General features: G+C 52.2%; 56 protein-coding genes, 2 tRNA genes, 1 pseudogene and 1 other annotated feature (1 of these 60 running past the window's edge). Of the genes and pseudogenes, 8 read left to right on the top strand and 51 right to left on the bottom strand.

The annotated features are described in order from the left end of the window. The 4 genes from ACE5KN_RS21855 to ACE5KN_RS21840 all read right to left on the bottom strand — a co-directional run. Window positions 1–287, bottom strand: partial view of a DeoR/GlpR family DNA-binding transcription regulator gene (locus ACE5KN_RS21855; protein WP_375524072.1) — the beginning only. The gene continues 472 nt to the left of window position 1, outside the view; 287 of the gene's 759 nt are visible here — the first part of the coding sequence; the start codon lies at window positions 285–287; the stop codon falls past the left edge of the window. Window positions 288–308: 21 nt separating this feature from the next. Further along, window positions 309–1,781, bottom strand: a complete 1,473-nt coding sequence (locus ACE5KN_RS21850; RefSeq protein ID WP_375524071.1) for a rhamnulokinase — start codon at window positions 1,779–1,781, stop codon at window positions 309–311. Continuing rightward, window positions 1,778–2,998 carry an L-rhamnose isomerase gene (rhaI, locus tag ACE5KN_RS21845; RefSeq protein WP_375524070.1) on the bottom strand — a complete coding sequence of 407 codons (1,221 nt, stop codon included), beginning with the start codon at window positions 2,996–2,998 and terminating at the stop codon, window positions 1,778–1,780. Before rhaI ends, ACE5KN_RS21850 begins: the two co-directional genes overlap by 4 nt. Window positions 2,999–3,111: 113 nt before the next feature. After that, window positions 3,112–5,181 (bottom strand): bifunctional aldolase/short-chain dehydrogenase, encoded by a 2,070-nt coding sequence (locus ACE5KN_RS21840; protein ID WP_375524069.1) that lies wholly within the window; start codon window positions 5,179–5,181, stop codon window positions 3,112–3,114. 324 nt (window positions 5,182–5,505) lie between these two features. On the opposite strand from ACE5KN_RS21840, the gene ACE5KN_RS21835 reads away from it, so the two are divergent. Together ACE5KN_RS21835 and ACE5KN_RS21830 are read left to right on the top strand one after the other, a co-directional pair. Next, a complete protein-coding gene (locus ACE5KN_RS21835; RefSeq protein WP_375524068.1) occupies window positions 5,506–5,697 on the top strand; it encodes a hypothetical protein in 192 nt (63 codons plus the stop codon). A 12-nt stretch (window positions 5,698–5,709) separates the two neighbouring features. Further along, on the top strand, window positions 5,710–6,036 hold the full coding sequence (locus ACE5KN_RS21830) for a GNAT family N-acetyltransferase (RefSeq protein ID WP_375524218.1): 327 nt from the start codon (window positions 5,710–5,712) through the stop codon (window positions 6,034–6,036). On the opposite strand, the gene ACE5KN_RS21825 is transcribed toward ACE5KN_RS21830, so the two are convergent. From ACE5KN_RS21825 to ACE5KN_RS21815, 3 genes are read right to left on the bottom strand one after another with little or no spacing between them, the layout of a single operon-like run. Continuing rightward, window positions 6,026–6,970 (bottom strand): ABC transporter substrate-binding protein, encoded by a 945-nt coding sequence (locus ACE5KN_RS21825; protein WP_375524067.1) that lies wholly within the window; start codon window positions 6,968–6,970, stop codon window positions 6,026–6,028. The genes ACE5KN_RS21830 and ACE5KN_RS21825 overlap by 11 nt on opposite strands. 20 nt (window positions 6,971–6,990) lie before the next feature. Further along, the gene (locus tag ACE5KN_RS21820) at window positions 6,991–8,010 is read right to left on the bottom strand and encodes a FecCD family ABC transporter permease (protein ID WP_375524066.1); all 1,020 of its coding nucleotides are present in this window, start codon (window positions 8,008–8,010) and stop codon (window positions 6,991–6,993) included. After that, window positions 8,011–9,015 carry a FecCD family ABC transporter permease gene (locus ACE5KN_RS21815; protein WP_375524065.1) on the bottom strand — a complete coding sequence of 335 codons (1,005 nt, stop codon included), beginning with the start codon at window positions 9,013–9,015 and terminating at the stop codon, window positions 8,011–8,013. A 211-nt stretch (window positions 9,016–9,226) separates the two neighbouring features. Here ACE5KN_RS21815 and ACE5KN_RS21810 point away from each other — a divergent pair, with 211 nt between their 5' ends. Both ACE5KN_RS21810 and ACE5KN_RS21805 read left to right on the top strand, forming a co-directional pair. Continuing rightward, window positions 9,227–9,415 carry a hypothetical protein gene (locus tag ACE5KN_RS21810; protein WP_375524064.1) on the top strand — a complete coding sequence of 63 codons (189 nt, stop codon included), beginning with the start codon at window positions 9,227–9,229 and terminating at the stop codon, window positions 9,413–9,415. Window positions 9,416–9,991: 576 nt separating this feature from the next. Next, the gene (locus ACE5KN_RS21805) at window positions 9,992–10,294 is read left to right on the top strand and encodes a hypothetical protein (protein WP_375524063.1); all 303 of its coding nucleotides are present in this window, start codon (window positions 9,992–9,994) and stop codon (window positions 10,292–10,294) included. 72 nt (window positions 10,295–10,366) lie between these two features. Here the strand turns inward: ACE5KN_RS21805 and ACE5KN_RS21800 are convergent, their stop codons facing one another. The 4 genes from ACE5KN_RS21800 to ACE5KN_RS21785 form a co-directional block, all read right to left on the bottom strand. Then, complete coding sequence (locus ACE5KN_RS21800) at window positions 10,367–12,253, bottom strand: Ig-like domain-containing protein (RefSeq protein WP_375524062.1); 1,887 nt, start codon at window positions 12,251–12,253, stop codon at window positions 10,367–10,369. Between the two features lie 139 nt (window positions 12,254–12,392). After that, window positions 12,393–12,803 (bottom strand): hypothetical protein, encoded by a 411-nt coding sequence (locus tag ACE5KN_RS21795; protein ID WP_375524061.1) that lies wholly within the window; start codon window positions 12,801–12,803, stop codon window positions 12,393–12,395. Between the two features lie 17 nt (window positions 12,804–12,820). Then, the gene (locus ACE5KN_RS21790) at window positions 12,821–13,489 is read right to left on the bottom strand and encodes a uracil-DNA glycosylase (RefSeq protein WP_375524060.1); all 669 of its coding nucleotides are present in this window, start codon (window positions 13,487–13,489) and stop codon (window positions 12,821–12,823) included. 104 nt (window positions 13,490–13,593) lie between these two features. After that, window positions 13,594–13,679 (bottom strand) — tRNA-Leu (locus tag ACE5KN_RS21785). A gap of 358 nt (window positions 13,680–14,037) precedes the next feature. Between ACE5KN_RS21785 and ACE5KN_RS21780 the strand changes: the two genes are divergently transcribed. Then, window positions 14,038–14,196: an asparagine synthase gene (locus ACE5KN_RS21780; protein ID WP_375524059.1), complete on the top strand. Its 159-nt coding sequence runs from the start codon at window positions 14,038–14,040 to the stop codon at window positions 14,194–14,196. Between the two features lie 129 nt (window positions 14,197–14,325). After that, on the top strand, window positions 14,326–14,535 hold the full coding sequence (locus ACE5KN_RS21775) for a hypothetical protein (RefSeq protein ID WP_375524058.1): 210 nt from the start codon (window positions 14,326–14,328) through the stop codon (window positions 14,533–14,535). 216 nt (window positions 14,536–14,751) lie between these two features. On the opposite strand, the gene ACE5KN_RS21770 is transcribed toward ACE5KN_RS21775, so the two are convergent. Then, a complete protein-coding gene (locus ACE5KN_RS21770) occupies window positions 14,752–14,904 on the bottom strand; it encodes a hypothetical protein (RefSeq protein WP_375524057.1) in 153 nt (50 codons plus the stop codon). A 248-nt stretch (window positions 14,905–15,152) separates the two neighbouring features. On the opposite strand from ACE5KN_RS21770, the gene ACE5KN_RS21765 reads away from it, so the two are divergent. Then, a tRNA-Ile gene (locus tag ACE5KN_RS21765) sits at window positions 15,153–15,226 on the top strand. Window positions 15,227–15,420: 194 nt separating this feature from the next. Here the strand turns inward: ACE5KN_RS21765 and ACE5KN_RS21760 are convergent. From ACE5KN_RS21760 to lspA, 10 genes are all read right to left on the bottom strand, one after another. Next, on the bottom strand, window positions 15,421–15,585 hold the full coding sequence (locus tag ACE5KN_RS21760; protein ID WP_375353833.1) for a hypothetical protein: 165 nt from the start codon (window positions 15,583–15,585) through the stop codon (window positions 15,421–15,423). Window positions 15,586–15,710: 125 nt separating this feature from the next. Continuing rightward, on the bottom strand, window positions 15,711–16,355 hold the full coding sequence (gene pyrE / locus ACE5KN_RS21755) for an orotate phosphoribosyltransferase (protein ID WP_375524056.1): 645 nt from the start codon (window positions 16,353–16,355) through the stop codon (window positions 15,711–15,713). Beyond that, entirely contained in the window at window positions 16,352–17,068 is a 717-nt protein-coding gene (gene pyrF / locus ACE5KN_RS21750) for an orotidine-5'-phosphate decarboxylase (protein ID WP_375524217.1), read from the bottom strand. The genes pyrE and pyrF overlap by 4 nt, the downstream gene beginning before the upstream one ends. Window positions 17,069–17,179: 111 nt before the next feature. Next, the gene (gene carB / locus ACE5KN_RS21745; protein ID WP_375524055.1) at window positions 17,180–20,398 is read right to left on the bottom strand and encodes a carbamoyl-phosphate synthase large subunit; all 3,219 of its coding nucleotides are present in this window, start codon (window positions 20,396–20,398) and stop codon (window positions 17,180–17,182) included. 1 nt (window position 20,399) lies between these two features. Beyond that, a complete protein-coding gene (gene carA, locus ACE5KN_RS21740; RefSeq protein ID WP_375524054.1) occupies window positions 20,400–21,536 on the bottom strand; it encodes a glutamine-hydrolyzing carbamoyl-phosphate synthase small subunit in 1,137 nt (378 codons plus the stop codon). Window positions 21,537–21,587: 51 nt separating this feature from the next. Continuing rightward, the gene (gene pyrC / locus ACE5KN_RS21735) at window positions 21,588–22,907 is read right to left on the bottom strand and encodes a dihydroorotase (RefSeq protein ID WP_375524053.1); all 1,320 of its coding nucleotides are present in this window, start codon (window positions 22,905–22,907) and stop codon (window positions 21,588–21,590) included. A 48-nt stretch (window positions 22,908–22,955) separates the two neighbouring features. Then, window positions 22,956–23,873: an aspartate carbamoyltransferase catalytic subunit gene (locus tag ACE5KN_RS21730; RefSeq protein WP_375524052.1), complete on the bottom strand. Its 918-nt coding sequence runs from the start codon at window positions 23,871–23,873 to the stop codon at window positions 22,956–22,958. Then, window positions 23,870–24,436 (bottom strand): bifunctional pyr operon transcriptional regulator/uracil phosphoribosyltransferase PyrR, encoded by a 567-nt coding sequence (pyrR, locus tag ACE5KN_RS21725; protein ID WP_375524051.1) that lies wholly within the window; start codon window positions 24,434–24,436, stop codon window positions 23,870–23,872. Before pyrR ends, ACE5KN_RS21730 begins: the two co-directional genes overlap by 4 nt. A gap of 467 nt (window positions 24,437–24,903) precedes the next feature. Continuing rightward, complete coding sequence (locus ACE5KN_RS21720) at window positions 24,904–25,869, bottom strand: RluA family pseudouridine synthase (RefSeq protein ID WP_375524050.1); 966 nt, start codon at window positions 25,867–25,869, stop codon at window positions 24,904–24,906. Further along, the gene (lspA, locus tag ACE5KN_RS21715; protein WP_375524049.1) at window positions 25,862–26,356 is read right to left on the bottom strand and encodes a signal peptidase II; all 495 of its coding nucleotides are present in this window, start codon (window positions 26,354–26,356) and stop codon (window positions 25,862–25,864) included. The genes ACE5KN_RS21720 and lspA overlap by 8 nt, the downstream gene beginning before the upstream one ends. Before the next feature lie 195 nt (window positions 26,357–26,551). On the opposite strand from lspA, the gene ACE5KN_RS21710 reads away from it, so the two are divergent. Further along, window positions 26,552–27,283 carry a TraR/DksA C4-type zinc finger protein gene (locus ACE5KN_RS21710; protein WP_375524048.1) on the top strand — a complete coding sequence of 244 codons (732 nt, stop codon included), beginning with the start codon at window positions 26,552–26,554 and terminating at the stop codon, window positions 27,281–27,283. Window positions 27,284–27,472: 189 nt separating this feature from the next. Here the strand turns inward: ACE5KN_RS21710 and ACE5KN_RS21705 are convergent, their stop codons facing one another. The 29 genes and pseudogenes from ACE5KN_RS21705 to ACE5KN_RS21565 form a co-directional block, all read right to left on the bottom strand. After that, a complete protein-coding gene (locus ACE5KN_RS21705; protein ID WP_375524216.1) occupies window positions 27,473–27,769 on the bottom strand; it encodes a DUF5665 domain-containing protein in 297 nt (98 codons plus the stop codon). A 234-nt stretch (window positions 27,770–28,003) separates the two neighbouring features. Next, window positions 28,004–31,093 (bottom strand): isoleucine--tRNA ligase, encoded by a 3,090-nt coding sequence (ileS, locus tag ACE5KN_RS21700; protein ID WP_375524047.1) that lies wholly within the window; start codon window positions 31,091–31,093, stop codon window positions 28,004–28,006. A gap of 75 nt (window positions 31,094–31,168) precedes the next feature. Beyond that, window positions 31,169–31,442 (bottom strand) — a binding site (T-box leader). Window positions 31,443–31,507: 65 nt separating this feature from the next. After that, window positions 31,508–32,017, bottom strand: coding sequence for a DivIVA domain-containing protein (locus ACE5KN_RS21695; protein ID WP_355322630.1), 510 nt, complete (start codon window positions 32,015–32,017; stop codon window positions 31,508–31,510). Between the two features lie 121 nt (window positions 32,018–32,138). Next, window positions 32,139–32,921 (bottom strand): YlmH family RNA-binding protein, encoded by a 783-nt coding sequence (locus ACE5KN_RS21690; RefSeq protein ID WP_375524046.1) that lies wholly within the window; start codon window positions 32,919–32,921, stop codon window positions 32,139–32,141. 9 nt (window positions 32,922–32,930) lie between these two features. Further along, entirely contained in the window at window positions 32,931–33,194 is a 264-nt protein-coding gene (locus ACE5KN_RS21685) for a YggT family protein (RefSeq protein ID WP_375524045.1), read from the bottom strand. Window positions 33,195–33,199: 5 nt separating this feature from the next. After that, window positions 33,200–33,661, bottom strand: coding sequence for a cell division protein SepF (locus tag ACE5KN_RS21680; protein ID WP_375524044.1), 462 nt, complete (start codon window positions 33,659–33,661; stop codon window positions 33,200–33,202). Further along, complete coding sequence (locus ACE5KN_RS21675; RefSeq protein ID WP_375524043.1) at window positions 33,652–34,353, bottom strand: YggS family pyridoxal phosphate-dependent enzyme; 702 nt, start codon at window positions 34,351–34,353, stop codon at window positions 33,652–33,654. The genes ACE5KN_RS21680 and ACE5KN_RS21675 overlap by 10 nt, the downstream gene beginning before the upstream one ends. A gap of 8 nt (window positions 34,354–34,361) precedes the next feature. Continuing rightward, a complete protein-coding gene (gene pgeF, locus ACE5KN_RS21670) occupies window positions 34,362–35,216 on the bottom strand; it encodes a peptidoglycan editing factor PgeF (protein WP_375524215.1) in 855 nt (284 codons plus the stop codon). Window positions 35,217–35,275: 59 nt separating this feature from the next. Continuing rightward, window positions 35,276–35,623 (bottom strand): YlmC/YmxH family sporulation protein, encoded by a 348-nt coding sequence (locus ACE5KN_RS21665; RefSeq protein ID WP_375524042.1) that lies wholly within the window; start codon window positions 35,621–35,623, stop codon window positions 35,276–35,278. Between the two features lie 127 nt (window positions 35,624–35,750). After that, window positions 35,751–36,533, bottom strand: coding sequence for an RNA polymerase sporulation sigma factor SigG (sigG, locus tag ACE5KN_RS21660; RefSeq protein ID WP_355322642.1), 783 nt, complete (start codon window positions 36,531–36,533; stop codon window positions 35,751–35,753). Between the two features lie 102 nt (window positions 36,534–36,635). Then, on the bottom strand, window positions 36,636–37,358 hold the full coding sequence (sigE, locus tag ACE5KN_RS21655) for an RNA polymerase sporulation sigma factor SigE (protein WP_355322644.1): 723 nt from the start codon (window positions 37,356–37,358) through the stop codon (window positions 36,636–36,638). Window positions 37,359–37,398: 40 nt separating this feature from the next. Then, on the bottom strand, window positions 37,399–38,334 hold the full coding sequence (gene spoIIGA, locus ACE5KN_RS21650) for a sigma-E processing peptidase SpoIIGA (RefSeq protein WP_375524041.1): 936 nt from the start codon (window positions 38,332–38,334) through the stop codon (window positions 37,399–37,401). Window positions 38,335–38,772: 438 nt separating this feature from the next. Further along, a complete protein-coding gene (locus ACE5KN_RS21645; RefSeq protein ID WP_375524040.1) occupies window positions 38,773–39,093 on the bottom strand; it encodes a PTS sugar transporter subunit IIB in 321 nt (106 codons plus the stop codon). Window positions 39,094–39,128: 35 nt separating this feature from the next. Further along, complete coding sequence (locus ACE5KN_RS21640) at window positions 39,129–40,565, bottom strand: glycoside hydrolase family 1 protein (RefSeq protein ID WP_375524039.1); 1,437 nt, start codon at window positions 40,563–40,565, stop codon at window positions 39,129–39,131. 35 nt (window positions 40,566–40,600) lie between these two features. Continuing rightward, the gene (locus ACE5KN_RS21635; protein ID WP_375524038.1) at window positions 40,601–41,896 is read right to left on the bottom strand and encodes a PTS sugar transporter subunit IIC; all 1,296 of its coding nucleotides are present in this window, start codon (window positions 41,894–41,896) and stop codon (window positions 40,601–40,603) included. 15 nt (window positions 41,897–41,911) lie between these two features. Next, window positions 41,912–42,238: a PTS lactose/cellobiose transporter subunit IIA gene (locus tag ACE5KN_RS21630; protein WP_355322801.1), complete on the bottom strand. Its 327-nt coding sequence runs from the start codon at window positions 42,236–42,238 to the stop codon at window positions 41,912–41,914. 308 nt (window positions 42,239–42,546) lie between these two features. Next, window positions 42,547–44,472, bottom strand: a complete 1,926-nt coding sequence (locus ACE5KN_RS21625) for a BglG family transcription antiterminator (RefSeq protein WP_375524037.1) — start codon at window positions 44,470–44,472, stop codon at window positions 42,547–42,549. A 101-nt stretch (window positions 44,473–44,573) separates the two neighbouring features. Then, the gene (ftsZ, locus tag ACE5KN_RS21620) at window positions 44,574–45,686 is read right to left on the bottom strand and encodes a cell division protein FtsZ (protein WP_375524036.1); all 1,113 of its coding nucleotides are present in this window, start codon (window positions 45,684–45,686) and stop codon (window positions 44,574–44,576) included. A 68-nt stretch (window positions 45,687–45,754) separates the two neighbouring features. After that, window positions 45,755–47,020, bottom strand: a complete 1,266-nt coding sequence (ftsA, locus tag ACE5KN_RS21615) for a cell division protein FtsA (RefSeq protein WP_375524035.1) — start codon at window positions 47,018–47,020, stop codon at window positions 45,755–45,757. Between the two features lie 198 nt (window positions 47,021–47,218). Then, window positions 47,219–47,983, bottom strand: coding sequence for a cell division protein FtsQ/DivIB (locus ACE5KN_RS21610; RefSeq protein ID WP_375524034.1), 765 nt, complete (start codon window positions 47,981–47,983; stop codon window positions 47,219–47,221). 59 nt (window positions 47,984–48,042) lie between these two features. Continuing rightward, window positions 48,043–49,326, bottom strand: a complete 1,284-nt coding sequence (gene murA, locus ACE5KN_RS21605; RefSeq protein WP_511215704.1) for a UDP-N-acetylglucosamine 1-carboxyvinyltransferase — start codon at window positions 49,324–49,326, stop codon at window positions 48,043–48,045. A 16-nt stretch (window positions 49,327–49,342) separates the two neighbouring features. Next, complete coding sequence (locus ACE5KN_RS21600; protein WP_375524214.1) at window positions 49,343–49,423, bottom strand: hypothetical protein; 81 nt, start codon at window positions 49,421–49,423, stop codon at window positions 49,343–49,345. Between the two features lie 35 nt (window positions 49,424–49,458). Further along, a pseudogene (locus tag ACE5KN_RS21595) lies at window positions 49,459–49,752 on the bottom strand (FAD-binding protein); the annotation flags it as partial. 249 nt (window positions 49,753–50,001) lie between these two features. After that, a complete protein-coding gene (gene murG, locus ACE5KN_RS21590) occupies window positions 50,002–51,111 on the bottom strand; it encodes an undecaprenyldiphospho-muramoylpentapeptide beta-N-acetylglucosaminyltransferase (RefSeq protein ID WP_375524032.1) in 1,110 nt (369 codons plus the stop codon). A 5-nt stretch (window positions 51,112–51,116) separates the two neighbouring features. Then, window positions 51,117–52,217 carry a stage V sporulation protein E gene (gene spoVE, locus ACE5KN_RS21585; protein ID WP_375524031.1) on the bottom strand — a complete coding sequence of 367 codons (1,101 nt, stop codon included), beginning with the start codon at window positions 52,215–52,217 and terminating at the stop codon, window positions 51,117–51,119. Between the two features lie 45 nt (window positions 52,218–52,262). Then, window positions 52,263–53,687, bottom strand: a complete 1,425-nt coding sequence (murD, locus tag ACE5KN_RS21580) for a UDP-N-acetylmuramoyl-L-alanine--D-glutamate ligase (RefSeq protein WP_375524030.1) — start codon at window positions 53,685–53,687, stop codon at window positions 52,263–52,265. Window positions 53,688–53,690: 3 nt separating this feature from the next. Further along, window positions 53,691–54,656: a phospho-N-acetylmuramoyl-pentapeptide-transferase gene (gene mraY, locus ACE5KN_RS21575; protein WP_355322668.1), complete on the bottom strand. Its 966-nt coding sequence runs from the start codon at window positions 54,654–54,656 to the stop codon at window positions 53,691–53,693. A 19-nt stretch (window positions 54,657–54,675) separates the two neighbouring features. Continuing rightward, window positions 54,676–56,079, bottom strand: a complete 1,404-nt coding sequence (locus ACE5KN_RS21570) for a UDP-N-acetylmuramoyl-tripeptide--D-alanyl-D-alanine ligase (protein WP_375524213.1) — start codon at window positions 56,077–56,079, stop codon at window positions 54,676–54,678. Beyond that, the gene (locus ACE5KN_RS21565; RefSeq protein WP_375524029.1) at window positions 56,079–57,566 is read right to left on the bottom strand and encodes a UDP-N-acetylmuramoyl-L-alanyl-D-glutamate--2,6-diaminopimelate ligase; all 1,488 of its coding nucleotides are present in this window, start codon (window positions 57,564–57,566) and stop codon (window positions 56,079–56,081) included. The genes ACE5KN_RS21570 and ACE5KN_RS21565 overlap by 1 nt, the downstream gene beginning before the upstream one ends. Window positions 57,567–57,671: the final 105 nt, after the last annotated feature.

The raw sequence follows: 57,671 nt of genomic DNA, 5'->3' as shown, positions 1-57,671 counted from the left end.
ATGCGGTCACTCGGTTGAATCAGCTTTACCGCTGCCTCTGCAATACGCCGCTTCTCCTCCGCATGCATAATCTCGCGCTCTGAAAAAGGAAGCTCCGGCTGCTCATCCTTCACACTGACCGCGCCCCCATGCGAACGCCGCAGCTTGCCTGCCTCCTCCAGCCGGTCAAGATCCCTGCGGATTGTCTCCTCCGTCACCTCGCACAGCGCACTCAGCTCAGAAACCCGTATACTTCCTCTTTCGTTAACCAGCTGCACTATTTTTTCATATCGTTCTGCGACCAGCATGTTACACTTCACTCCAAACCGTTAATCTGCAAGCCCTGCGATCTGCCGAAAACGGCCGTATGCCTCTTCCCACGCTTCTCTGTTGGCTGGTTCATACACCTTGACCGGGAAAGATTCACGGATCACCTTCCGTGCCTCCCAAATATCCGAGAATACTCCCTGTGCGATCCATTGCACCGCCAAATTGCCGATGGCACTTCCTTCCGCCGGCCCGGCCCATACCGGTTTGCCGATGGAATCCGCCGTCCATTGACAGAGCAGCGCATTCTGAATGCCGCCGCCCACCATATGAAGACCGTTAAAGCGCTGATTGGACAGCTTCTCCGTCAGCTCCAACACATAGCGGTATTTCAATGCAAGACTTTCAAAAATACAGCGTGCGAGCTCGCCCGGTCCGTCCGGCAGACCTTGCCCTGTTGTCCGGCAGTATTGCCGGATGCGTGACCTCATATCGCCTGCATGCAAAAACAATTCATCATCAGGATCAATGAAGGCGGCAAAAGCAGGGGCTTTTTCTGCTAATTGGACTATTTCGGTAAAGGAGTATGCAAGTCCTTCCCGCTCCCATTCTCTTTTTAGTTCCTGAATGATCCAGAGGCCCATAATGTTTTTCAGTAAACGGAACCTGCGTCCTACACCGCCTTCATTGGTAAAATTAAACCGCAGCGTCTCTTCGTTGATTACAGGACGGTCCACCTCTGTTCCCATCAGGGACCAGGTGCCGCAGCTCAGATAAGCAAATGAGCGTTCAAGCGCAGGTACGGCGGCAACGGCGGAGGCTGTATCATGCTCGGCAGCCGTCCAAACAGGAATGGCCTCAATCCCGAGGTCTGTCATGACAGAGGAGCGGATTCTCCCCGCTTCTGTCCCGGGGTCCGCCACTCGCCCGAACCAGGAGTCGGATATTCCGATACGATTGATAAGCTCCCAATCCCAGTCTCCCGCCAGCGGATTATACAGCTGCGTGCTGGTGGCATTCGAGAACTCATTCAGCATTTCTCCGGTCAGGAAATAGCGCAGCAGATCAGGGATCATGAGAAAACGATCCGCCTCTCTCAATAAAGGCGATCCCGCCTGTTTCATGGCCGCCAGCTGATATATCGTATTAAAGGACAGAAACTGGATACCCGTTCTTTCGAAAATATATTGCTTCGGGACTGACTGGAACATGCTCTCCATGACCCCATGTGTGTGCCAGTCCCGGTAATGATAAGGATTGCCCAGCAGCTCCCCGTCTCTGCCGATCAGCCCGAAATCCACCGCCCAGGAGTCGATGGCAAGGCTTTGCGGCTGCACCCCCATATGCTTCGTCTTCAGGAGCCCCTGTTTGATTTCATGATATAGCCGTAAAATGTCCCACTGCAGCCGTTCTCCGACTTTGACCGGGTCATTGGCAAAACGGTGAACCTCCTCCACCTCGATCCGCGATCCGGTCAGACGGCCGAGCAGCGCCCTGCCGCTGCTCGCCCCCAGGTCGTAGGCCAGAATGTTCACCAGCTTGCACCGCCTTTGCCTCTGGCCAGAATGTCGTTCGGATAACTGCTCGAGAGATAAGCCTTCATCGGATCAACCGGCAGTCCCTGTTCCTCACGCACCGCCTGCAGCAGCGGTGTTACGTCAAATTCAAATGCTTTGCGCACGGCATCCTCCGCGCCCAGCACATCCCCCCGGCCAGCCGCATCGGCCACCTCGTCATGGTTGATCAGCAGCGCCTTGGCATACTGGGTCTGCACATTCAGCACGGAGCGAATCATGGCCGGTATTTTCTGCTCGATATTATGCGATTGGTCGATCATATAGGCAATGCCGTCCACTGTGTTACGTATAGCCGCATCCTCATCATTCGCCGCATTCAGGATCTGATAGAAGATCAGAAACAGCTCATAAGGATTCACTGAGCCAACGATCAGATCATCGTCCGCATACTTATAGCTGTTGAAATGGAAGCCCCCCAGCCGCTGCTCGTCAATCAGATAAGCGACGATGTGCTCAATATTGGCTCCGGGCAGATGGTGCCCGGTGTCCACCAGCACCGCAGCCTGCGGACCCAGCTTGACAGCATAATTGTAAGCCATGCCCCAGTCCGCAATGTCTGTATGATAAAATGCAGGCTCAAACGCCTTATATTCGATCAGCATACGCATTTCGGGTGTAAGCGCTTTATACATTTCGCCGAGCGCTTCCAGCATCCAGCGTTTGCGGCGGCGGATGTCCCCCTGTCCCGGATAATTCGTGCCGTCCGCAAACCACAGGCTCAAATCCTTCGAGCCCGTCTCCTTGGCGATATCCACACATTCCAGCAAATGACCGATCGCTTTGCGGCGAATCGCCTCGTCGCTATTGGTCACGCTTCCCAGCATATAATCATCGTCCTGGAACAGATTCGGGTTCACCGCCCCGATACGCAGGCCAAGGCTTTCCGCGTGACTGCGCAGCTTGCCGTAGTCCTCCACCTTATCCCATGGAATATGGATGGCTACCGAGGGGCATAACCCGGTGACCTTGTGCACCTCTGCGGCATCCTCCAGCTTCTCGAACGGACTTCTCGGCACCCCTGTTTTTTGAAAAACCTTAAAGCGTGTACCGGAATCCCCGTACCCCCAGGAAGGGGTCTCAATCTTAAGCTCCTTCAACCGGGCCTTCACATCTTCAAGACGGATACCTCGTGCCTGCTGCTGCTCTACAAATAAGGCGTAAGCTTTGTCACTCATACCGAATCCTCCTGAATTTTCGTAATATTAAATCAGCTGTCCGGCGGTTTCAGCAACCGAAGCGCGTCAACCGCCGGTGCAAGGATGTATTTGCGCCTTTCACCCGTGACTGCTCAGCGGGTAAACGCCGCCGGCACGCCGCCGTCGATAGTCAGCATACAGCCGGTTGTCTTCTCCGCCCTGGATGAGGCAAAGAAAGCAATGCCCTCCGCGATATCGCGCGGATAAATATTGACCAGGAGCGTCGTCCGCTTCCGGTAGTACTCTTCAAGCTGGTCAGGCTCAATGCCGTAGGCTGCTGCCCGTTCATTGCGCCAATTGGAATTCCAGATTGCGGAGCCCTGCAGGATGGCATCCGGAAGAATCGTATTGACCCGGATTCCATACTCCCCGCCTTCCGCCGCGATACAGCGGGCCAGGTGCGCCTCCAGCGCTTTGACGGAGCTGTAAGCCGTTGCGTTTTTGCCTGCATAGACGGAGTTTTTGGAGCCTACGAACACCATGCTTCCACCCAGCGCCTGCTCCTTCATCAGCTTGAACGCTTCTCGTGCCACCAGGAAATAACCTGTGCCCAACACGTTGATATTGAGATTCCATTCTTTTAATGAGGTCTCATCAAACGGGCTTGAGGTTGCCAGCCCCGCATTGTTGACGATAATATCCACCCCGCCATACGCAAGCGAGGCTGCTGCGTACGCTGCCTTTACCTGCTCCTCATCCGTGACGTCCATCTTAACAGCGAGTGCTCTCATTTCCCCGTACTTGGTGTTAATGTCAGCCGCCACCTTCTCGGCTCCCTCCAGATTGAGGTCGGCCAGCACGACATGCGCACCTTCCTCGACAAGCCGGCGTGCGGTCTCACTGCCAATACCTCCGGCGCCGCCGGTAATAAAAGCGACTTTACGGGAAAATTCCGCTTCCGCAGGAGCCAGGGACAGCTTATACAGCTCAAGCGGCCAGTATTCCACATTGTAGGATTCATTTTCGCTTAAGGAAACGAAGCTTCCCAGGACAGTTGCACCGCGCATGACCGCGATGGCTCTGTGATACAAAGCGCCGCTGACTTTGGAGTTGACCCGGCTTTTGCCCGTGTTGATCATGCCAAGCCCCGGTATGAGAATGACGCGCGGAGCGGCTTCGAACATGACGTCACCTTCATTTTTGTTGCGTTCAAAATAAGCTTTATACTGTTCTTTATATGCCGCAATGCCTTCAACCAGCAGCTTTTTTAGTCCTTCTATATCTGCGGCGTCCGGCGTCCAGTGGATATACAGAGGCACCACCTTGGTATGTACAAGATGATCCGGACAGGCCGCACCGACCAGGGAAAGCTCTGCCGCATCACGACTGCAGACAAACTGCAGCACATCCTCTTCATCGTCAAAGGTAAGAATCATTTTCTTCTCGTCACCGACTGCTCCGCGAACGGACGGCAAAATCTGCCCGGCAATGCGTCTGCGGTCCTCGGCTGACAATACCGCATGCTGTCTGCCGCCAAACAGCTTTTCTTCATCAACACGCCCTTCGATATAGCTCTCGGCTTCGTTAATGATCTGAATTGTCTTGGCATAACACGCTTCCGAGGTGTCTCCCCAGGTTACGAGCCCGTGCTTCTCCATTAATACCAGCTCAGCCTTCGGGTTATCCAGCACACCCTGGGCGATCATTTTGGACAGTGTAAAACCTGGTCTTACATACGGCACCCATACAAACCGGTCTCCGAATATTTCCGTGGCAACCTCGCGGCCATTATCCGCGCAGCAAATGCTTATAATCGCGTCCGGATGCGTATGATCCACATGCTTGAACGGAAGAAAGGCATGCAGCAGCGTCTCGATCGAAGCGCGCGGATGCTTGGCGTCCACCATGCAGTTAGCAAGGTAAGCAACCATCTCTTCGTCAGACATTTCATCCCGCTCAAACAAGGGACGGATATCCTCCATGCGCAGACCTGTAAAATTGTTTGCTTTCATGGTGGCCAAATCGGAGCCGCTTCCCTTGACATACATCACTTCAACTTCTCGGCCGCGGAAATCGCGGATAACTGTTTTGCTGGATGTATTGCCCCCGCCCCAGTTGCATACCCGGCGGTCCGTGCCGATCAGGTTGGAACGGTATACCAGCTGCTCCAGCCCCTCCGGAATTTCGTATGCTTTAGATGAGTCCCATAAGCTCTGTACCATGATTATACCTCCGAATATCTGTTTTGTAATCGTTATCAAGCATTTGATATGACTATAACATCTTTGTTTACTTTTGAAAATAGAAAATAACAAAATAATTCAAAAATAAATAAAGAGAGTTCTCAATAAAAATAACTCCTATCGATTATCGCAATTGTGAAAATATTCTTTATGTGGTGTTTTATTTTTGGAATATGATGTAGAGAAGTTAGTCCATTTGAAAAAAATCCCTCTTGGATCAAGGGTGTGATTATGGAATGATGTTATATTGAGCTTGGTTTGAATCCAGAAAATACCGGATGAATTAAGTTAAAGGAGACCAATGTGATTATCGAAGTGCTGAAGTATTTACCCGATTGGAATGTGCCAAGAGAGCAGCGCTTAGACTGGCTTTTAAAATACGAAATCCCGGAAAATAAACAGTTTTTCAAAGCCGTCACAGAGAATGGGGATATTAAAGAGCTCCGTCTGCGTTTAGGTATTCTTTTGAAAGAAAGCGGTGAGTTTATTGGATAGTGTTGTTCCGGAATAAAAGATGAACTGCCCCCTCCTAACAGAGAAATCATGTTCGCCTTGTCCAACCAGCATATAAATAAAGGTTTTACAACACAGGCAGCTCAAGGTCTGACTAATTATTTGTTTGAAAAAACCAACATTGATGTGCTTAATGCAGTAGCGAAAAAGAGAAACACAGGTTCAAACAGAGTTATTCAAAAATCCGGCTTTCATTTTGTTTTCTTGCGATTAAAGAATGCTTCAGTTCTGATTGAAAATAAAAAGCAAAGCTGCAGAAATGCCGTGACCGGCAGTACAGCAGCTTTGCTGGCAGTAACATTTTTCCGTTTTATTTCGTGAACAGCTTTTCGGCGTCATCCAGCGCCATGCGATGGCCGAGCGAGGAATAATCAAGCCATTTTTGTCCGTCCAGAATGTAGACGTGGTTATTTTTGACCGCCTTGAGCGTTTTCCACACCGGGTTTTTCTCAAGCTCTTCAAATTTTGTTTTCGCTTCTTCACCCTTGCTGATGATGACAAAAATGGCGTCCGCATCATAATCAGGCAGCACTTCCTGCGAAATCACCTGGTAAGGCTCGTCCGTGATTTGTTTTACTTGATCGGGAGGAGTCAATTTAAGATCGTCGTACATAATAGGGCCTACCGGACGCTTCATGCCCATTACGCGCAGCTCCTTCGCTGTCATCCGGATCGCCATCACCTTGGCGTCTGCCCCAAGCTCGCTGTGGATCAGCTGGCTTACCTCTTGCGCTTTCTTGTCATACTCCTCGATAAAAGCTTTCGCTTCCGCTTCCTTCCCTACAATCTTCGCAATCCGGTTCAGGTGATCTCGCCATGTGCCTGAGTCCATATCAATGCTGATGGTAGGAGCGATTTTTTCATAGTCGGCCAGATCTTTGCCGCCAAATTCTTTATCCACATAGATGACGTCAGGCTTGAGCGCCAGCACGGACTCCATATCAGGATCTGAAGCGACTCCCAGCTTGGCGGTGCCCTGCAGCATGTCCGCCACATGCGGCAAGAAATCCTTCACATCTCCGCCAACGACAGAACCGGCTGGCTTAATGCCGAGCGCAAGCAAATTATTCGTAATATGGATGGAAAGAGAAGCAATAACGGCGTCTGCAGAATGAGTTTCCGTCTCCGTTCCGGCAGCGGCGTTTGAGCCTGCAGCATCGCCATTGCTGGGGCTTTGCGACTGCGCTGATTGGCCGCAGGCGGACAGCATCAGGATTAAAGTCAGACCGAGAAAGGTCAGCAGCATTTTTTTCATGTCTTTGAGTTCCTCCGGTATTATGATTTGGTCATAAGAAGTAAATATAAGAAATAAGGCCCGCCGATGGCAGCTACGACGACTCCGGCCGGAACGGCGTTTGGTGTGAAGATGGAACGTCCCACCGTATCGGCGGTAACCAGAATAACAAGCCCTGTCAAGGCGGAAGCAGGCAGGAAATGGGCATGCCGCGGTCCGGCGAGCCGTCTGGCGATGTGAGGGGCGATCAGCCCGATAAAGCCAATGCTTCCCGTCATCGCCACGCTGGCACACGAAACGGCAACCGCCATCATCAGCAGCACGATACGGCTCCGATTGACACGGCTGCCTATTCCTGATGCCAATTCATCCCCCAGTGTGAACAGATCAAGCGTTCGCGACCGTGCGTAACAGAGCGGGACCAGAATTGCGATCCAAGGGAGCAGCGCCAATACATGAACCCAGTCTCTCCCCCATACGCTGCCCGCCAGCCAGCGTGCAGTGAATGAATAGGTATCCTCGTCCAGTCTTAAGGACAGGAACAAGGTAACAGCGCTAATCCCTGCCTCGATGGCTATTCCTACGAGGAGCAGCCGTATCGGGACCAGGCCCTTGAACCGGTCGTAGGCCAGCAGCATGATCACCACGGCCGTCAGCATGCCGGCTGCAAAGGTGAACAGCGGAATCAGCAATGTGACGGGGCCTTCCATCGTCCTGAAGAAGGAAACAAATACAATCAGGCCAAATGCGGCTCCCGCATTTAGCCCCAGAATGCCCGGGTCTGCCAGCGAGTTGCGCGAGATCCCCTGCAGCACTGCTCCAGCCGTGCCCAGACCGATCCCGGCCAGCATTGTAACGAGAATGCGCGGCAGCCTGTACTCGAACAGAACCAGCTGATCTGTCTCTGTCCCTCCGCCAAACAACACGTGAAAGACTTCCATTGGAGCAATCCGGATCGTGCCCGTGTTCAAGCTGATGATGATGACAATCAAAGCAGCCAGCAGAAGGATGAGGCACACGGCTACCGCCCTGAAGGTTCTTCTTTTTTCCACCTGCCTCATCTACAGCTCCCTCCTTTCCTGCCGGGCCAGATACAGGAAGAAAGGAACGCCGACAACGGCGACCATGGCGCCAATGGCAAATTCTCTCGGCGGATTGACCATACGTGACGCAAAATCGGCCCAGATGAGCAGGATCGCCCCCCATATTCCCGACATCGGCACCAGTAATCTGTAATCTACACCGACAAACCGGCGCACCATATGAGGCACGACAAGTCCAATGAAGCTGATCGAGCCTACAACAGATACAGAAGCCCCTGCCAGAACAATAACTGCCGCCAAGGCCATAAACCTCACCCTGCCGGTTTTAACGCCCAAATTGGCAGCTGTCTCCTCGCCCAGTGACAGAAAGTTGACCTGCCTGCTGATCGTACAGGAAAACAGCAGAGTTAGAGCAACTAGCGGAACAAGGATGCGAAGATGCTCCCATCTGACACCGGCGACTCCTCCTGCATACCAAAAAGCCAAATCCTGGCTCAGATCAAAATAGATCGCAATACCTGTGCTCAAGGAATGAAGCATTGCGGCAACGACAGAGCCGGCAATTGTCAGCCTCAAAGAAGTAAGCCCGCCCTTCGTTGATAAAGCGAGCAGCATAATAAACAGCGTGCTGAGCGCTGCGCCCGCAAAGGATATGCCCATCAGCGCGGAGTAAGATATACCCGGAGCCAGCGCAAAGCTGATCGCAACGGCACAAGCCGCGCCAGCGTTGATGCCCAGTACCCCCGTGTCTGCCAACGGATTCCGTGTCACTCCCTGCATCAGCGCACCGGCAGTCGCAAAGGCCGCACCCGTGATTGCAGCTCCGAGGACGCGCGGAAGCCGCAGATCATGAATAACGGTATGAAGTGTTATCGAGGGATCATAAAAAAACACAGCCGACCACACCGCAGCCAAATCCGCTTCCTTGGCCCCGAATGATACGGCGGCCAGTATGGTGATCGCCAATACTGCGCAGGAGAATAAAAACCATAAGAGGGTTATGTAAAATTTGCTCCGGATCATTGGTTATGCAAGCCAGCCCTCCTACGTTAATATTGATAATCATTATCATTTGACGATTATAAATATTACACTATATTAAACAACTTAACAATCATTTTTTTGCAATTTAATGAAGAGAAAGCAATTTTAAATTTTAATATTTTAGGCATATACCTATAAACTATTAGGAGCAAGCCGACGAAAAATAGAATATAAGGAGGTTTCAAATTGTATGAATGATGAAATAAAAAAAGCTTTGGAGAAACCGCAGGCTGTAATCGTCAAACTGCTTGATGGAAGCATCCTGCTGGGGTGGCCCAAACTTTTGCCGGACGCTTCAGCTTTCAATCTGTATGATGATAAAAACGTGCATACCGTATCCGTAAGAGATGTCGAGAAAGTCACAAGAGTGATTGTCTAGAGGTATTCCGGGAATTCCGTTAATGCTGAAGCCACCAAATCAGCCCGATAAGGGCACACCAGAGCACCAGGCTAATGCATAACCCCCAGAACAAGCCTTTAAACAGCTTCATGTACACCAGGCAACCTTTCCTAAGCTTTCCGTTATTATAACATGCATCTTTCCCCAAAATACCATTAGCGCATAACAATAAATAAAACAGCACATATCGTTACGGAATGCTCGGCTAATTGTAAGCTTGATGCTTTTGGAACACAGAGCGGGCGGTATCGTTTCTCGCTCCCGCAGTCTATTTTCATCATCATACCGCCCTTCTGAAGCTGTCGTTGCATGCTGCGGGCATCCTGTTCAGGAATGCCCTTATCCAACCTTCCGCGCTTGCAGCACCAATATTTTTTCACCTTTTCTATTCCCATCCCTTTTTACAGCGAAACAAGCAGAGATGCAAGGCTTAAGATCCGGCATACCTTCCAGTTGGAAATGAAAAACATCACAAAAATCAATTTTATTGATGAAAAATTCCCGAAAACGATGTATAATTATTTACATAATAATTCGGCTGGAAGGTGAAGACATATGACAACCATTACAAGAGTGCAGGAATTAAAATCTTTGCTTCCATGTGAACATCAAGGCATTTCTCATTATGTCGAGCATGCCCTGGAATCCATTGATCAATTTGTTGAGCAGCACCGTCTGTTCGTAGCTTCTCAGGCACTGTACGGAGAAAAAATCAACGGCCAGGAAGAAGCTCTGTTCCGCGAGACGATCAATGATATTAAAAAACAGCTGGTGTTGACACTGGAAAGAACAGTCGAAGATTTTATGCATAAAGGCGACAAGCACTGGACCAACCATTTCAAGGATGGCGTAGAGTAATATACAAGAAAAAGCCCTGGCATATACGCCACGGGCTTTATTTTTTACCTTAATACAGTATGCTTATTTTTTCTACTTGGTTGCACTGACTTTAACAGCAGCGGTTACATACTTCCCGCTGTAGGAAGCTTTTACCGTGGAACTTCCCTTGGCAATCGCTCGAACATTACCGCCGTTTACCGTAGCGACGCCCGTTTTGCTTGAAGTCCAAGCGGCCGCATCGGTTACATTTTTGCTGCTCCCATTATCATACTTTGCCGTCACCGTCAGCCTCTGGCTTGCTCCGGGAGCAAGATTCACTTTCTTGCTGCTGATGATCAGCTTCTCCAGCTTGGTGGACACAGTTACCTGAATCTGCACGCTCTTATCCTGGTATGTCCCCGTCAGGGTGGCGGTACCAAAGCCGACAGCCTTGATCGTAGAGCCTTTTATAGTCGCTACCCCTGCGTTGGACGTCGTCCACTTCATGCTTTGGGTCAGATTGGCTGATGAACCGTCTGTAAATACGCCGGTCACTTTAATTCCCTTGCTCTTCTTCAGATTCAGCTCCACATTGGCCGAACTGGACGAGAGGCTCTGAATGACAGGCTCTACTTTTACGGAAGCCTTCACGTATTTCCCCATATACATTGCCTTGACCGTTGCAGTCCCCTTGCTAACCGCTTTGATCTTGCCGTCCTTAACGGTTACTTTCGCGTTGGAAGCGACCCATGATACTTCATTGCTGATATCCTTGGAGGACCCGTTGGCAAGCTGGGCCTTGACGGTCGGCAGAGAAGCTTCCTGCCCTGCAGTCAGCGTATATTTGGCTTGTGAAACCGTAAGCTTGGTTACTTTATACTGCACGGTCACCGGGATTTGCAGCTGCTTTCCGCCTGCGGAAGCGGTCAGATTTGTTGTTCCCGGAGCAGCAGCGACCAGCTTGCCGTTCTCCAGCTTGGCCACAGATGTGTTGCCGACTGACCAGGTAACGTCAGAAGTCACACTCCGTTTGGAGCCGTCCGCAAAATAAGCGGAGATGCTTGGAAGGGACGCTTTGCTGCCCATAGTGATCGGCAAGCTGGTTTTGCTGGCCACAAGACGGTCGATGGTTGGCAGCACGGTTACCTTAACACTTTTGCTGTATCCATTGTAGGATACTTTAATCGTTGACTTGCCGGCTGCCTTTGGGGTGATAACCCCTTCATTTACCGACAGTACAAGCGGGTCGGAGCTGCTCCATTCCGCCTTATTCGTTACATCCGTTTTCGCTCCGGTAAGGGAGACGTCCGTCGCTTTCAGTTTTTGCGAGGATCCGCCCAGGAACATGGACAGGCTCCCCGTTTCACTTAATAAAAGCGCCTGGGATGATGAACGCACATACACTGTAATCCGGGTGCTGAGCCCCTCTGCACGGGCTGATATGTATGCCACACCTTTAGCAACAGGCTTAACCAGACCGTTTTCCACCGTTGCCACCGATGTTTCGGATGAGCTCCAGCTTACTCCTGAAGGAGTTTCCGTCTTGCCTGATGCAAGCACGCCCGTTACCTTCAATTGTTCCCCTTGACCGCCAGTCAGCAGATTAATTTTACCGGAAGGCTCCAATGTCAGCTTTGTATAGCGGGCTTTGACCTTAATGTTGAGCGCCAGGGTTTCACTGTTCCAATACACGGTGATTCTGGCCGTTCCTTCGGAAAGCGGTGTAACCAGTCCATTCACCACCTTGGCAACCCCGCTGTTGCTGGACGTCCATTCAGCCTCTGCGGTAACATCCGTCTTGTTAGCCGAATTGTCGACGGCCGCTATTTTCAGCTGAACCGCCTCTCCCCCTGCAATCCATTCATCCGGCACCTGACTGCTCCACTCCAATGCCGCCGTATCCGTTCCCGCCGCGCGGACAACCCCCGCCGGATAGACGGTCAGAAACAGCAGCAGTGCAGCGAGTAAATAGGCACATCGCCTGCCTGCAGCTTCCATGCACTTCTCTCCTTTTCATCTTTCACTGATTTAGGATAAAAATCCCAATACTTATTATCGGAAGGAAGCATGCTTTTTTGAAGACTTTTATTAAAATTAGGGTTAAATTACCATTAAAATTTCATAATTGAGCATATTTTCAACAACCGCGTAAAGAGCGGACTACGAATGTATAGTCTTTCTTGCTTAATTTTCGTCCGTCAGTCATTATGACAAAATCCCGGTCATGGCTCCGGACGCTCGAATTATAAGCAATGAGCCGTTCTCCCTGCCAGACAGTGACGGCGGATTGAAAATATACGGCATTGTCAAACTGCAGCATGTCTGTCATGATGTAGCCTACGGAATGCAGCTTCGCACGGGAACGGTTCCTGCTGTCTGTATGTAAGGGCTGTATGATGCTGATCCTCTCGAAAGGAATCGACTGCATTCCGGGGCCAAGGATCAGACTTTTGTCCGTATAATTCATTCGTTCCACGGTTCCCCGCACCTGCATCATTCCATCATTCTCATAATGCACAATGACCTGACGTCCAATCCATTGTCGCATGCCGTCACCTCCGGATGTCAGCGATTCGGTATGGCCCAATCAATCGGCTGCATACCGTGTTCTGTCAAAAACGCATTCGTGCGTGAAAAAGGTCTGCTTCCAAAAAAGCCTCTGTGTGCGGCAAAAGGGCTGGGATGGCTCGATTCGATCACCAGATGCTTACTCTTGTCAATAAATGCGCCTTTCTTCTGCGCATGGCTTCCCCACAGGATAAAAACAGCAGGCTGAGACCGTTGGTTAAGCGCCTCGATGACCGCATCCGTAAACCGCTCCCACCCGATCCCCTGATGGGATTGCGGCTGGCCGCGCCGTACTGTCAGCACGTTGTTCAGCATCAGCACCCCTTCTTCCGCCCAATGCACCAAATAACCATGATTGGGAACCGACACTCCGAGATCACTGTGCAGCTCTTTATAAATATTTTGCAAAGACGGAGGCACTCTTACCCCCGGTCTGACGGAAAAACTTAATCCGTGGGCTTGTCCGGGCCCGTGATACGGGTCCTGCCCGAGAATGACGGCTTTCGTTCCGCTGTACGATGTCAGCTTGAGCGCCGAGAACAGATCCTCCTTGGGCGGATAGACCTCGTACTGTTTATATTCCCTCGCGAGCTTGTATCTTAAATCATTAAAATAAGGCTTCTCCACTTCCTCTTTGAGCGTTTCATCCCAGTCGTTTCCAAACACCCGTTTCCCCTCCCTGTTGAAAAAAATTCCCAATTTCTCCAAAGATGAAAATAGGCCGACTCCTTAATCCGGAGCCAGCCTATTTCTGTTAATTACTGTGTTAATGCCGAGGACCGGGCTCGAACCGGTACGGTAGTCACCTACCGCAGGATTTTAAGTCCTGTGCGTCTGCCAATTCCGCCACCCCGGCTTATCAACCGCTTTTTTCAGCGTTTCACGATCAGCAACATCCGAGGAACAATGCATTCGTTAGATGGATATTTACCTCGTGTGATCATAGACCTGTTCGTGAGGGTCACTAGGATATATTACGCTTTTTTTAGTGATTTGTAAAGAGTTATTTTGAAAAATTTTAATCAAGAGTAATATGGTGCGACAAATAACCCTAGAGAATGGGGAAAGAAGCAATTTCGTTTCGCATACGTCAACCTGGGCAGCTTATGAGCTGTCCTGTTTTTTTCAAAATTTATCTGTTTATCTGGATGGAGCCCTTAAAGTATGCGTACACTAAAAACGTCTTTCAAACTATACCGCAAGGGGTGTTACGAATGCGTGAAGGGTTGGTACCTGCCGTGCTTGGAACTGTCGTTACAGCTTCAGGAGCAGCTTTGCTGGGAAGCAGATACAAACTGGCCGCCAGCGGCATCCTGGGATTCGGACTCGCTCATCTGGTGCTTGGCACCATCGATTTGTTCGAACATCGGTAATCGTTTGAAAACACCCGGAGGATGAACCCATCCTCCGGTATTATTTCATTTTTTCAACTGTTGGTTCAAGAAGAAGAGGCAGGTTTACTCTTACATAATAAAACTTTTTTAAGATGAGGTGAATTTAAAATGACTGCAAACGAACCAAAAGGAGCATCCCAATCCAAATATGATCTGGAGAAGACAGAGCCTGGCTTTGATCGTCTGCCGGACATGGATCCGCACAGGCCCGCGGCCACCGATATGATTGATGAAGCGGTAGGCAAAGGAATGGACAAGCTCAGAGACGATTTTACCGGCAAAAACAACACCAAAGATGTTGAGGCTCAGCAGCGCTGATTCGTAAGTTATGTTACAGACGTACCTTCAGAGAAAACAGTGCTCGTTAACGCGTGTGGAGGTAGTTTTTCTTTCGATGAGATTTTTCTTGTGATTGAGAATTTTTTTCTTCACTTAACGAAGAAACTTATACTCCAAAAAAGCCGCTCAGCATTACAGCTTAGCGGCTTTCACCCTGATGGATACTCCGTATTATGTATAAAACAGCCTGACAGACTATTTGAATATCACCATAATCCAGCCGATAATCGAAATCCAGAGTATAATGCTAATGAGTGTTCCCCAAAGAATGCCGGTCGCAAATCTGCCCTCTCCTTGAGGGCGTGCCTCCTTCAGCCTTGCCAACAGCTTCAGTTCATTCCAGTTCATCAGAACCCCCTCCTTATGATCTATGTCGACATTTAAGGGGTAATTATGTAGAGCTTAAGTCACATTTTTAAAAATTATATTGCCAAATCAGATACCTCCGCAAATAAGGGGGACATGTACACCGGCCCAAAAACACGCTTAAGAATTTTTTTATTTCCAAAAAAAATTGCTTGACGGAACAATAGATAATATTGTATATTAATTAATGCCGCTGTTTACTTTACTCTGTAGTCGGTAAGTCATACTTAGGGCCCTTAGCTCAGTTGGTTAGAGCGGTCGGCTCATAACCGATTGGTCGGGGGTTCGAGTCCCTCAGGGCCCATATTTAGAGAAAAATCCTTGCATAATTTGCTGGGGTTTTTCTTTTTTTGTAAGAAAAACGTCTATCAATGTACTTTCACAGAAGACAGACCGCAATTCGCTTCTTTTCTTGTTTTTTCATGAAGCTTATGCCGGGAGGTTTTACCCGGAACCCCTGCTGCAGGGATTCCGGCTGCACATTGCTCTTCTTAAACCCTATAAAATGAATTTTACACCATAACGCCCTTTTTTCGATTGATACACTTCAACAGCTCTTGGATCGTGATAGCCATAAATCCAGCCGTCCTCCTCAAGCCGTTTGGCAAGGCATCCCGCCTGAAACTTGGTTGTATACAATTTTCCGAAATACACCCACCTCATGACTCTCCCTCTTTCCAGGTCAGTTTCCTGCTTTAGTGTGCCCTATTCGTGCTCATTTAGTCCATGGCAATCCGTAGGCAGCATAAAAAAGCCCGGCGGGTGCCGGGCTGGAATAGCATATAGTTTTATTGGCCGAAGGAAGAAGGATCCTGTCTCCAGGAACGGAGCAGTTCAAGCTCGCTTTCCTGGATGGTACCCTCACGGAGCGCAACCTCCATAAGAGCGGTATAGTTGGACAGGCTCTCCAGCTTGACGCCGGCCTCGGCAAAAGCCTGAGTCGCCTTATCCAGCTGGTAGCTGAAAATGGCCAGCACGGCCAGCGGTGCTGCGCCTGCCTGCTCCACCGCTTTTGCTGCCTTAATGGAGCTGCCGCCTGTGGAGATCAGGTCCTCGATGACGATGACCTTTTGTCCTTCTTTGATCAACCCTTCAATCTGATTCTCTTTGCCATGTCCCTTCGCTTTATCGCGCACGTAGGCCATGGGAAGATTCAGCTTTTGCGCTACCCAGGCCGCATGTGGAATACCAGCCGTAGCCGTCCCGGCAATGACTTCAGTCTCCGGATAACGATCACGGATCACCGTGGCGAAAGAGTCCGCAATAAGCTCACGCACCTCCGGGTAGCTCATCGTCAGCCGGTTATCGCAGTAAATCGGTGATTTGATGCCTGACGTCCAGGTGAAAGGCTGCTGCGGCCGCAAGGCCACCGCCTTGATGCGCAGCAGATGTGCTGCAATTTGCTCAGGGATTTGTGCCAATGATATCGTCATGCCTTCATCATCTCCTCAATAATTTGCTCGGCAGCCGTTCTTGGATCCGCTGCCCCTGTTATCGGGCGTCCTACTACAATATAGCTGCTGCCTCCCGCGATGGCCTGTTCCGGTGTCAAAATACGCGCCTGGTCGCCGACAGAGCTGCCGGCCGGACGAATCCCGGGCGTAACCGTCCGGAAATCCGGTCCGCAGGCGGCTCCGATGGCCTGCACTTCAAGTGGAGAAGCGACGACCCCGTGCAGCCCCGCTTCCTGTGCCAGTCGGGCATATCTTACAACCGCATCCTCCACAGAACCCGGTATGCCGAGTTCCTCATTCATCGTGCGCTGATCCGTGCTCGTCAATTGGGTCACGGCGATGATCTGCGGCAGCGACAAAGATGGATTTGCTTCCACAACCTCTTGAGCTCCTTCTCTGGCCGCACGCATCATGGCGGAACCACCGGCTGCGTGAACGTTAAACATGTCGACACCAAGTCGTGTAATGCTGCCGGCTCCACCGCGCACCGTATTTGGAATATCATGCATTTTCAAGTCAAGGAAAACAGAATATCCCTTATCTTTAAGCTCGCGTACAAAATCAGGACCAGCCGCATAAAAAAGCTGCATGCCCACCTTCATATAACAGGGAATGCCCTGCAGGCTTTCCACCAGCTTGCGCGCCTTGTCCGCATCCGGATAATCAAGAGCAACCATCAGGCGCTCAGCCATACTCTGCGGTAACGTCGTCACTACCTCACATCTCCCGTCCGTGATAAAGGACATCCTTCAGCATGGAGCTGTCAGATGTCCTTGCAAAATTTTTGATGATGCTGCCGAAGCTTAGCGGCTCAGTGCCGGCATGGCTTCCGAGGAGAAGTTCAGCGTCTCCAGCATGCCCAGCAGCGCGCGCACCGTATCCAGGGACGTCATGCACACGACACCGTTCTCTACCGCTTCACGGCGGATACGGAAGCCGTCCCGCTCAGGAGTTTTGCCTTTGGTCAGCGTATTGAATACGAAGTTGGCTTCGCCTGTGCGAATCAGATCCAGAATGTTTGGCGTACCCTCGCTCAGCTTGTTCACAATCGTTACCGGAATGCTGCCCTGCTCGAGTGCTGCCGCTGTGCCTCCGGTGGCAATGATTTTGTAGCCCAGCTTGTAAAAGCCGCGCAGCAGCTCTACCGCTTCCGCTTTATCCTTGTCGGATACGGTGGCGATAATCGCTCCTGTAGACGGGATTTTCATGCCGGCACCAACAAGGCCTTTATAGAGAGCCTTCGCATATTTCACATCTCGGCCCATCACTTCGCCGGTGGATTTCATTTCAGGTCCCAGCGTCGGTTCCACACGGCGCAGCTTCGCGAAGGAGAATACCGGCACCTTGACGGACACATGATCGCTTTCCGGCCAGAGCCCGTCTTCGTAGCCCATATCCTTCAGCTTCGCGCCAAGAATGGCCTGGGTTGCAATATTCGCCATCGGGATGTTGGTCACTTTGCTCAGGAACGGCACCGTCCGGGAAGAGCGCGGATTCACTTCGATAACGTATACTTCATCGTTATGGATAACAAACTGGATATTGACCAGTCCAACTGTTTTCAGTTCTTTGGCGATGCTGATAGTGATATCCACAATTTTTTGCTTCAGGCTTTCGTCCAGATGCTGTGGAGGATATACCGCGATCGAGTCGCCGGAGTGAACCCCCGCCCGCTCGACATGCTCCATGATGCCAGGAACGAGAACCGTTTCCCCGTCGCAGATGGCGTCCACTTCGACCTCTTTGCCAAGCATGTAACGGTCGATGAGCACCGGATGCTCCGGGTTGATTTTGACGGCTTCCTTCATGTAGCTAAGCAGCTCGTCATCCGAGTATACAATTTCCATCGCGCGTCCGCCGAGCACGTATGAAGGACGCACGAGCACCGGATAGCCCAATCCCTGCGCCGTTCCGACCGCTTCATCCACCGAAGTAACGGTGCTGCCCTGCGGCTGAGCGATACGGAGGCGGGACAGCAGCGCTTCGAACTTTTTACGGTCTTCCGCTTCATCAATGCTGGCCAGATCCGTACCAAGGATTTTTACCCCTGCAGCGCTCAGCGGTGCAGCCAGGTTGATGGCCGTTTGACCGCCAAACTGCACGATAACGCCGATCGGTTTTTCCTGTTCGATGACGTTCATGACATCCTCGAAGAAAAGCGGCTCGAAGTAGAGACGGTCGGACGTATTGAAATCTGTGGACACCGTCTCAGGGTTGTTGTTAATGATCACCGCTTCATAACCGGCTTTCTGAATGGCCCATACCGCGTGCACCGTCGAATAATCGAACTCGATACCCTGACCGATGCGGATTGGCCCGGAGCCCAAAACAACCACTTTCTCTTTGCGGGTCTCGGATACCTCGTTCTCTGTTTCGTAGGTCGAGTAATAATATGGTGTGGTTGCCTCGAATTCTGCCGCGCAGGTATCCACCATTTTATAGACAGGACGCAGATTATGGCTCAGACGGAATTCACGAACTTCCGCTTCTGTAGTACAACTTCCGCCAAGTTGGCGTGACGCGCGCACCTCCGCAATCGACTTGTCTGTAAAACCGAGACGCTTCGCTTGGTACAAGGTTTCATAAGTCAATTCAGCCTCTTCAGCCATACGGCTCTCGAAGCCGACGATGCCTTCAATCTTATCCAGGAACCACCAATCCACCTTCGTCAGATCCTGAATCTCCTGCTGGCTGTAACCGCGGCGGAATGCTTCGGCAATAAGGAATATGCGCTCATCATCCGCTTTAACGAGACGGCTTTTCAGCACCTCATCAGAGAGATCTTCGGCGCCTTTCAAATGGATGCGGTTCACGCCGATTTCGAGCGATCTTACGGCCTTGTGGATGGATTCCTCGAATGTCCGGCCGATGGCCATCACCTCGCCGGTGGCTTTCATTTGCGTGCCCAGCTTGCGGTTCGCCGACGTGAATTTATCGAACGGCCAGCGCGGAATTTTGCTTACGATGTAGTCCAGCGTTGGTTCAAAGCAGGCATAGGTCTGTCCCGTAACCGGGTTGACGATTTCGTCCAGCGTATAACCAAGCGCGATTTTGGCAGCCATTTTGGCGATCGGATAACCGGTTGCCTTGGAAGCCAGTGCCGACGAACGGCTGACGCGCGGATTGACTTCAATTACATAGTATTGATAGCTGTAAGGGTCCAGCGCGAACTGCACGTTGCAGCCGCCCTCAATGTTGAGCGCGCGGATAATTTTCAAGGATGCCGAGCGCAGCATTTGGTATTCACGGTCGGACAGCGTCTGGCTTGGTGCCACTACGATGCTGTCTCCGGTATGAACGCCTACCGGATCGAAGTTTTCCATATTACACACGACGATACAGTTGTCGTTGCTGTCGCGCATGACTTCGTATTCGACTTCCTTCATGCCAGCAATGCTTTTCTCGATCAGACATTGGTTGATCGGGCTGTAACGAAGGCCGGAGGCCACTGTTTCGCGCAGCTCTTCTTCCGTCGCGCAGATGCCGCCGCCTGTACCGCCAAGCGTGTAGGCAGGACGAACGATGATCGGATAGCCGATTTCTGCGGCAAAATCCAGCGCTTCCTGCATGGTGGTCACAATCGTGCTTTCAGGCACAGGCTGCTCCAGCTCACGCATAAGCTCACGGAACAGATCGCGGTCTTCCGCTTTTTCGATTGAGCTCAGCTGAGTGCCGAGCAGCTTCACGTTCTCGCTTTCCAGGACACCCGCTCTGGCCAGCTCCACCGCCATGTTCAGACCCGTTTGCCCTCCGAGGGTTGGCAGCAGGCCGTCCGGACGCTCCTGACGGATGATTTGTGTCACGAATTCCAGCGTAATCGGCTCGATGTACACTTTATCCGCCATGTTGGTGTCCGTCATGATGGTTGCCGGGTTGCTGTTAATCAGGATGACTTCCACGCCTTCTTCCTTGAGCGCCTGGCATGCCTGGGTTCCGGCATAATCAAATTCAGCCGCCTGGCCGATGACGATCGGTCCGGAACCGATCACCAGTATTTTCTTGAGGTCTTTATGCTTCGGCATATTAGCGGACTCCTTTCCCGGCAGCAGCGATGACGACTTGGCGCGGCTGCTTCGGATGGTTTTGTTTGTGCTCCCGGATCATCTCAAGGAAGCGGTCGAACAAGTAGCTGTTGTCTTGCGGACCCGGTGCGGCTTCCGGATGGTACTGCACCGAGAAGGCAGGATATTTCTTATGTTTGAGACCTTCAATGGTCTTATCGTTATTGTTGATATGGGTCACTTCCAGATCTGTACCATGCACGGACTCTTCGTTGACCGTGTAGCCGTGATTTTGCGATGTGATGAAGCAGCGCCCGCTTTCAAGCTCCTTCACGGGATGGTTGCCTCCGCGATGGCCGAATTTCAGCTTCTCGGTGTCTGCGCCGGAGGCCAGTGCGAACAGCTGATGACCGAGGCAGATGCCGAACATCGGATATTCGCCAAGCAGCTCGGCGATGGTTTTCACCGCATGGGGAACGTCTTTCGGGTCGCCGGGACCGTTCGAAAGCTGAATTCCGTCCGGATTGAGCCTGCGGATTTCGTCCGCCGTCGTATCATGCGGCACGATCACCACGTCGCAATCACGCTTGTTGAGCTCACGCAGAATGCCGCTCTTGGCGCCGTAGTCAATCAGCACGATCCGCTCTTTGCTTCCCGGGCTGTTGTAGACGTGGCGCGTGGAAGTCATCGGCACCTGATTGCGCAGCTCGGCGATGGTCGTATCGTTCATCATTTCCATCAGTTCTTCAACCGGTTTGGAGGAGGTTGTAAGAATGCCCTTCATCGTGCCATGATGACGGATGATACGGGTAAGCATGCGGGTATCGATATCGCTGATGCCGACGATGCCGTATTCCTTCAGCAGATCATCCACGCTGTACTGTGCGCGCCAGTTGCTTGGCACCGGCTCGTAACGGCGAACCGCAAAGCCATGCACGTAAGGGCGCACGGATTCAAAGTCGTCCCGCGTAATTCCGTAGTTTCCGATCAGCGGATACGTCATCGTGACAATCTGGCCGCAGTACGATGGATCTGTCAACACCTCTTGATAGCCTGTAATCCCTGTATTAAATACGACTTCACCCGTCTTTTCACCGTCCGCGCCGAATGCCTTGCCGGTGAACAGCGTACCGTCTTGAAGCAATAATCTTGCCTGCATCCCGTTCTCACTCCTCAAATGTTGTCTTTATAGATCAGATCAATGTGTTCGTTATTGTACATTTGCGCTCCACACGAGCCGCCCGTCCACCCAGGTCTTCACCGGCCAGCCCTTCAGCTTCCAGCCTGTGAAAGGAGTATTGCGGCCTTTGGACTCAAAGGTCTGCGGATCAACCACCTGCTCGCCTTCAAGGTCGATCATGGTGAGATCGGCAGACGCCCCCTCTTCCAGACGACCGGCATCCAGACCGAATACTCTTGCCGGGTCCGCAGTCATGCGCTTCACCAGAAAATCCAGTGTCCATGCTCCGGTGGCCACAAACCGGGTATACAGCAGCGGAAAGGCAGTTTCAAAACCTACGATGCCAAACGGTGCCAGCTGCATGCCTTTTGCCTTTTCCTCCTCACTGTGCGGTGCATGGTCCGTGACGATGATGTCAATCGTTCCGTCCTGCAGCGCTTCAATGCAGGCCTGCACATCCCGCGTCGAACGGAGGGGAGGATTCATTTTCCAGTTGGCATCCAGCCCAGGGATATCTTCCTCGGACAGCAGCAGATGGTGAGGGCAAACCTCAGCGGTGACGTTGATTCCGATCTCTTTTGCCTGACGGATCAGGCGGATGGATTGCTCCGTGCTGACATGGCAGACATGGTAATGCACGCCCGTCGCTTCAGCCAGCAGGATGTCCCTGCCGACATGAATGGCCTCCGATTCGTTCGGAATGCCTTTCAGTCCGTGGCGTCTGGCAAACTCGCCTTCGGCCACCGGCGCTCCTTCAACCAAGGTGTTGTCTTCGCAGTGCGCGATCACCGGCATTCCAAGAGCAGCCGCCTTGAACATGGCATCCTTCATCATCTGTGCGCTCTGCACGCCAACTCCGTCATCCGTAAAGCCGATAGCTCCAGCTTCTTTCAGCGCCTCAAAGTCTGTCAGCTCCCGTCCCAGTTCGCCTTTGGTGATAGCCGCATACGGCAGAACTTTGGCCAGCCCGGCTTCCGCTGCCTTATTCAGCACCAGCTGCACCGTTTCCGGATTGTCGGTCACCGGGCGTGTATTCGGCATGCAGGCAATCGTGGTGAACCCGCCTTTCACTGCTGATCTGCTGCCGGTTTCGATTGTCTCTTTATGTTCAAAGCCCGGCTCTCTGAGGTGAACGTGCATGTCAATCAGCCCTGGAATGACCAGCTTGCCCTGGGCGTCAATCGTTTCAACCTTTTGTTCATCCATCGGTGTACCGGATTCAACCAGAATGCTCAAACCGGCATCCGCATCCGCAACTGCTGCAATCTTGCCATCTATAATCAGGATGGATTTGCGCTCAAGCTCCCCCTGTTCGTTCAGTACGCTTGCATTTGTAATCAACTGAGCCATTTTGTTTTCCCCTCCGCTTCAGGTAATGTGCTTCCTCATCCGGCCTGCTTACAGCTTCATCGCCCGTTCCATAACCGCCATGCGGATGGGAACGCCGTTAGCCATCTGCGGGAAGATCCGCGACTGTCCGCTCTCCACGACTGCATCGTCAATCTCCACATTCCGGTTGACCGGTGCAGGATGCATGATAATCGTGCCCGGAGCCAGTCTGGAGGCTCTCTCCTCTGTAAGCCCGTATTGCTCACGGTAATTCTCCGCTGACTTCAGCATGCCTTCCGCGTGCCGCTCCAGCTGCACCCTCAGCATCATAACGACATCCGCCTGCAGGGCTTCTTCCATCGTTACATACGGAGCGTCCCCCGCCAGTTCCGGCGCCTGCATGTTCGGCGGGGCGCAGAAGCTCACCTGTGCTCCGAACTTTTGCAGAGCCCACAGATTCGAGCGCGCCACCCGGCTGTGCAGCACATCACCGATGATGGATACGCGCAGCCCTTTCAGTTCTCCGAACGATTTGCGCATCGTGTACAGATCGAGCAAGGCCTGTGTCGGATGCTCATTGTTGCCGTCACCCGCGTTCACAAGCGGCACATTAACCTTTTCCGCAAGCTGCTCCAGCACACCCGCCGGTTTGAGCCGGATGACCCCGGCATCAATGCCAATCGATTCGAGCGTTCTCACCGTATCGTAGATGGACTCTCCCTTGGCTACGCTGGATGCCGCTGCGGCAAAGTTAAGCACCTGTGCCCCGAGGCGCTTCTGAGCCATTTCGAAGGAGAAGCGTGTGCGTGTGCTGTTCTCGAAAAACATGTTGGCTGCAAAGCGGGACTGCAGGACAGGCACGAGCTTCTGCGGCTGGGATTCCCAGTAGGCCGCGCGATCGAGAATCGCTTCAATTTCGCTGCGGCTCAAATCTTTAAGCCCAAGCAGGCTGCGGTCCTTCAACTTGCTGGCTGCTGCTGTTGTCATGCCTGCTCACCCCGGTTCTGAATGATCGTCACTTCGTCCTTGCCGTCCGCTTCTTTCAAGGCGACCACGATTTCTTCCGTTTTCGAGGTGGGGATATTTTTACCTATATAGTCGGGGCGGATGGGCAGTTCCCGGTGTCCGCGGTCCGCCAGCACCGCAAGCTGAATCATCTGCGGCCGGCCGCAATCCATTAACGCATCCATGGCCGCACGGATCGTCCGTCCCGTATACAGCACATCGTCGAATAAAATGACCTTCTTGTCATGCACCGATACATCGGGGGGACTCATGGTCAGCTGCTTGCTGCAATCCGCGCTGGCGGAGCCGCTGCGGTCATCGCGATAAGGGGTTACGTCGAGCTCGCCCCATGGTATCGGCGTTCCTTCGATTTCTTCAATTTTGGCTGCCAGCCGCTTGGCCAGAAACACTCCGCGCGTGCGGATCCCTACCAGCACACAACCGTTGATGCCTTTGTTTTTCTCCAGAATTTCATGCGCTATCCGGGTCAAAGCGCGGCGGATCGCCAGCTCATCCATCAGTACATGCATTTCATTGCTGCTCATGCTTCCAGCCTCCTCAGGTTATGTCCCCTCCAGATCTGGTCCCGTGACGGATACAAAAAAGACTCCTTGCCCAGGTTGGCAAGGAGTCCTGATCGACAGTCTGCTGCTGTCGTCTGATCTCATTCGAACACACTGAGGGCATACCGCCGAAGCGGAAGCACTTCAGTGATCCATTCACGTTACCTTGCCAGCCTCACGGGACTGATTTAAAGGTGCTATTCAGATTTCCTTCATCATCACATTTCGTGTGATAAATTTCATCGCATCTACACGAAATTATGACAGAAAGAATTTTCACTGTCAACACCTTTGCCTGCCGGGGACCGGAAGCTTTTTAATAATTATACAATATATCTGCATATTTATCCACTTTTATTTTTAATGGCTGTCTACAAGCACAAAAAAACCGCCTTACAGGCGGTTTAGTTCAATTCTTACACAATATTAACATAAATAAAGATTGTATATTATCTGCTGCGCAGGGAGGCCAGCACGTCCTCCATATCCTGCGGAAGCGGTGCGCTGAATTCGAGATATTCACCGGTAGTCGGGTGAACAAAACCCAAGATTGCAGCATGCAGCGCCTGTCCGTCCATACGGATGCCTTTGCTGCGGCCATACATGGGATCGCCCACGAGCGGGTGTCCGATAAATTTCATGTGGACCCGAATCTGGTGCGTTCGTCCAGTTTCCAGCTTGAGCTCAAGCAGCGTGTAGTCTCCGAACCTTTCCAGCACGAGAAAATGGGTGACGGCATGCTTGCTGTTGCGGTCCGTCACCGTGAACATTTTACGGTCCCCGGCAGCGCGGCCAATCGGCGCATCCACCGTGCCCTGATCATGGCTCAAATTACCGTGCACGAGCGCTATATACCTACGGGTTACACTGTGCTCCTTGAGCTGGGCTGCCAGAGAAGCATGAGCCTTGTCGTTCTTGGCAGCCATCAGCAGTCCGGAAGTGTCCTTGTCAATACGGTGCACAATTCCCGGCCGCAGCTCGCCATTGATGCCGGACAGGTCGCGGCAGTGGTACATCAGCGCATTCACCAGTGTGCCGGAAGCATGTCCGGGAGCGGGATGCACGACCAGTCCGCGCGGTTTATTGACCACGATGACGTCCGAATCCTCGTATACCACATCCAGCGGTATATCCTCAGGAACAATCTCCACACCTTCCGGTTCAGGTATGCTCAGCTCTATGTGGTCATTGTCCAGCAGCTTGTGGTTCGCCTTCACCGCCGCCCCATTCACCAGCACCCGCCCGTCTCCAATCCACAGCTGAATCTGGGATCTGGACACATCAGTCATCCTGTCGGCTAAATATTTATCGATGCGGGTTTTGACCGCTGCCGCATCCACCACCCATTCCAGCAGCTCCCCGCCTTCGTTGTCTTGCAACTCATCGGACAAGTCAGATTTATAATCCTCATTCATTCCCGTTCGTTCCTTCCATGCCGCTGCTTTCTTTTTGCCGTCTTGAATCCAGCAAAGTATCCAGTATGATGATCGCGACCCCGACTACAATTGCGGAGTCCGCTATATTAAAGATCGGAAAAGTGTAGCTGCCAAAATTAAAGCGCGCAAAATCCACCACTTCGCCGGCGACAGCCCGGTCCAGGAAATTGCCGATGGCTCCGCCCAGCACGAGACTCAAACCGAATGGCAGCAGCTTCTGCCCGTTGCGGACCGTTTTTCTCATATACCAGACAATCGCAATGACGACAACCACGGTAATGACAATGAAAAGCTCCCGCTGCCCCTGCAGGATGCCAAATGCGGCGCCCTGGTTTCGGTGCGAAGTAATCTGAAAGAAGCTGCCGATGACCGGAATCGTCTCCCCCAGCTCCATCCTCGTTGCAATCAGGTATTTTGTCCCCTGATCCAGTAAAAATACGATTAATGCCACTACATAATAAATCACCGTTGTCACTCCGATCCCATAATTCCGTTACTATCTTCATTCAGACCCATTTATTGTAGCATACGGGCCGGAACATCGTCCACGAGAGGCACTCCGCGCCAACCCTGATAGAAATTCCCTCCTCTAAAAAGGAAGCTTGCGGCGTACCCTATGAACAGCCGCGACCATTGTCCGATTTCTGAAAGGAGATGCCTTATGTCCCAACTTACCGAGCAGCAGCTGCAAACGCTGCGCAACGAGCTGTTAAAGCGAAAGCAGGATATTGAACACCGTCTGCATGGCGGCGACGGACACCGCGGCCTGTCCGACAGTGAGCGTGTACTGACAGGCGAGCTCTCCCTGATCGATAACCACCCAGGCGATGTTGCCACGGAAACCTATGAACGAGGCAAGGATTTGGCGCTGGTCGAGCATGATGAATTTATGCTGGAGCGTATAGACTCGGCCCTAAAGGCCATGCAGGAAGGCACCTATGGCATTTGCGCCGTCAGCGGAAAACCCATTCCTTATGAGCGTCTTTTGGCCGTTCCATACACGAAATACCTCGCCGAATACAATCCGGAGCAGGAGGTTACGAATAACCGCCCTGTGGAGGAAGAGTTTCTCTACCCTCCGTTTGGCCGCTCCAGTCTGGATGAGCATGAATACAACGGCTTTGACGGAGAGGATGCATGGCAGATCGTTGCAAGCTGGGGCAATTCCAACTCGCCCGCCCTATCCGAAAACCGTGAGGTTCACAACTATGATGAAGTGGAAATTGAAGACGGCGATGATAATCAGGGCTTTGTGGAATCATACGAAAGCTTTATTGCAACAGATATCACCGGTGACAACGTCACTGTCGTTCGCGGCCCCATGTACCAAAAATATATAAGTCAGGGTGAGGGCGAGGCGCTGCTTGAGCCGGATGAACTCACCGAAGAGTAAAAGCGGCTTATAATGCGTGTTCAAAAAGTCAGGTTTTCAGCACCGAGAAGGTTGAATGAAGATAGGGAATGAGGAGCGGAGCGTACTTGAGGTACGTGAGCATCGGAAGTCCCGGCTGAATTCAAGATTCGATGTCGAGTCCGCTTCCTGATTGACTTCGTGATCAAAAGATGACTTTTTGAACTTCCTCTAATAAGTCGACAGCTCAAGCTGATGCTGTACGATCCGTACAATATCGGCAATATAATCCCCGATGATGGGAAGATTCAGCTTGCCAAGCACCTGCAGCACGTAAATAATCGTAGCCGCAAAAAAAGTAAAGCCAATCGCAATGCCGACCCCACGGGACGTTCCTGCCAGCAGATTAAGCCAGATCAGCCGCCAGGGCCTGTTCAGCAGCATGGCATATTCAGCTACCCGGGACAGCTCCATTTTGTCGGCAATCCAATGCGGCGTTCCGAAGCGCCTTGCCTTCCCTGGCCGCATGAAGGAAGTTCCCGATCTGCCATTGCCGCGCATATGATGCATCTCACCTGAACGGTTTCTTACGACGCGGCGACGCTTGCCTTTAGCCATCTCCAGCATACCTCCTCCCTGTTCATAGTAACCTGCAGGGAACAATAAACGAGCCGTGCGCAGAGCGGATATCGTCCGTCTGCAAAGCACAGGCTCGTTTTACCAAAGTTCACTCTATTCTATTATGCGCCTCGCAATGCAGCCTTATTCTGCGATATGAACCCCGATCGTTTTTCCGCCGGCTTCCACACGCTCCATAGGCTCGGTGCCGCCAAAGGCAAGCTCCGTTACCAGCACGTTGTCACGCAGTACGCTCTCAAATCGTTCGATAGCCGCTTTTAGCTCATCGTCGACGTCCAGCGTAAGAGCCACCCGTTTCTCGATCGGCAGATCCAGCTTTTTCCGGTAATCCTGAACGACGCGAACCACTTCACGAACCCAACCTTCCTGCTCCAGCTCCGGTGTGACATCCGTGTTGAGGGCAACGGTCAGGCCGTAGCCTGATGCGGAAGCAAAACCTTCTTTCGCTTTTTTCTCCACCAGCAGTTCCTCGGCTGTCACCTGCAGCTCCTCTCCTTCGGGAGACACAACGTTCAGGACACCACTTTCCACGACAGCACGCGTCTCATCCGCAGACATGCCTTTGAACAGATTTTGCAGGAAGCCGACATTTTTGCCATATTTCTTGCCCGCTACCTTCAAATTCAGCTTCAAGGTGAAATCGACAAAACCGCTGTCATCCGTTTCCGTATGAATATGCTTCACATTGATCTCGTCCTTGATGATCTCCTCGTAGCCAGCCAAATCAAAATCACGATCCATGGACACGATCAGCTCGGAGAGAGGCTGTCTCGTTTTGATGGCCGTTTCGTTGCGCACGTTGCGCGCAAGCTCCACCACTCGGCGCGCGGTTTCCATATCCTGCTCCAGCTTGGCATCGATCAGCGACTCATCGGCAGCCGGGTAATCTTCAAGATGCACGCTGTCCCCGCTGCTCAGGTTCTGATAGATATCCTCGGCCACCATCGGCGTGAACGGAGCAAGCAGCTTGGCGGTGGACAGCAGGACATGGGTCAGCGTCCGGTAAGCGTCCAGTTTATCTTCCGTGAGGCCGCTGCCCCAGAAGCGGTCGCGCGAGCGGCGGATATACCAGTTGCTGAGTTCATCCACGAAAGCCTCGATTGCCTTGGAGGCGTTCAGGAAATCGTTCACAGCCAAACCTTTGTCAACCACCTTGATCAGACTGTTCAGGCGGGATAGAATCCAGCGGTCCAGCTTGTGGCCGGAAGGCTTGAAAGGATGCTCCGCCGGATCAAAACCGTCGATCGTGGCATAGAGCGTCAGGAACGCATGCGTGTTGACCAGGGTGTCCACCAGCTTGGATTTCGCCTCGCCGACAATGCCCTTCGAGAAACGCTTGCTGTTCCAAGGAGCACTGTCCGCAAGCAGCGCCCAGCGGAATGCGTCCGTACCGTATTCGTTGATGATCTCCCATGGATCGATGACATTGCCCTTGGATTTGGACATTTTCTGACCCTGCTCATCCAGCACATGCCCTGTAGCCATAACCGCCTTGTACGGCGCCTTGCCTGTCAGCAATGTGGATACGGCGAGCAGGCTGTAGAACCAACCGCGAGTTTGGTCAATGCCTTCGCAGATCATGTCCGCAGGGAACTGCTGGGCAAACGTCTCCTGGTTTTCAAACGGATAATGATGCTGTGCAAACGGCATCGACCCGCTGTCGAACCATACGTCGATCACTTCCGGCGTACGGGTCATTTCATACTTACCGCAGGAGCTGCGGACCTTGATTTGATCCACATACGGCTTATGCAGCTCAATATCCTCCGGCACATCGCCGATGGCGCGTTCGCGAAGCTCGGCGATGCTGTGCGGAGCGAACTCCTCTCCAGTCTCCGCACAAGTCCAGATGTTCAGCGGCGTGCCCCAATAGCGGTCACGGCTGATATTCCAGTCCACGAGATCCTCCAGGAATTTACCGAAACGACCTTCGCGCACATGCCCCGGATACCAGTCCACCTCGTTATTGTTGGCGATAAGCTGATCCTTGATCGCCGTCGTTTTGATAAACCAGCTGTCCATTGCATAATAGAGCAGCGGTGTATCACAACGCCAGCAGAATGGATAGCTGTGCTCGTATTTTTCTTTGCCATAGAGCAAACCTTTGTCAGACAGCATTTTCACGATATCGACATCACATTCTTTTACAAAGCGGCCCGCCAAATCCGTGATTTGCTCCGTATAACGCCCCTGCAGGTTCACTACATTGATAAAGCCGACTCCGTTCTCCCGGCATACTCTGTAGTCATCCTCACCATGAGCAGGAGCCATATGAACAATGCCCGTACCGCTTGCGTCCGTTACAAAGCCTGCACCGAGAATCGTATTGCCCTTCTCCACCTGGATGTAGTTGAACGGCGGCGTGTAGGTTTTGCCCACGAGTTCCGAGCCCTGAAGGGTACCAATGATCTCATGATCGCCGTTCATAACCTTCTCCACTAGATTTTTGGCGACAATATATACGCCGTCCTCCTGCTTGACTCTCGCATACTCCATGTCCGGATTCACCGCCAGCGACGTGTGACCTGGCAGCGTCCACGGTGTGGTCGTCCATGCCAGCACGTATTCGCCGCTGTCATGCAGCTTGAACTTGGCGGTGGCACTCAGGTCTTTGACATCCTTATACCCTTGAGCCACCTCGTGGGAGCTAAGGGTCGTCTGACAGCTAGGGCAATATGGGCTTACACGGTGGCCGCGGTACAGCAGCCCCTTCTCGTGAACTGTCGCAAGAATATTCCATACGCTCTCGATATAGCTGTTCTCCAGGGTCACGTACGGATGGTCAAGGTCAGTCCAGTAGCCGATCGCCTCCGTCAAATCCCTCCACTGCTGCTCATACTCGAATACGCTCGCCTTACACTTCTTGATAAACTCCTCAACACCGTACTCTTCGATCTCGTGCTTGTGAGAAATGCCAAGCTGCTTCTGCACTCCAAGCTCAACCGGCAGGCCATGTGTATCCCACCCTGCTTTACGGACGACACGGTAGCCCTTCATTGTTTGATAACGGCCGACGAAATCCTTGATGACACGGCCAAGCACATGCCCGATATGCGGTTTGCCGTTCGCTGTAGGCGGTCCCTCGTAAAACACGTAATTCGGTCTGCCTTCACGATGCGTCATCGATTTACGGAATGTGCCGTCTTCCTTCCACTTGTTCAGAACCCGCAGCTCGCGGGTCCGCGCTTTCTCCTTGACATCCACTCTTTGCATGTAAAATCCGTCCTTTCGTTTATGAACCTTTGTGCTATCAGCTGAAAACCGGCAACAAAAAAGCCCCGTCCCTGTATTAGGGACGAGGCTCTGCTCGCGTTACCACCCTGATTCCGTCTCTTGTGCATCCTCTCGTAAACACACAAGTGAACGGCGCTCATATCCCCGCCTGAATGCTGCGGGGAGCCGATATAACGTTCGGCATACGGTGACAGCTTACTCACGCCGGGCGCTTCAGCTCACTTCTCCGGGAAGATATTCAGTCATGCTCTGCACATTGGCTTGCACCGGAATGCCAACTCTCTGGGGAGCAAAATCATGACCTACTGGGTCCCATCATGGAATTTTTCGTTTAATCGTGACAAAAATATAGCCGATTTATGATCAAAAGTCAATGGCCGCTTCACCGCGCCCTCAGTAAATTTCTTTCATTTCCCGTTCACGGTCCAAAACCTCGCGCTCCCGGTTCTCCAGCGCTTCCCATCCATCCTGGCTAAGGAGATCCAGCTGTGCCTCAACCAGTGTGCGGAAGCGTGCCCGGTAAATGGAGGCCTGCTTCTTCAGCTCTTCCACTTCCAGCGCGATTTTGCGGGATTTCGCCAAGGCCTCGTTCACGATGCGGTCGGCGTTCTTCTCCGCTTCCTTCACGATCAGCTGCGCTTCCTTCTTGGCGTTGTTCTTCACCTCATCGGCCGCCTCCTGGGCTACGATGATCGTTTTGCTCAGCGTCTCTTCAATGTTGGAGAAATGATCCAGCTTCTCCTGAAGTGTCATCAACTCAGCGCCGAGCTCTTTGTTCTCACGGATGACAGCCTCGTAATCCTTGATCACCTGGTCCAGGAATTCGTTCACCTGATCTTCGTCGTAACCGCGAAGCCGGCGTGCAAACTCCTTATTATGTATATCCAATGGGGATAATGGCATGACGCGCACCTCCTGAAAGATTATTGTTCTCCGCAGTTCTTCATATCCTGCAATCGGCCAAAGGGGGGATAGTTGTTAGCATAACCAATTCGACAAAAAGAAATGGATTCCTGCCTTATCATTATACAAATTTGCCGATTATTACACGTTGTCTTCCTTTTTTCGTCAAACCGCCGGTTTCTAATATCTTGAACCGCCCGAATCCCTGAAAAGAAATGACGTCCCCTTCTTTCAGCGGCGCAGCCGGGTTCTCCTCGGCCTTCCAGTTCACGCGGCAGCGGCCCGCCCTGATCGGGGCCAGCACCTTGCTGCGGCTGAGCCTGTATACGTCGCTGACGATGGCGTCAAGCCGCAGGGAAGCTACCGTGAACTCCAGCGTCTCAAAGGCGCTTTCTTTCACCTGCAGCTTGTCCAACGGCAGCAGCTCGCTCTGTACATGCACCCGGTGAACCTGCTGCAGATGCATCGTCAGAAAAGGGCCGATATCCGCTGCGGCGACAATATGACACCCGTCATCCAGTACGTGAATATCCCCTATTTTCCCCCGTTTGATCCCCAGAGCCAAAACCGCCCCCATATAATCGCCGTGCTCCAGTTCCCCGATTTTTTTGTCGTCAGAGGATATGGCCAGCACCTTCATGGCCATATCCTCGTCCTCCAGGTAACTGTAATCCGGCGCCACAAGGGCACGCTTGCGTTCCGCCGCCTCGTACCCGCCGTCGAGGCGGATCTGTACGTCATTGCGGCGGGCAGCCAGCGTGCCCAGTATGTAAGCCTGACGAGGGTCGAGAAAATCGGTCAGCTTATGTTCGTGAAATTGTCCTGCCCGCTCTACCCACTCCCAGGCCCGGTCAACAAAGTCCTTCTCATCCGGGTGGAAATGGGCGTGAATTTCGGTCCGCATGTAAACCTCCTAGACAAAATAGCCGATCAGCGAGACCAGACCGTAAGAAGCCATGTTCAGCACAATCAAGGCCACGATCGGTGAAATGTCGATCATGCCAAAAATCGGCGGGATGAACCGGCGAAACGGAGCCAGATAGGGTTCCACCAGCCTGCCGAGCCACTCTCCTATAAAGCTCTCCCGCGCGTTGGGCAGCCAGGAAAGAAGAACGTATACGATAATCATATACTGATAAATTCGCGCAATAAAGAATATGATTGACTCAACCGTCAAAAAGCTCACCTCATTCTGTCAAGTTCTGTTTCACTGTCTGCCAATATTTCCGTGATGGAGCCCTGAATCTCCACCGTATCCGGTGTGCAGAGAAAAATATTGTGGCCGACTTTGGATATGCCCCCATTAACGGCATACACCGTGCCGCTCAAAAAATCAATAATGCGGAGAGCCTGATCCTTGCGGATGCGCTGCAGGTTCACGACAACCGAGCGATGGGAACGGATATGGTCGGCAATCTCCTGCGCCTCATCGTAAGAGCGGGGCTCATACAGCACGACTTTCACATTTTTCTGGGAATGGATGCTGACCACGTTGTTGACCACATTGTTTGTTCTAGTGTTCTTACGTCTGTCAAAGCTGGGGGTTTCAATTTCTTCTTCCTCTTCGGGCAACTTTTCCCGCTCTACGACCTCTTCCTCCTCCTGCAGACCGAGGAAGTTCATAAATTTATTCATTACACCCATACTTCATCCTCCTCTTTTCCCACCAGAATGGAACCGAGCCGCAGCCAGGTTGCGCCTTCCTCCACAGCCACTTCAAAATCATTGGACATGCCCATGGATAATTCCATAAGCGGTTCGGGAGTGAGGGCTTGTCCGTTCAGAGCATCCCGCAGCTCACGCAGGCCCCGGAATACGGGGCGAGTCAGCTCGGGATCATCGACATGGGGAGCCATCGTCATCAGCCCGATCACCTGGACATGCTTCAGGCCTGAAATGTCCTTCAGAAACGCTGCAGCCTGGTCCGGCCCAAGGCCGTGCTTGCTCTCTTCCCCTGAAATATTGACCTGCAAAAAGGCTTTAACCGTCAAATCCAGGCCCGCCGCCTTCTTCTCCAGTTCCTTGGCAAGAGAGAGGCGGTCCAGAGAATGTATATACTGGAACTTGCCGACAACGTCCTTGACTTTATTCGTCTGCAAATTCCCGATATAATGCCATATTCCGCGCTGTCCAAGCTGCCTCCACTTCTCCTCGGCCTGCTGCCAGCGGTTCTCGCCGACATGCAGAAGGCCGCTGTCCAATACGGCAGACATTGCACTCACGGATACATATTTGGTAACAGCAATGATATTGACATCTTCACGAGCTCTTCCGCTGCGCTGACAGGCAGCCTCCACACGCTCGTTCACCTTCCGAATCCGATCTCCCAGCGACACGGGAAGACTCACCTCTTTTCCAGTCCGATCCAGCTTGCCATTCTTCCCGTCAATCCTTTTTCCTTACGGTGTGAAAAAAACAATTCGTTATTGCAGCTGGTGCATAACGTTGTACATTCGATATGGGTCGGCAATATTCCTGCTTTCATCATAATCTGTCGGTTGCATTGTTTCAAGTCAAGCATCCATTTTCCCCCACCAAGCGTGGTGTAAACACTGCCTTCCCACACTTCATTACCCGGCATGCCGGACTCCAAAGCCATGATTTTATCCATCACGGCACCGTCCACCTCGTAGCAGCAGCGTCCGATCGAAGGGCCGATGGCCGCCCGCAAATCCTCTCTCTTTGAGCCGTATTCTTCCACCATCTTCACTACCATATGCGCCGCGATTTCCGCAACGGTTCCCTTCCAGCCCGCATGGGCCAGCCCTACGGCCCGCCGAACCGGATCGATGAAATAAAGTGGAACGCAATCCGCATAAAAGGAAGTCAGCAGGACCCCCGGCACATCCGTCACCAATCCATCCGTATCCTGAAAGGCCGATTCACGGTCCAGAAAGCCCCGGCCGCGGTCTTCTTCCTTCACAGCCGCAATACTGCTGCCATGTACCTGTTCTCCGCAGGTCCACGCTTCCGGTTCATAGCCCAGCCTCCTTGCAATCAGCTCGCGGTTGGCGATTACTATATCAGGATTTTCTCCCACATGCAGAGCACAATTCAGGCTGCTGTAAGGCTCCTTCCCCATGCCGCCGCTGCGGCTTGTAAAACCGGCGGTCAGGCCCGGGAATTGCTTCCGCCATGCTTCTATAAACATCAGCCTGGGCACAGGTGCCTCTGCGCCTGGCAGCACTTCCTTATCCATGGGTTCCAAGACAAACGGTTCAGTCAATGTTCTCACCTCTACAAGCCAGTGTACCAAAATCAGCGCACGGTGTCTCTATCTGCCCATAGCCCCCTGAATCTTCCCCCTGCTTTGTAGGCATGCTCCTCTATCTGCCATTCCTCCATGTACTCATGCCTTACCAGTATGACGTCAGGTCCGATTTTGACAATGTTATGCCAAGGAATAACCAGTTCTCTCTTCGGCCGGAAAAATCCGAGCAATCCGCCGGAAACGGGCATGACGATCGCTTCTATGCGGCCCAGTCTTGGATCGATCTCCAGATCGCATATTTGGCCCAGCCTGCGGCCGTCCATGATATTAATGACATCCTTGCTTTGAAAATCGGATATTTTTATGCTGTACACGCCTTCAGCCTGCATATCCATATAATCACATCCTTTACTTACAGCATATGATTTACAAAGCGGAAATTTTCCCTGCCGCCCCATCTTGACCAAAAATAAAAACGACCCTCACGGGTCGTTAAAAAGGATCAGTCCTGCGCCTGCGGTGCTAAGACTTTACGTGCTTCTGCATTTGTTGAATGGCCGATTTCTCCAGCCTGGATACCTGCGCCTGTGAAATCCCGATTTCGTCGGCAACCTCCATTTGGGTCTTTCCTTCGAAAAACCGCATGGACAATATCATCTTCTCCCGTTGTCCAAGCCGCTGCATCGCTTCGCGCAGCGCAATCTCCTCGATCCAGGATACGTCCTTGTTCTTGTCGTCGCTGATTTGATCCATAACGTAGATCGGGTCCCCGCCGTCATGGTAAATGGGCTCAAAGAGAGAAACCGGATCCTGAATGGCGTCAAGCGCGAAGACCACATCTTCCTTGGGTACATTAAGCGCTTCGGAAATTTCAAAAATCGTTGGCTCCCGCGAATTGACGGTGGTCAGATTATCTCTGACCTGGAGCGCCTTATACGCGATATCCCGCAGAGAGCGCGACACCCGTATCGGATTGTTATCTCGCAAATACCTGCGGATTTCACCGATGATCATGGGAACCGCATATGTGGAAAATTTAACATTTTGGGACAAGTCGAAATTGTCTATGGCCTTCATCAGTCCGATGCAGCCGACTTGAAACAGATCGTCAACATATTCACCCCGATTATTGAAACGCTGGATCACGCTCAGTACAAGCCGCAGGTTGCCGTTCACCAGTTTTTCCCTGGCGGAACGTTCGTTGTTTTGCTGCAGAGATGTGAATAATTCCCGCATCTCCGCATTGGTCAAAACCGGCAGCTTAGCGGTATCCACACCGCAAATTTCGACTTTGTTACGGGTCATCGTGTCATAACCTCCCAAGGAGCAACATTAATGTTCATTATCTCCTGGGCCGGACATTTTATTCCTTTCTTCGAACCTCCCTGCGGAGGTGCGCTGATCCTGTCAGACCATTTTATTGAATTCCTTCCGCAGCCGTTTGATGATTCTTTTTTCGAGCCGTGATATGTAGGATTGGGATATGCCGAGCAGGTCAGCGACATCCTTTTGCGTTTTTTCCTCGCCATCCTGCAGCCCGAAGCGCAGCTCCATAATGAGCCGTTCGCGATCCGTCAATTTATCCAGGGCCTTGTGAAGCAGCTTGCGATCCACCTGCTCCTCGATATTGCGGTAGATCGTATCATTTTCGGTTCCGAGCACGTCGGAAAGCAGCAGCTCGTTCCCGTCCCAATCGATATTCAGCGGCTCGTCGAAGGACACCTCTGTCCTTGTTTTATTGTTGCGCCGCAAATACATAAGGATTTCATTTTCGATACAGCGGGACGCATAGGTGGCAAGCTTGATTTTTTTCTCAGGGTCAAAGGTGTTCACCGCTTTAATCAAACCGATCGCACCAATGGAGACCAGATCCTCGATATTGATGCCTGTGTTCTCGAATTTTCTGGCGATGTACACGACCAGCCGCAGGTTGCGCTCGATCAGCATGGCCCGGATCGCGGCGTCCCCTGAAGACAGCTTCTGCAGCAAATATTCCTCTTCTTCCCGGGTCAAAGGCGGGGGAAGGGCTTCGCTGCCTCCAATATAATAGATTTCCTCGGCTTTAAGGCCGAGCAGAAAAAGAAGCCGGTAATACTGCAGCTGTAATGCAAGTTTCCATTTTACGCGCATGATACTCCTCCTATTAAAAATTCGTTGTCAGGCAGCATTGTCAGGCCGACACATCCGTATTTTGCGATGCCGCCAGCTCGGGGTGGATAACAGCCTGATAACGCCCTTCGGAGGATAATCTCCCTCCGTCCAGACCGATCAGCACACGATGATGACTGAACGTCTGCTCATTCATCGTAACCTTGACCTCATCCGGCTTCACCGCCAGCATAAAGGCCGTACTCTTGTTGATTCCCCTGTAAGGAACGAGGCGCAGGCGATCCCGCCAGGCATACGACTCTTCCATATTCATGACCAGGTTGTCCGCCTCTCCATCCGCCAGATACCTGTTCCAATCACGAGGCAAATATTCACTCCAGAGCGAAGCCTCCATCACCATGACCGGCATGCGTGTCAGCGGATCATTCAGCTGATTGCCCGTGTCCAGCAGGCCTGTACACTTGACGCAGACTCCATCGATCCGGACCTCCACTTCACCCGTAAAGCTTGAAATCCGCTCCGTGCGCTGCCTGGAAGTCTGTACGGCATAAAAAACAAGCATCGTGACGCCAAATACGCAGAAGATGAACCAAAAGGCTATTTGCGTTTTAAATGACAGCCCGCCGGTAGCGGTAAACCATATGCCATTAAACAGTTCTCCCCGCCTTTGCAGCAGATAATGAACGCCCAATATCCCCCCTGCCGCCACAAAATTGACCACATAAAAAGCGCCGGTCGTGCGCAGGAAGGACTGCAGGCCGCCAAAACCAAAGGCTGTCAGCAGCATACAGAGTGACAATGCGAATTTAATCAAAAACGTAAACATGAAGGACAGCTGCGGAACAAACATCATGACAACGTACATCGCGCCAAGGAAGGCGGACAGCAGCAGCCTCCACCATGCCGGGCGCAGCTTCCTCATCCAGGCCGTAACGAGCAGCAGTACCGCGTCAATAAGCAGGTTGGTCAGGAAAATCAAATCGATATAGACAACCATCTTTTTTTCACCCCGCCTAAGCTCCTGGAGGATATGACCAGTATAAAAGGGGGACAGAACAAAGTCTGTCTAACGCTGGAGGGCGCAGCCGGACTTTTTTTGTCGGATTAAGAGGGAGGGCAGCAAAAAAGGCTGCCTCCACGGCACGAAGCTTGCCGGGAGACAACCTGATTGAAAGCGAGTTATATTCTTTGTAGCAGTATTATAAGTCGTGTTCAAAAAGTCAGGTTTTCAGCACCGAGAAGGTTGGATGAAACTAGGGACTGAGGAGCGGAGCGTACTTGGAGTACGTGAGCACCTGAAATGTTTCCGTAGGAAACATGCTTCGTAAGCATCCGCTTAGGCCCGGTTGAATTCAAGATTCGATGTCGAGTCCGCTTCCTGACTTCCTTCGTGATCAAAAGATGACTTTTTGAACTACCTCTATAACCGCTATAATTATTTGTCTGACATGGCCAAGGCCTGATCCAGAACGGCCGGACCGTTCGCTCTGCCGTAAGCCATCGTGTCGATGACATCAACGGGAATATTGAACGGAGCCGCAATTTCTGTTACGGCATTTTTACGCATACGGACCTGCGGTCCCAGCAGGATCGCAATCACTTCATCGCTGATGCCTGACAACTCATCCTTGATCGTGCTTTCGGGAATGGCGATAATGTCGAGCTCGAGAGATCTTGCTTCCGCTTCTTTTTTCATTTTGGATACTAGAATAGAGGTAGACATGCCGGCTGAACAGGCAAGAATAATTTTTTTCATAGTTAACGCCTCCTGGTTTGATTTTTCATGTTCTGTTACTTGTACTCTTCATCCAAATCAACGGTAAGCGAACGGTCGGCGATCACCGACTTGTACCAATGACCGGATTTTTTCAAATGCCGGCTGCGGCCGTTCTCCAGATTGATTTCGACCAGTCCGTAGCGGTTCTTGAACGCATTCATCGGGGACACATTATCCGTAAAGGCCCATAACATGTACCCTTTGCAGTTGGAGCCATCCTCCACAGCTTTAAGTGTATAGTACAAGTGCTCGCCGATGAAGGAAATACGATAATCATCCTGAATGATCTGCTCTTCATTTTTGAACACCGCTTCGTTCTCGATCCCCATTCCATTTTCGGAAATAAACCATTCGATATTGTTATATTCGTTTTTGATGCGCATACCCATATCATAAATGATTTTAGGATAAATTTCCCATCCGCGCGATTTGTTCATTTTTTTGCCCGGAAGATCAAAATGCTCATAGTAATAAGACGGATGAAAAGGCACGTTTTCATTCCATGCTTTGGTCTGCGCCTTTATCCGGTGCGGATAATACAGGTTAATGCCCGCGTAATCCACCGTGTTGTTTTTGATGATAGCCAGTTCTTCCGGCGTATGCTCGAACGTGATGTCGTGTTTCTCCATCAGCTGCAGCAATTCCTCGGGATATTCGCCTTTGATCATCGGGTCCATGAATACCCGGTTGTAAAACAGATCGTACACATGCGCTGCATACTGGTCATGCGGCGCGCTTGAACGGGCATACGTTACCTCGGGATTAAGAATGACGCCGATTTTTGCTCCGTTTTTGCCATAGCCTTTCTCCTTGAACAATTGCACGCATTTGGCGGTTGCCAGCGTTTTATTGTAATTCCACTGCATCCATTTACGGGTGTTCTGCTCATAAGGGTAACGCAGAGCATCCAGATAGACACGGGTCTGCACGACAATCGGCTCATTAAAGGTAAACCAGTGCTTGACACGGTCGCCATAGCGCTCGAACACCTTTTCCGCATATTTTACAAACAGCTCGACCACATGCTTGGATGACCAGCCATCATATTTATCCAGCAAATATGCCGGCAGCTCATAGTGCTCCAGGCAAATCATGGGTTCCACACCGATGGCTATCAGCTCGTCGATGACCCGTCCCACGTAATCTGCATAGGTTTCGTCCACAACGACATTTTCATAGTCCGTTAAGAAACGGGACCAGTTAATAGAGGTGCGATAATGCGTCAGTCCAATCTCCTTCATCAGCGCGATATCTTCGCTACAGCGATTATAGAAGTCGGTTGCACCGGCCGGACCATAACCGTTATGCCAGACGTGGCGGTCATTGATGTACCATTTGTCAAGATAAGAATCCTGCCCTTCCCGCTTGCCGCTCCAGCCCTCCGTCTGCCAGGCGGATGAAGCAGCCCCTATGATAAAATCAGCCGGGATGTTCATTGTATGTTTAGCCACCGATGACTCCTCCTTCATTCTGCAATGATTTCTGCTTATCCTTCAGTCCGCCTGTTGGCAATTCTGACAAACGGCAGATAAATTAATATGGCAACAGCAATACATATAAGCTGGGTAACGACCGCCCCGATGCTTCCGCCTGTCGACAGATAAGCATTGATAATCGGCGGTGTGGTCCACGGCACCATGACGACCGCACGGCCCGCAAAACCAAGCAATGTCGAAAAGTAACCGATGGTGCCTGTAATGAGCGGCGTGATGATAAATGGAATAGCCATAATAGGGTTTAACATGATCGGAAGCCCGAAAATAACCGGCTCATTAATGTTAAACAGCGACGGACCAAAGGACAGCTTGGTAATCTCTTTCATATCCTCGCGCTTGGAGGCGATCAGGATGCAGATCAGCAGAGCCAGCGTAATCCCGGAACCGCCGATGCTCATGTAGACATCCCAGAACGGCATCGTAATAATGTTGGGAATAGGCAGCCCTTGCTCATATGCCGTCATGTTAACGGTAATGGCTCCAAGCAGCAGCGGCTCGCGAATCGGTTTTATCATCTGATTGCCGTGAATACCGATAACCCAGAAAATTTGCGCAACCAGCATCAAGGTCAGGATTCCCGGCAAGCCTTGCATAACCGTCTCCAGCGGTCTTTGTACTACATTGTAAACGGCATCATATAAGTACAAGCCTGTAAGCTTGTGAAAGAAAAATCCCAGGGCCGAGAAAACGGTTACGGTAATAATCGCCGGAATCAATGCCGAGAAGGAAACAGCCACATTGGGTGGAACACTTTCCGGCATCTTGATTTTGAGCTTATCCGATTTGCCCAGCTTGCTGTACAGTTCAACAGACAGGATCGACACAAAAATACCGAGGAACAAGCTTTTCGTATCTGTAAACTGACGTGCAATCACATCCGTAACCTGCTGCATGTCACCGTTCACCATCAGTTGAATCGTTGTTGGCGTAACGGCCACGAAGCAGATAACGGCCAGCAGCCCAGGGAAAAAGTTTTTCTCCCCGTTAATTCGCCCCAATTCCAGACCAATCATGAAAATGGCGAGCACCGTCAGAATGTTTAAGCTGGCATAGTTGATCGCCGTGAAAATCGGCTTGTAATCCGCCAAAAATGCGAACGGGCGAAAATGCGCAAGCCCATTCGTCGGGTCCATCACCATATTGGAGATAAGGACTGCGAAAGCGCCTACAATAATGACAGGCATGAGCGTGATGAAAGCGGATTTGATAGCCATAATATATTTAAAATTGTTAATGGCGTTCGCTACGGAGGTGAGGCCATTGACAAGTTTATCCTTGATTCCCATCAGAAAGACCTCCTTCTACGATTTCGACCCCAATTGTTCAATCCGTTCATACAAATCCACAAACTCGGCAGCCATGTCGCGAATGGTAATGGCGTTCATCAAATGATCCTGCGCATGCACCATCATTACGGACATTGTCGTTTTCTCCCCTTCCGCTTCCTTGCGGATTAATCCGGTCTGGATTTTGTGGGAAGATACCAGCTCCGTCTTGGCAGCTGCCAATGCCTCTCTTGCTTCAGCAAATTTGCCGGCCTTGGCCAGCTCAATGGCTTCCATCGCCGAGCTGCGGGCATTGCCTGCGAACAAAATGATCTGAAACACGATTTCAGTATCATCCAGCATCTCTTCACCAACGGAATGGTTTGTTTCTTTTTCACTCACTTTAATGTTTCCCCCTTCAGAGCAGCCCTGATTTAACTGAACAGTACTCAGGTCATGCCAGTCTCTTCATTAGTAGTTCCTGTTAGCAACCTTTCCTATAGCTGTTGGCTGCAAATTCATTATAAATTGCAACAGGTTTCGACTTAAGCCATGTTTTTTCCGCTTTATAACGGAAATATATTATTTTCAGCCATATACAAAAAAGAGGAACCCCCCTCTTCATAGAATCGGGATATTCCTCTTAAGCATTCTGATCAATGGAGTGCAGCTCACACGTGCTCATGAAGCACTCGTACAAATTCCGAATAGCTTTTACACTTAATAAGCTGCTGAACCAAATTCTCGTTATTCAATATCGTAAGCAAAATATTGTACATGCTCTGCACATCCTCCGTTTTACTGCGCTGCATGCACAGCATGCATACAAACTGCACCGGCTTGCCTTCCCAATCTATGGGCTTTTGCAGCGTGCAAATGGCCCAGAAGGTCGAATCCGCAAATGGCTCCATGGGATGGGGAATGGCCACAAAATTGCCGAACGATGTGGGAGACATCGCTTCGCGCTCCAGCACAGATTCCAGAAACGGGCCTTGGACAAGACCCGCTTCCAGAATCCTGTCTGCTACAAACGCCAGCACTTCCTCCTTGCTGTCCATTTTCTGCTGCAGGAAAACGAGCTTCTTCCGCACATAATGGATAGCGGGCACTCCCGTTTCCGAGATCGCCTGTTCAATCTTGTCGATATCTCCGCCGCCAAGAAACGTATTGACATGGATGATCGGCACCGGCAGCGTTTCGTCGGAAATGGGGATCGTGCTGATTACAAAATCCAGTGTATCCAAGGGCATCTGCTTGAGCTTGTAAAATTCCGTCGTACCAACAATGTCCAGCTTGGAGCCAAATTCCGATTGCAGCTTGTAGTAGAGCAATTTGGCGCTCCCCCGGCCTGATGCGCATACGATCAGGCATCTTTTGGGGGTGTTCTTCATTTTCTTTCGCTCGATGGCCGCACCGATATGGATAGCAAGGTAGCCGATCTCATTTTCTTCAATCTCGAAGCCAAGCCGCTGCCTGATCGTTTCACCGGCTAATATACCTGCCTCAAAGGCAAGCGGATAATTGGCTTTGATCTCATCCAGCATCGGATTGCGCAAATTCATGCCATACTTGAAACGGTTAATGACCGGCTTAAGATGCAGGCAAAAGGCAACAAGCAGCTCCTTGTCATGGCGTATGCCCAGCTGCATCCGTTTTTCTATATTATCCAGGATTTCAACGGTCAGGTCGTATATTTCCCCGTCAATCATGCCTTTAATTTCAGTATCGTCCATATTGGCTGCTGCAACGGTTCTTACCCCAAGCAAATGTACCGCTATATAGGCAACTTCAGCGAAAGGAAAGGAATGATTCATCTTGCGCTCAAGGCTGGACACAATCTCAGCCGCGACGCCAAACTCCTTCTGCCCCTCAATTTTCTTCATTTCCTGCGGATAAAAAGAGACGTACCTTTTATCCCGTATCCGTTTGCACGCTATCGCGATATGAATGACGAGATTGTTGAGGGCAATATCCGACAATGTAATATCGTTGGCCTCAATGCGTTCAAGAATCACCTCTCTGATCAGGGCCATTTCTTCATCAGAAAGAATGGATGGCGAGTACGCACTCTCGGCGGCATCATCCACGCGCCTAAAAATATAATCAGACATGCAATACCGCAGCTGCGTCTCACTGCCCTTGATTTTAACACCGTAATGGGGACGGTTCTCCAGCGTCAAGCCGTAATGCTTTAATATTCGCCGCACTTCCCTGATGTCGTTTTGTATCGTTGAACGGCTTACAAACAAAAGGTCGGCCAGGTCATCAAGCTTGAAGTATTCCTCCGTCAGCAGCAGTTTCCTGATCAGGAATCGATGCCTGCTCTCGGATGATCCGCTGATCTGCTGCGGCGTGGCTGCTTCATTTTCTTTCAACTGCTTCAGCAAGTGCCGGAACCGCTGCTCATCATGGATTTCAAGCTGATAGCCTGCTCCCTTAAGCGACTTGATCGTAGCTCCGTGTGTGGACAATAATGCGGACAATTCCTTCAGATCCGTCCGAATGGTGCGTGATGACACATTCAACAGCTTGGCAAGGTACTCACTGCTGACAAGTTGTTCTGAAATCAATATGTGAAGAATATGGAAAACCCGCAACACGAAACTCCTTTCCATGTCAGTCTATGGCAATCTCCCCATTAAAAAAAGAAATGCCCTGCAAGTAGAAAACTACTTGGGGACATTTCTGCTCATTCATGCTAGTCGTTGTTGTTGCGGGAACGGTTGCGTAAAAAAGTCGGTATATCGAGCTGATCACCGCTTGTCTGATTGCCAAAAGGACGCAGATTCGGCGAACGTGTCTCGGAAGGCTCCGGATTGCTGGCTGCCGGTTTGCGGGCAGGTGCTGGCGCTACCGCTTTGCCTTCAAATCCGGTGGCAATTACAGTTACCTTGATCTCTTCCTTCATCTCTTCATCGATGATGGCTCCAAAGATCATGTTCACTTCCGGATCAGAAGCCGATGTTACGATTTCAGCCGCCTCATTGACTTCATAGAGGGAAAGATTGGATCCGCCGGTAATGTTCATAATGACACCGCGGGCGCCTTCGATGGAAGTCTCAAGCAGCGGGCTCATAATCGCCTTGCGCGCCGCTTCAGCCGCCCGGTTCTCGCCTGTCGCGTACCCGATACCCATCAGCGCGGAGCCACGCTCCGTCATGATCGTTTTCACATCCGCGAAGTCGAGGTTAATCAGCCCTGGTACGGCGATCAAGTCGGAAATGCCCTGTACGGCCTGACGCAGCACGTTGTCCGCTTCACGGAACGCTTCGAGCATCGGTGTTTTCTTGTCCACAATTTCAAGCAAGCGGTCATTCGGGATGACAATCAGCGTGTCAACCTTTTCCTTCAATCCCTCAATGCCCTGCTCCGCGTGGCTTGAACGTTTGCGCCCTTCGAATGTAAACGGACGTGTAACCACACCTACCGTAAGAGCGCCGCATTCCTTGGCAATTTCGGCGATCACAGGAGCAGCTCCTGTACCTGTACCCCCACCCATGCCGGCGGTCACAAACACCATGTCCGCCCCTTTAAGGGTGTTCATGATCAGATCACGGGATTCCTCTGCAGCCTTCTTCCCTACATCAGGGTTGGCGCCCGCACCAAGACCTCTGGTCAACTTATCGCCAATCTGGAGCTTGTGCTCGGACTTGGCAAGATGCAGAGCCTGGGCGTCCGTGTTGACCGTGATAAATTCAACCCCCTGAACGCCGTTCTCAATCATTCGGTTTACAGCGTTGCTTCCGCCGCCGCCTACCCCGATTACTTTTATTTGAGCCAAACTCTCCATTTCAAAATCAAATTCCAACATACTATTCCAACTCCCCCTCAATGTGCATGGATGGCCCGTCCATGATAGGCATAATTAGCTTTCAACCGTTATATAAACTCGCTGAACATATTCTTCAGGCGTTCGATCAATCCCGGTTTCTGCTCACTTTCCGGAGCGGGGCTGCTGCTTTTCGTGCGGTTGGCCGGCTTTTTCACATTGCTGCTGCTTCCGCTGGCGCTACGCAAACGGTAACTGCGGATCGCGTTATGCAATATGCCGACGCCGCTGGTGTAACCGGGATCCCTTACGCCGATAAAATCAGGCACGGCGATCCGGACCGATGCAGCAAGCTCGTGCTGAGCCACCTCGAGAACTCCAGGCATAGCCACGGTGCCTCCGGTAAGTATATAACCCCCGGGGAGACCCGTGTAACCAAGACGCTTAACCTCAGCCTGAACAAGCTGAAAGATTTCCTGCACTCTCGGCTCGATAATAGCAGCCAAATCCTGCTGGTTGAACTCCTTGTCCACATTGCTGCCGATGCGTGTCACCTTAAATAAAACATCGGCTGCCGCATCATTATACCATGCGCATCCGTATTTAAGCTTGACTTTTTCAGCTTGATCCGTCAGCGTTCTGAGGCCGTAGGCAATGTCATTGGTTACATACTCGCCGCCAATGGGCAGTGTCGAGGTAGCGACGATGCTGCCTTCCTCAAACACCGCTATCGTTGTAGAACCCGCTCCGATATCCACAAGCACGGAACCCATCGTTTTCTCATCCTTGGATAAAGAAAGCTGTCCGGCACCGAGGGGAAGAAGCACCAGGTCCTTAATCCGCAGACCGCTTTTTTCCACACACCGGAGCAGGTTATGTATTGGCGTTTTGGCTCCGGTAACAATGGTTGCTTCCACCTCAAGCCGGACTCCGATCATCCCGCGCGGATCCTGAATTCCTTCCAGTCCGTCGACCACATATTGCTTGGCCACCACATCAATAATTTCTCTTTCCGGCGGTACAGCGATAACTTCAGCTGCCTTCAGCACTCGTTCGATATCCTCTTCACCGATCTCGCGGTCTTCGTTCGATACGGCCACAACTCCGTGGCTCGTCTGCAAGCCGATATGATTGCCAGTAATTCCGACATACACTTCGGATATTTGAATACCGACCATACGCTCGGCATGATCCACGGCGTTCCGGATCGATTGTACGGTCTGATCGATATCTACGATTGCACCCTTTCGAATACCTTCCGAGTCGGCAGTTCCAACCCCAATAATATTAAAGGTTCCATTATTCATCTCCCCGATAATGGCACGAACTTTGGACGTACCGATGTCCAAACTAACAATGATGTCATTGCCGCTCAATTCTGTGGCACCTCCCAACTCCAATATAATTTCGTTCATAAACACGCACTGTGTAAACTAATTCAACACGTTAATATTTATCCCTCTTTTTTCTACAAATTTTTTATGTTCCAACTTCTGGATAGCCAATAAAAATTTGAAGAAAAAAGAAGGAGCGCGATGCATTGTACATAAAATGTATTTTAGCATTTTTCCAGTTCACTGAGTAGTGTCATTTTCCACTGAACCGCCCTCTTCCTCGGGCTTGAAGGCCACATAGGTGTCAGCTTCAAACATGCTGACCAGTCCCGGCTGCTCCGTCTCCAAAACCTGATTGAGGTAACTGATTTTTTCGGACAGCAGTGAAACCGAGGTCAGCACCTCGAACTGGGAGCGCGTATACATCCTGATCCGGTCCGGAAAAGATGGTGTCGGGTCAGGAATGATCTCTGAAATGTCGGCTGTCCACTCACCAGGGATATTCGACAAAATCTTACAAAGCTTGGCTTTGTACGGATCATCGGGCTTCCAGTTTGTTAAAATGGGCTTCTCCACGGCAATGCCGCTGCTGGAAACTCCCACGCTTGTCCCGTTGGACAAAATGGCTATCAGATTGCCATCCGTACCTACCTCATAGGCAACTGTATCATATTCCTTAATATTAATGCTAACAATGCCTGGAAACTGCTTGTCCACAGTGACGGATTCAATCGATTTGATTTCTTTCAGCCGCTTCTTGACTTCCTCCGGGCTGGCCCCGAAAAATTGACCTCCGACGTGAAGGCCGCTTTGCTTCAGAAGCTCCTCCTGCGACGTGAACAGGCTGCCCTTGAAGTTGATTTCCGTAATCCTGCTAAGGGAGGAGCGAAAGAATAATACGGCAAGCAGTACAATGAACAGGAGAACGAGAATCCATATAATTTTACGGCTTGTCTTCATTTTAGGTCTTGTTTCCCGAAGAACAGGAATTTTGGCTTGTGGCATCATTTCTCTCCAATAAATGCCTCCCGTCCCCTCGAATGAGGAGGGGACGCTGCAGGCGTTTAATTTGCAAAATCAAGCTGTTCCGGTACCGGGGACTGCCGGTGCATCCGGGCGCCGAGGTGCTGAAAAAGGCGTTCGATCCGGTCGTAGCCCCTGTCGATATGATGAACCTGCTCCACCGTTGTCCGTCCCTTGGCTGCCAGTCCGGCTATAACCAGCGCGGCTCCCGCCCGCAGATCCGTGGCTTCAACCGATGCGCCGTACAGTCGGGGAACGCCCCGGATAAATGCCACATTCATATCTACGGAAATGTCGGCCCCCATAACGTTCAGCTCATCGACATGCTTGAACCTGCTCTCAAAAACGGTCTCTTTCATAATGCTGAATCCGTCCGCCAAAGACAGCAGCACCATGACCTGGGACTGTAAATCCGTCGGGAAGGACGGGTACGGCGACGTAACGATCCGGTCCACCGCCTTGGGGCGGGTCATGCAGCTTACGTTCATTATATCATTGGAAGCGCTGATTTGAACACCGGCACGGCGGAGCACATGAATCAGCGATGACAAATGGGACGGACAGCAGCGGGAGAGCGTGACACTGCCGCGTGTGGCGGCGGCGGCAATCATTACCGTTCCTGCCACGATCCGGTCAGGGATGACTTCATAGCTGCAAGGGAATAGACGATTCACACCGGTAATGGTTATGGTATCGGTCCCCGCCCCTATTATGGATGCGCCCATCGCATTGAGAAAATTTTGCAAATCCTGAATTTCCGGCTCGCGGGCAGCGTTGATGATTGTGGTCCTGCCTTCAGCCAGCACGGCGGCCATCATAATGTTCTCGGTGGCCCCCACGCTCGGAAAATCCAGATGGATATCCGTTCCGGTCAGCTTGCGGGCCCTGCACGTCATTTTATCATGTTGCTCTTCAATCTCGGCACCCAACGCCTTCAATCCCTCAAGGTGCATATCGATCTTCCGTTCTCCGATGGCACAGCCGCCCGGCTGGTAGACCGTCACCTCTCCGCAGCGTCCGAGCAGCGGTCCCATCAGAAAAACGGATGACCGCATTTGTTTCATCAGATCTTCCGGTATATCCGTTGAAAGCAAGTTCGACGAATCGACAGTCACGGTATCCTGCTCGTGTCGTGTGCTGCAGCCCAGCCCCTCCAGAATGCCGAGCATCACCTTGATGTCAAGCAGATGAGGCACGTTGCGAATCTGAACTTCCCCATTCGCGAGCAGGCTTGCCGCAAGTATGGGCAAGGCCGCGTTTTTCGCTCCATGGATCGGTATGGTGCCAGACAGGGGATTCCCGCCTTCAATCACCAATTTATCCAATGTATCACCTCCGAGTTTACCGCTCACCCACCAGGAAAACCTCCGGAACGAGCTGAATGCCGGATTGAGATGATAAAGTGCTCTGAATATGCTGCATCAGGGTAAGCACGTCCTCTGCTGTGGCTTGCCCGGTGTCTCCAGTACAACCTCAGCGGACTGGAATATTTTCGACACATCAGACCCATGTGCGCCGGCGTTCATGAATGCGGCTCCGCCCACCGTCCCTGGAATGCCTCCCGCGAATTCCAGACCGGACAGTCCCTGCTTGCCTGCCAGAACGCTTGGTTTGACTAAGGACAGCCCGGCTCCCCCGATCGCGGTTTCGTCCTTGAACCGGACATAGTCAAACCCTTCACCAAGCTTCACAACGATCCCGCGGATACCCTTGTCTGTAACAAGCATATTGGATCCCCTGCCAGGCTGTATTCAGGGCACTTCATGCTCACGGACAAAGCATATCAGCTACTGCCTTACAGTAGACATAAACTATCAGTTAATATATCGTCACTGAACGCAAATGCCATTAATAATACGGCAGCCGATACGAATAACACCGAATTATCTCCGCCAAGCGGTCGTTGTGCCAGAACACCGGCTCCCCGAGTGATGGTCTAAAGATACGGTATCTTATGTCAGGATGACCCCGAAGGTGACAATCGCCCATGGACTGCTGCTTTATCTGCTGCCGGCCAATCTCCTGATCTCACGAAGGAATACCTCCGCCGAATCAGGCTTTCCGAGACGGGCCGAAGCAGCCGACATGCTTTCTCTTATTTCGGCATCTTTCATGATTTGCGAAATAGAATTAAAGAGGGTCTGTCCGCTCAGGCTCTTCTCCAGAATCATGACGGCCGCCCCTGCCTGCTCCAGCGTTCTGGCATTGGCCTCCTGATGGTTGTTGGTCACATTCGGTGACGGAATCAACACGGAAGGGATGCCGAGAGAAGTGATCTCCGCCAGGAAAGACGCCCCCGCTCTGTTCACGATCAAGGAAGTGCATGCAAGCACTTCAGGCATATTGTGCACATAAGGAAGCACATGAAGGCTGTCCGGCAGCGAGCCGACCTTTGCCCGTATCTCATCGACCGTGCTGTCGAAATAGCCTTCCCCGGTAACATATACAAAATGGACGCCCGGCAGGGATGAAAGTTGCGGTGCCATTTCAATCATCGCCTGATTGATCGCTTTGGCACCCCTGCTTCCCCCCACTACCAGGACGATGGCACTATCCTTCGGAAGTCCCAGACTTGCAAACCCGCGGCTGCGGTCGGCCTTCCGCACTGTCGTCGCCCGGGGATTGCCTGTGTAGAGGACATTGCGCGCTTTGGGAAACTTGGTCTCGGACCCCTCAAAGCTGACGGCAACCGTATCGGCATAACGGCTCAGAAAGGTGTTCGTCAATCCGGGAATGGCATTTTGTTCATGAATAATGGTCGGGATTCCGAGCCTGGAAGCGGCATAAACTACAGGACCGCAAACATATCCGCCCGTTCCGACCACTACATCGGGTTTAAATTGCTTAAGCAAGGCTTTCGAGGTGCGCACACCCTGCAGAAAACGAATAACTGTCTTTATGTTTTCGAGAGAGAGACTCCGCCGAAAGCCGGTAATGTCAATGGATTCAAACGGAAGTTTCTCCTGCGGGACCAGCTTGCTTTCCAGTCCCCTCTTGCCTCCGATATATAAAAATGCGGCGTCCGGGTCTTCCGCCTCACACTGCCGGGCGACGGCGACAGCCGGATAGATATGTCCGCCTGTCCCGCCCCCGCTTAATACGACGCGCATAGGGTTCACCTCGCAAAACGTGATAAATTCAATAAAATGCCGAGAGCTGTCAGCATCAGGGTGAGTGAAGAGCCCCCGTAGCTGATCAATGGCAGCGTGATGCCCGTCACAGGCATCAGACCGATGACCACTCCGATATTAATGACAACCTGAACGGCTACCATGCCTACGATGCCGACGGCAAGCAGGCTTCCAAAGGTATCCGGGATGGTCAGCGCCGTTCGCATCCCGCGCCAGACAAGAATAAAAAACAGCAGGATTACAGTAAGACCGCCAATAAATCCAAGCTCCTCGGCCAAAATGGAAAAAATGAAATCGGTTTGCGGTTCGGGCACGTAGCTGTATTTCTGCCGGCTCATGCCGAGCCCGAGCCCGGCCAAACCGCCGGGACCGATGGCATATAAGGACTGAATAATCTGGTAACCTGCTCCCAGCGGATCCGACCAGGGATCCAGGAAAGCGGTAATGCGCTTCAGCCGGTATGGAGCCGCCGCCACCAGCGCAGCAAAACCAGCTATTCCGCCAAGGCCCAAAAATCCCAGATGCTTCAGGCTGGCTCCGGCGGTAAAAATAATAATCATGGACGCGCCCATCATTACGGTGCCTGTCCCGAGATCCGGCTGCAGCATAATGATCCCGAAGGCCAATCCGGCGAGTCCCAGCGGCGGCAGCAGCCCGTGCAGAAACGATTTGATCGGATAGCCCGGACGGCTGAGCCAGCTGGCCAGAAAAAGGATCATGCCAAGCTTCATAAATTCGGAAGGCTGTATGCCGAAGGAACCGATGCCCAGCCAGCTGCGGGCGCCGCCACGGACAACGCCGATGCCCGGAATCAGCACCGCAACCAGCATCACAAAGCAGATCAGCAGCAGTGGCTTGGCGTATTTCCGCCAAACCCGGTAGTCTATCGAGGCCGTGAACCACATGGCCGCAAGCCCCAGACCGGCGAAAAGCAGCTGTCTTTTCACAAAATAATAAGAATCCCCATATTCGCGGAACGCAAGCACGGCTCCGGCGCTGTACACCATCACGATGCCGATGGCCAGCAAGCCTATAATGCAGGCGAAAAGCCATAAATCCGGAGACGGAGGACGAGACTGTTTCATGGAGGAGGCCACCCCTTGCACCGAAGTAGGGGCTTATCCACCCCCCTACTTCAATTTATGCACCGCCTCTTTAAAAATGCGTCCACGCTCTTCATAGGATTTGAACATGTCCCAGCTCGCGCAGGCCGGAGAGAGAAGCACGACATCTCCGGACTCGGCAAGGGCTGCAGACTTGCTCACGGCTGCGATCAGCGCGGCGGCGGCGTCCTCACCATTATCGACGAGCTCGATCTGTTCTATGCCGGCCAGCCGTGCGGCCTCCGCCAGCTTTGCTTTCGTTTGCCCGAGCAAAACAACCGCTTTGACGCGGCCCCTCAGCGCGGGAACAAGCTCCAGATAGTCTGAGCCCCTGTCCAGTCCGCCGGCAATCAGCACGACAGGCTGCTTAAAGGAGGACAGGGACATCTGGGTCGCCTTGGCATTGGTTGCTTTGGAGTTGTTATAGTAGGACACTCCTTCATGCTCGGCGACAAATTCCAGCCGGTGCTCCACTCCCCTGAATTGGGCGAGAGGTCCGGCCAGCGCTGTAAGCTGCGCTCCCGCCGCGATCGCAATGGCGCAGGCGGCAAGCGCATTGCCCACATTAAACCGCCCCGGGATGCCCAGCTCCACAACCGGCAGAATCGGATGAATGACCCCGCTGCCATCGCGGTACACGATGTCGCGCCGGATATCATCCTCCACCTCCGGCACATATGGAGGATCAGCATACACACCCTCCTGCAGCCGTTCAGTCAAGGAAAAAGGCAGCACCTTGCCCTTCATGTAAGGAACCAGCCCGCGGCACACCGGATCATCCCAGTTCAGGACTGCCGTGTCCTCCGGCCGCTGGTTGGCAAACAGCTTAGCTTTGGAGGATATGTAGTCTTCCATGTTGCCATGGTAATCCAGATGAGTCTCCGCGATATTGAGCAGACAGGCCACAGCAGGACGGAAGTCATGCGTGCCCTTCAACTGAAAGCTGCTCAGCTCTACGACCATCCAGTTGTCCTGCTTCGCCTCTGCAGCCGCCTCGCAGAGCGGTGTCCCGATATTGCCGGCCACAATCGGCTTCATGCCCGCAGCCTCCAGCATCCTGCCGACCCAGGTAGTCGTGGTCGTTTTTCCGTTGGAGCCGGTAATGCCGATGATCGGCGCTTCACAGATATGATAAGCGACCTCCACCTCCGTCACGACCTCAATGCCAAGCTCCAGCGCTCTTTGCACCGGTTGGGCCGTATAGGGAATCCCCGGGTTTTTGACCAGCAGCTTGACACCAGGATGGATCAGGTCGTCCGGATGCCCTCCGCATAAAACGGAAATTCCCAAAGCCTCCAGTTCGGAAGCTTCGGGACATTGTTCCCTCTCTTTTTGATCATTTGCCGTTACGACAGCGCCCGCTCTGTGCAGCACCTTCGCCACCTGGACTCCGCTTTTGGCCAGCCCGAGCACGACGACTTCAAGGCCCTTATAAGTATCCGGATGCTTCATTTTCTACAACCCCTTGCTCAGATAAAGTCCAAGTCCTGCGAGAAGCAGCCCTGCTGCCCAAAATGTGATGACGACCCGCCATTCCGACCAGCCCGACAGCTCAAAATGATGATGAATGGGGCTCATCTTGAACACACGCTTGCCGCGTGTCTTGAACGACGTGACCTGAATGACGACCGAAAGCATTTCGATGACAAACACGCCGCCGATGATGAGAAACAGCAGTTCACTCTTCGTTACGATGGCGATTGCGCCGATCGCCCCGCCGATGCCAAGCGAGCCGGTGTCACCCATGAATACTTTGGCGGGATGGGCGTTGTACACGAGAAAGCCGAGCACCGCGCCGATCATGGCAGCGGCACAGACCGCCGCCGGCAGGGACGCCTGGATGGCGATGATGGCATAAGCGCCGAAGGCAATGGCGCTCGTACCGGACAAAAGCCCGTCCAGTCCGTCCGTGAAGTTTACTGCATTGCTGATCGCCAGCATCATAATCACGATAAATGGATAATAAAACCAGCCGGTCCAATCGAAAGACCAGGAGGTCCCCGGAATACCGATAGCCGTACTATGGTCATTCTGTATAAGCAGCCAGCACATGATGCCTGCAAAGAAGAGCTGTCCAAACAGCTTCTGACGCGGCGTCAGGCCAAGGGAGCGCTTGAACACGATTTTGATGTAATCATCCAGAAAACCGATCAGCCCAAAGCCGAGCGTAGCCACAAGCAGGACATAGAAATCCGTGTTTTTAATGGCCGAAAACTTTAAATACGTAAGCGTAAAAGCAAGCAGAATGACGACCCCGCCCATGGTGGGCGTGCCCGTTTTCTTCAAATGGCTCTGGGGTCCGTCGTCTCTGACCTGCTGGCCGAATTTCATCCGGCGCAGCAACGGAATCAACAAGGGAGCAGCGATCACCGCCAGTATGAATGATACCCCGATCGTAAGCAGCAGCAATTGAATATCCATGGTAATCCCCCTTTCCTCCTTATCCGTTCTGCAGCGGATAGTCCCGCAGCGCATCCACAACAGTTTCCAGTTTCATGCCGCGTGAAGCTTTGAAGAGCACAATATCCTCGGAATGCAGCGCTTCGCGCAGCGCCGCAGCCAGTTCGTCTTTGTCGGAATAAGCATGCACGCTCTCATGCGCCATGTTCTCCCGTGCCCCCTCAGCAATATGAGAGCCAAGCGGTCCGTAGGTGAACAGCAGCTCCACCCCGGCCGATGCGGCATACAAGCCGATCTCCCGGTGATACTGCTCCTCAAGCGGTCCCAGCTCCAGCATGTCTCCCAGCACAGCGACTTTACGATTTTTCTTGTTATAACCTGCAAGCGTATCAATCGCAGCCTTCATGGAAAGGGGGCTGGCATTATACGTGTCATTAAGCAGGGTAAGGCCGCTCCCGCAGGAGATCACCTCAATGCGCATGCCGGTGAGCTTCAGCTCGGCCAGCCCCTGCCGCATCTGATCGACGCCAACGCCGAAATGCCGCGCCACGGCCATTGCCGCCAGGCAATTTACTACGTTGTGGCGGCCCAGCAGCGGCAGATTGAACGCCTCCTGGCCGCCCATTTTGGAAGTGAAGATAATACCCCGGTCATGTGTCGTCATACCTGTCAGGTAATCGTCGTTATCCTGCAGCAGCCCGAAGGTAAAGATGTGCATCTCCTCCGGCCGCTCTGTCTCAGGCTCGGACATCACCGCGGGGAGCAGCGGTTCATCCCCATTGCAGATCAGCAGCCCTCCCCGCTTGAGGCCGCTGATGATTTCCAGCTTGGCACGGGCAATCTCCTCCCTGGAGCCAAGCTGCAGCAGATGAGCCTCGCCAATGTTGGTGATCACCGCCACATCCGGCTCTGCGATCCGGGACAGCAGGCGTATTTCCTCTCTTCCGCTCATGCCCATCTCCAGAATCACGATCTGCGTATCCTCCGGCATGGACAGCACCGTCAGCGGAAGACCGATATGATTATTATAATTCCCCTGCGTTTTGTGCACTTTGAATGTTGTGGACAGAAGTGCATTCACGATATCCTTTGTTGTGGTTTTGCCGTTGCTGCCTGTAATTCCGACAACGGAAGCCTGTGATTCCTTCAGATATGCTGCCGCGAGCTGCTGCAACGCCTTCAGGGTGTCCTCCACCACAATGGCGGGCCCGGCAGGAGGCGCTCCATGATCCTGCTGCCAGAAAAATGCGGCGGCCCCTTCGGCAAGACAGCTGTCCACAAAGGCATGGCCGTCAAAGCGCTCTCCGGTAATGGGAACGAACAACCCTCCCTTGAGCGGGCTTCTTGAATCCGTAAAGACCCCTGTTATTTTTTTCTCTGCCTCGTCAGAGCCGGCCAGCGTTCCGCCGCTCATGGAGGCTATTTGCGCCAACGTTCTATTAATCACTTGTTCATGCCCCTTATCGCTTCTTTGGCAACGATGCGGTCATCAAATTCAAGCACCGTTTTGCCGACCAGTTGGTAGGTCTCATGGCCTTTGCCCGCAATCAATACTACATCGTCAGGGCTTGCCATTTCAATAGCTTTGACAATAGCCGCGCGCCGGTCCACGATCAGCTCGTACCGTTTCCGGTCCACCGCATCCTCAATCAGCCCTTTTTCGATATCCAGCAGAATTTGCTCAGGGTCCTCGGTGCGGGGGTTGTCTGAAGTTACCAGGACCCGGTCACTGTATTTGGCGGCGATTTTGCCCATCAGCGGACGCTTGGTTTTATCCCTGTCGCCGCCGCAGCCAAATACGCAAATGACCCTGCCCTGCGCGAATTCCTTCACCGTACGCAGCACGTTCTCAAGTCCGTCAGGCGTATGCGCATAATCCACAATCACCGCAAACGGCTGCCCGGCATCTACAGGCTCGACGCGCCCGCTTACTCCTGTAACGGATTCGAGACTGCGCTTGACCGCTTCCAGCGGCACATCCTCAAGCAGAGCAGCCGCGATGGCCGCCAGGGCGTTGTACACGTTGAATTTTCCAACCATGCGCAGCTTAATGTCTGCCGATCCCCTGAAGGTATGCACATGGAAGGAGGTTCCTCCCGCACTTATGGAGATATCCGTAGCGCGTACATCCGCATCCTTGCCCAGCCCGTATGTAATCACCTCCGCCGCAGTCATTGACCTGAAATAGGTGGATGCCGGGTCGTCCGCATTCAGCACCGCATACTTGTGATCCTCTCTGCCTGCCCCGTAGCTGTTGCCCAGTCTTGAAAAAAGCAGGCCTTTAGCCGCCCGGTACTCATCCATCGTATCATGATAATCGAGATGGTCCTGTGTCAGGTTCGTGAAGACAGCGGTCCGAAAGTCGGTTCCCTTCACTCTGCCCTGCTGCAGGGCGTGTGACGAAACCTCCATCACGCAGCACTGCACGCCACGGTCAACCATATCACCGAGCGCTCTCTGCAGTTCGACCGCTTCCGGCGTCGTTCCGGAAGTCGGGAAGGTTGTACCGTCATAGCGCATCTGAATGGTTCCGATCAGCCCCGTCTTTGTCCCTGACTCATTCAGGATATGCTCGATCAGATGGGTGGTTGTCGTTTTTCCGTTCGTGCCTGTTACGCCGATCATATTAAGCCGCCTGCTTGGCGCTCCGAAAAAGGCATCAGACAGCACGGCCATCGCATAACGGGCATCCTTGACGAGCAGCTGGGGAACGTCTGTATCCAGCTCGCGTTCCACGACAAGCGCGGCTGCTCCCGCATTCACCGCCTGCGCTGCATAATCATGACCGTCCACGGTAAAGCCGGGCAGGCACAGGAACAAGTCCCCTGCCCGGACTTTCCGGGAATCGGCCTGAATGCCCGTGCATTCAACGCTGCCGTCTCCGATGATCCGTGAAGTGATAAGCAGTGCTGCAAGTTGTTGAAGCTGCATAAAAATTCTCCCTTTCGAAACATGTCTGCTATAAATGCGTGTTCAAAAAGTCAGGTTTTCAGCACCGAAGCCTATGCTTCCGAAGTGCGTTTTTTCAAAACGCTG

The organism is Paenibacillus terreus (assembly GCF_042138595.1).
GTDB classification, from domain to species: domain Bacteria; phylum Bacillota; class Bacilli; order Paenibacillales; family Paenibacillaceae; genus Paenibacillus; species Paenibacillus terreus.
Note: the sequence above shows the minus strand (reverse complement) of the source record. Positions and strands in the feature narration are given on the sequence as shown.

Bases quoted from the DNA above. Each gene is read 5' to 3' on its own strand.
- rhaI (WP_375524070.1), bottom strand. From the start codon at position 2,998: ATGAGTGACAAAGCTTACGCCTTATTTGTAGAGCAGCAGCAGGCACGA.
- ACE5KN_RS21840 (WP_375524069.1), bottom strand. From the start codon at position 5,181: ATGGTACAGAGCTTATGGGACTCATCTAAAGCATACGAAATTCCGGAG.
- ACE5KN_RS21825 (WP_375524067.1), bottom strand. From the start codon at position 6,970: ATGAAAAAAATGCTGCTGACCTTTCTCGGTCTGACTTTAATCCTGATG.
- ACE5KN_RS21820 (WP_375524066.1), bottom strand. From the start codon at position 8,010: ATGAGGCAGGTGGAAAAAAGAAGAACCTTCAGGGCGGTAGCCGTGTGC.
- ACE5KN_RS21815 (WP_375524065.1), bottom strand. From the start codon at position 9,015: ATGATCCGGAGCAAATTTTACATAACCCTCTTATGGTTTTTATTCTCC.
- ACE5KN_RS21810 (WP_375524064.1), top strand. From the start codon at position 9,227: ATGAATGATGAAATAAAAAAAGCTTTGGAGAAACCGCAGGCTGTAATC.
- ACE5KN_RS21805 (WP_375524063.1), top strand. From the start codon at position 9,992: ATGACAACCATTACAAGAGTGCAGGAATTAAAATCTTTGCTTCCATGT.
- ACE5KN_RS21800 (WP_375524062.1), bottom strand. From the start codon at position 12,253: ATGGAAGCTGCAGGCAGGCGATGTGCCTATTTACTCGCTGCACTGCTG.
- ACE5KN_RS21795 (WP_375524061.1), bottom strand. From the start codon at position 12,803: ATGCGACAATGGATTGGACGTCAGGTCATTGTGCATTATGAGAATGAT.
- ACE5KN_RS21780 (WP_375524059.1), top strand. From the start codon at position 14,038: ATGCGTGAAGGGTTGGTACCTGCCGTGCTTGGAACTGTCGTTACAGCT.
- ACE5KN_RS21775 (WP_375524058.1), top strand. From the start codon at position 14,326: ATGACTGCAAACGAACCAAAAGGAGCATCCCAATCCAAATATGATCTG.
- ACE5KN_RS21770 (WP_375524057.1), bottom strand. From the start codon at position 14,904: ATGAACTGGAATGAACTGAAGCTGTTGGCAAGGCTGAAGGAGGCACGC.
- ACE5KN_RS21760 (WP_375353833.1), bottom strand. From the start codon at position 15,585: ATGAGGTGGGTGTATTTCGGAAAATTGTATACAACCAAGTTTCAGGCG.
- pyrE (WP_375524056.1), bottom strand. From the start codon at position 16,355: ATGACGATATCATTGGCACAAATCCCTGAGCAAATTGCAGCACATCTG.
- pyrF (WP_375524217.1), bottom strand. From the start codon at position 17,068: ATGGCTGAGCGCCTGATGGTTGCTCTTGATTATCCGGATGCGGACAAG.
- carB (WP_375524055.1), bottom strand. From the start codon at position 20,398: ATGCCGAAGCATAAAGACCTCAAGAAAATACTGGTGATCGGTTCCGGA.
- carA (WP_375524054.1), bottom strand. From the start codon at position 21,536: ATGCAGGCAAGATTATTGCTTCAAGACGGTACGCTGTTCACCGGCAAG.
- pyrC (WP_375524053.1), bottom strand. From the start codon at position 22,907: ATGGCTCAGTTGATTACAAATGCAAGCGTACTGAACGAACAGGGGGAG.
- ACE5KN_RS21730 (WP_375524052.1), bottom strand. From the start codon at position 23,873: ATGACAACAGCAGCAGCCAGCAAGTTGAAGGACCGCAGCCTGCTTGGG.
- pyrR (WP_375524051.1), bottom strand. From the start codon at position 24,436: ATGAGCAGCAATGAAATGCATGTACTGATGGATGAGCTGGCGATCCGC.
- ACE5KN_RS21720 (WP_375524050.1), bottom strand. From the start codon at position 25,869: ATGAATGAGGATTATAAATCTGACTTGTCCGATGAGTTGCAAGACAAC.
- ACE5KN_RS21710 (WP_375524048.1), top strand. From the start codon at position 26,552: ATGTCCCAACTTACCGAGCAGCAGCTGCAAACGCTGCGCAACGAGCTG.
- ACE5KN_RS21705 (WP_375524216.1), bottom strand. From the start codon at position 27,769: ATGCGGCCAGGGAAGGCAAGGCGCTTCGGAACGCCGCATTGGATTGCC.
- ileS (WP_375524047.1), bottom strand. From the start codon at position 31,093: ATGCAAAGAGTGGATGTCAAGGAGAAAGCGCGGACCCGCGAGCTGCGG.
- ACE5KN_RS21695 (WP_355322630.1), bottom strand. From the start codon at position 32,017: ATGCCATTATCCCCATTGGATATACATAATAAGGAGTTTGCACGCCGG.
- ACE5KN_RS21690 (WP_375524046.1), bottom strand. From the start codon at position 32,921: ATGCGGACCGAAATTCACGCCCATTTCCACCCGGATGAGAAGGACTTT.
- ACE5KN_RS21680 (WP_375524044.1), bottom strand. From the start codon at position 33,661: ATGGGTGTAATGAATAAATTTATGAACTTCCTCGGTCTGCAGGAGGAG.
- pgeF (WP_375524215.1), bottom strand. From the start codon at position 35,216: ATGGATAAGGAAGTGCTGCCAGGCGCAGAGGCACCTGTGCCCAGGCTG.
- ACE5KN_RS21665 (WP_375524042.1), bottom strand. From the start codon at position 35,623: ATGGATATGCAGGCTGAAGGCGTGTACAGCATAAAAATATCCGATTTT.
- sigG (WP_355322642.1), bottom strand. From the start codon at position 36,533: ATGACCCGTAACAAAGTCGAAATTTGCGGTGTGGATACCGCTAAGCTG.
- sigE (WP_355322644.1), bottom strand. From the start codon at position 37,358: ATGCGCGTAAAATGGAAACTTGCATTACAGCTGCAGTATTACCGGCTT.
- spoIIGA (WP_375524041.1), bottom strand. From the start codon at position 38,334: ATGGTTGTCTATATCGATTTGATTTTCCTGACCAACCTGCTTATTGAC.
- ACE5KN_RS21645 (WP_375524040.1), bottom strand. From the start codon at position 39,093: ATGAAAAAAATTATTCTTGCCTGTTCAGCCGGCATGTCTACCTCTATT.
- ACE5KN_RS21635 (WP_375524038.1), bottom strand. From the start codon at position 41,896: ATGGGAATCAAGGATAAACTTGTCAATGGCCTCACCTCCGTAGCGAAC.
- ACE5KN_RS21630 (WP_355322801.1), bottom strand. From the start codon at position 42,238: ATGCTGGATGATACTGAAATCGTGTTTCAGATCATTTTGTTCGCAGGC.
- ftsZ (WP_375524036.1), bottom strand. From the start codon at position 45,686: ATGTTGGAATTTGATTTTGAAATGGAGAGTTTGGCTCAAATAAAAGTA.
- ACE5KN_RS21610 (WP_375524034.1), bottom strand. From the start codon at position 47,983: ATGCCACAAGCCAAAATTCCTGTTCTTCGGGAAACAAGACCTAAAATG.
- ACE5KN_RS21600 (WP_375524214.1), bottom strand. From the start codon at position 49,423: ATGCAGCATATTCAGAGCACTTTATCATCTCAATCCGGCATTCAGCTC.
- murG (WP_375524032.1), bottom strand. From the start codon at position 51,111: ATGCGCGTCGTATTAAGCGGGGGCGGGACAGGCGGACATATCTATCCG.
- spoVE (WP_375524031.1), bottom strand. From the start codon at position 52,217: ATGAAACAGTCTCGTCCTCCGTCTCCGGATTTATGGCTTTTCGCCTGC.
- murD (WP_375524030.1), bottom strand. From the start codon at position 53,687: ATGAAGCATCCGGATACTTATAAGGGCCTTGAAGTCGTCGTGCTCGGG.
- mraY (WP_355322668.1), bottom strand. From the start codon at position 54,656: ATGGATATTCAATTGCTGCTGCTTACGATCGGGGTATCATTCATACTG.
- ACE5KN_RS21565 (WP_375524029.1), bottom strand. From the start codon at position 57,566: ATGCAGCTTCAACAACTTGCAGCACTGCTTATCACTTCACGGATCATC.